The sequence below is a fragment of the Vibrio ichthyoenteri ATCC 700023 genome, assembly GCF_000222605.1.
GTDB lineage: Bacteria > Pseudomonadota > Gammaproteobacteria > Enterobacterales > Vibrionaceae > Vibrio > Vibrio ichthyoenteri.
This window is the reverse complement of sequence record NZ_AFWF01000007.1, coordinates 57672-101277: the sequence shown is the minus strand read 5'-3', so window position 1 is coordinate 101277 and position 43606 is coordinate 57672. Positions and strand designations below refer to the sequence as shown.

Annotated in this window: 41 protein-coding genes; 13 read left to right on the top strand and 28 right to left on the bottom strand. The window is 44.5% G+C overall.

Annotated features, from left to right (window positions below):
- The 3 genes from RH85_RS23255 to mltC all read left to right on the top strand — a co-directional run.
- The coding region (locus RH85_RS23255) for a hypothetical protein (protein ID WP_006710406.1) at positions 1–256 on the top strand (256 nt) is incomplete at its 5' end.
- Positions 257–282: 26 nt separating this feature from the next.
- Entirely contained in the window at positions 283–1314 is a 1032-nt protein-coding gene (gene dapD / locus RH85_RS01450; protein WP_006710405.1) for a 2,3,4,5-tetrahydropyridine-2,6-dicarboxylate N-succinyltransferase, read from the top strand.
- A gap of 147 nt (positions 1315–1461) precedes the next feature.
- Positions 1462–2583: a membrane-bound lytic murein transglycosylase MltC gene (mltC, locus tag RH85_RS01445; RefSeq protein ID WP_006710404.1), complete on the top strand. Its 1122-nt coding sequence runs from the start codon at positions 1462–1464 to the stop codon at positions 2581–2583.
- A 65-nt stretch (positions 2584–2648) separates the two neighbouring features.
- Here the strand turns inward: mltC and RH85_RS01440 are convergent, their stop codons facing one another.
- Positions 2649–3833: an NnrS family protein gene (locus RH85_RS01440; protein WP_006710403.1), complete on the bottom strand. Its 1185-nt coding sequence runs from the start codon at positions 3831–3833 to the stop codon at positions 2649–2651.
- A gap of 264 nt (positions 3834–4097) precedes the next feature.
- Between RH85_RS01440 and RH85_RS01435 the strand changes: the two genes are divergently transcribed.
- The 3 genes from RH85_RS01435 (at position 4098) to RH85_RS01425 (ending at position 7080) form a co-directional block, all read left to right on the top strand.
- A complete protein-coding gene (locus RH85_RS01435) occupies positions 4098–4652 on the top strand; it encodes a gamma-glutamylcyclotransferase family protein (protein ID WP_006710402.1) in 555 nt (184 codons plus the stop codon).
- A gap of 196 nt (positions 4653–4848) precedes the next feature.
- A complete protein-coding gene (locus RH85_RS01430; protein WP_006710401.1) occupies positions 4849–6192 on the top strand; it encodes an MATE family efflux transporter in 1344 nt (447 codons plus the stop codon).
- Between the two features lie 219 nt (positions 6193–6411).
- Positions 6412–7080 carry a hypothetical protein gene (locus tag RH85_RS01425; protein WP_006710400.1) on the top strand — a complete coding sequence of 223 codons (669 nt, stop codon included), beginning with the start codon at positions 6412–6414 and terminating at the stop codon, positions 7078–7080.
- A gap of 82 nt (positions 7081–7162) precedes the next feature.
- On the opposite strand, the gene RH85_RS01420 is transcribed toward RH85_RS01425, so the two are convergent.
- Positions 7163–8080, bottom strand: a complete 918-nt coding sequence (locus tag RH85_RS01420; RefSeq protein ID WP_039948353.1) for a LysR family transcriptional regulator — start codon at positions 8078–8080, stop codon at positions 7163–7165.
- 111 nt (positions 8081–8191) lie between these two features.
- Between RH85_RS01420 and chrA the strand changes: the two genes are divergently transcribed.
- A complete protein-coding gene (gene chrA, locus RH85_RS01415; RefSeq protein WP_006710397.1) occupies positions 8192–9334 on the top strand; it encodes a chromate efflux transporter in 1143 nt (380 codons plus the stop codon).
- Positions 9335–9390: 56 nt separating this feature from the next.
- On the opposite strand, the gene RH85_RS01410 is transcribed toward chrA, so the two are convergent.
- From RH85_RS01410 to RH85_RS01350, 14 genes are read right to left on the bottom strand one after another with little or no spacing between them, the layout of a single operon-like run.
- Positions 9391–10029 carry an OmpA family protein gene (locus RH85_RS01410; protein WP_006710396.1) on the bottom strand — a complete coding sequence of 213 codons (639 nt, stop codon included), beginning with the start codon at positions 10027–10029 and terminating at the stop codon, positions 9391–9393.
- Between the two features lie 16 nt (positions 10030–10045).
- Positions 10046–11314, bottom strand: coding sequence for a TadE/TadG family type IV pilus assembly protein (locus RH85_RS01405; RefSeq protein ID WP_006710395.1), 1269 nt, complete (start codon positions 11312–11314; stop codon positions 10046–10048).
- Between the two features lie 3 nt (positions 11315–11317).
- A complete protein-coding gene (tadF, locus tag RH85_RS01400; RefSeq protein WP_006710394.1) occupies positions 11318–11869 on the bottom strand; it encodes a tight adherence pilus pseudopilin TadF in 552 nt (183 codons plus the stop codon).
- Complete coding sequence (locus RH85_RS01395) at positions 11844–12329, bottom strand: TadE/TadG family type IV pilus assembly protein (protein WP_006710393.1); 486 nt, start codon at positions 12327–12329, stop codon at positions 11844–11846. Before RH85_RS01395 ends, tadF begins: the two co-directional genes overlap by 26 nt.
- A gap of 9 nt (positions 12330–12338) precedes the next feature.
- Positions 12339–13136, bottom strand: coding sequence for a hypothetical protein (locus RH85_RS01390; protein WP_006710392.1), 798 nt, complete (start codon positions 13134–13136; stop codon positions 12339–12341).
- Positions 13137–13146: 10 nt separating this feature from the next.
- Positions 13147–14049, bottom strand: a complete 903-nt coding sequence (locus RH85_RS01385) for a type II secretion system F family protein (protein ID WP_006710391.1) — start codon at positions 14047–14049, stop codon at positions 13147–13149.
- Positions 14049–14969 (bottom strand): type II secretion system F family protein, encoded by a 921-nt coding sequence (locus RH85_RS01380; RefSeq protein ID WP_006710390.1) that lies wholly within the window; start codon positions 14967–14969, stop codon positions 14049–14051. The genes RH85_RS01385 and RH85_RS01380 overlap by 1 nt, the downstream gene beginning before the upstream one ends.
- Complete coding sequence (locus tag RH85_RS01375; RefSeq protein WP_006710389.1) at positions 14966–16249, bottom strand: TadA family conjugal transfer-associated ATPase; 1284 nt, start codon at positions 16247–16249, stop codon at positions 14966–14968. The genes RH85_RS01380 and RH85_RS01375 overlap by 4 nt, the downstream gene beginning before the upstream one ends.
- A gap of 3 nt (positions 16250–16252) precedes the next feature.
- Positions 16253–17488: a CpaE/TadZ family protein gene (locus RH85_RS01370; RefSeq protein WP_006710388.1), complete on the bottom strand. Its 1236-nt coding sequence runs from the start codon at positions 17486–17488 to the stop codon at positions 16253–16255.
- Positions 17489–17499: 11 nt separating this feature from the next.
- Positions 17500–18018 (bottom strand): hypothetical protein, encoded by a 519-nt coding sequence (locus tag RH85_RS01365; RefSeq protein WP_006710387.1) that lies wholly within the window; start codon positions 18016–18018, stop codon positions 17500–17502.
- Positions 18015–19334: a type II and III secretion system protein family protein gene (locus RH85_RS01360; RefSeq protein ID WP_006710386.1), complete on the bottom strand. Its 1320-nt coding sequence runs from the start codon at positions 19332–19334 to the stop codon at positions 18015–18017. Before RH85_RS01360 ends, RH85_RS01365 begins: the two co-directional genes overlap by 4 nt.
- A gap of 23 nt (positions 19335–19357) precedes the next feature.
- Positions 19358–20152 carry a Flp pilus assembly protein CpaB gene (gene cpaB, locus RH85_RS01355; RefSeq protein ID WP_006710385.1) on the bottom strand — a complete coding sequence of 265 codons (795 nt, stop codon included), beginning with the start codon at positions 20150–20152 and terminating at the stop codon, positions 19358–19360.
- A 9-nt stretch (positions 20153–20161) separates the two neighbouring features.
- On the bottom strand, positions 20162–20584 hold the full coding sequence (locus RH85_RS23660) for a prepilin peptidase (RefSeq protein ID WP_083824833.1): 423 nt from the start codon (positions 20582–20584) through the stop codon (positions 20162–20164).
- A gap of 6 nt (positions 20585–20590) precedes the next feature.
- Entirely contained in the window at positions 20591–20791 is a 201-nt protein-coding gene (locus RH85_RS01350; RefSeq protein WP_006710384.1) for a Flp family type IVb pilin, read from the bottom strand.
- 307 nt (positions 20792–21098) lie between these two features.
- On the opposite strand from RH85_RS01350, the gene RH85_RS01345 reads away from it, so the two are divergent.
- The 3 genes from RH85_RS01345 to RH85_RS01335 all read left to right on the top strand — a co-directional run bounded on the left by RH85_RS01345 (position 21099) and on the right by RH85_RS01335 (position 24738).
- Entirely contained in the window at positions 21099–21797 is a 699-nt protein-coding gene (locus tag RH85_RS01345) for a helix-turn-helix transcriptional regulator (protein WP_006710383.1), read from the top strand.
- 181 nt (positions 21798–21978) lie between these two features.
- Positions 21979–23664, top strand: a complete 1686-nt coding sequence (locus RH85_RS01340; protein ID WP_006710382.1) for an AMP-binding protein — start codon at positions 21979–21981, stop codon at positions 23662–23664.
- A gap of 180 nt (positions 23665–23844) precedes the next feature.
- On the top strand, positions 23845–24738 hold the full coding sequence (locus RH85_RS01335; protein ID WP_006710381.1) for a LysR substrate-binding domain-containing protein: 894 nt from the start codon (positions 23845–23847) through the stop codon (positions 24736–24738).
- Positions 24739–24843: 105 nt separating this feature from the next.
- Here the strand turns inward: RH85_RS01335 and fusA are convergent, their stop codons facing one another.
- A complete protein-coding gene (gene fusA, locus RH85_RS01330; protein ID WP_006710380.1) occupies positions 24844–26931 on the bottom strand; it encodes an elongation factor G in 2088 nt (695 codons plus the stop codon).
- 200 nt (positions 26932–27131) lie between these two features.
- Positions 27132–28511, bottom strand: coding sequence for a DNA repair protein RadA (gene radA, locus RH85_RS01325; protein WP_006710379.1), 1380 nt, complete (start codon positions 28509–28511; stop codon positions 27132–27134).
- Between the two features lie 133 nt (positions 28512–28644).
- Here radA and RH85_RS01320 point away from each other — a divergent pair, with 133 nt between their 5' ends.
- Entirely contained in the window at positions 28645–30987 is a 2343-nt protein-coding gene (locus RH85_RS01320; RefSeq protein ID WP_006710378.1) for a PilZ domain-containing protein, read from the top strand.
- Positions 30988–31060: 73 nt separating this feature from the next.
- On the opposite strand, the gene serB is transcribed toward RH85_RS01320, so the two are convergent.
- Positions 31061–32041 carry a phosphoserine phosphatase gene (gene serB / locus RH85_RS01315; protein ID WP_006710377.1) on the bottom strand — a complete coding sequence of 327 codons (981 nt, stop codon included), beginning with the start codon at positions 32039–32041 and terminating at the stop codon, positions 31061–31063.
- Positions 32042–32192: 151 nt separating this feature from the next.
- On the opposite strand from serB, the gene RH85_RS01310 reads away from it, so the two are divergent.
- Positions 32193–32795 carry a YtjB family periplasmic protein gene (locus RH85_RS01310; RefSeq protein ID WP_006710376.1) on the top strand — a complete coding sequence of 201 codons (603 nt, stop codon included), beginning with the start codon at positions 32193–32195 and terminating at the stop codon, positions 32793–32795.
- Between the two features lie 199 nt (positions 32796–32994).
- Here the strand turns inward: RH85_RS01310 and deoD are convergent, their stop codons facing one another.
- The 9 genes from deoD to RH85_RS01270 all read right to left on the bottom strand — a co-directional run bounded on the left by deoD (position 32995) and on the right by RH85_RS01270 (position 42695).
- Entirely contained in the window at positions 32995–33714 is a 720-nt protein-coding gene (gene deoD / locus RH85_RS01305) for a purine-nucleoside phosphorylase (RefSeq protein WP_006710375.1), read from the bottom strand.
- A 63-nt stretch (positions 33715–33777) separates the two neighbouring features.
- Entirely contained in the window at positions 33778–34998 is a 1221-nt protein-coding gene (locus RH85_RS01300) for a phosphopentomutase (protein WP_006710374.1), read from the bottom strand.
- 57 nt (positions 34999–35055) lie between these two features.
- Positions 35056–36384: a thymidine phosphorylase gene (deoA, locus tag RH85_RS01295; RefSeq protein ID WP_006710373.1), complete on the bottom strand. Its 1329-nt coding sequence runs from the start codon at positions 36382–36384 to the stop codon at positions 35056–35058.
- Positions 36385–36611: 227 nt separating this feature from the next.
- Positions 36612–37391, bottom strand: coding sequence for a deoxyribose-phosphate aldolase (deoC, locus tag RH85_RS01290; RefSeq protein ID WP_006710372.1), 780 nt, complete (start codon positions 37389–37391; stop codon positions 36612–36614).
- Positions 37392–37916: 525 nt separating this feature from the next.
- Complete coding sequence (locus tag RH85_RS01285) at positions 37917–39221, bottom strand: NupC/NupG family nucleoside CNT transporter (RefSeq protein ID WP_005594108.1); 1305 nt, start codon at positions 39219–39221, stop codon at positions 37917–37919.
- A gap of 204 nt (positions 39222–39425) precedes the next feature.
- Positions 39426–40199: a TatD family hydrolase gene (locus RH85_RS01280; protein ID WP_006710370.1), complete on the bottom strand. Its 774-nt coding sequence runs from the start codon at positions 40197–40199 to the stop codon at positions 39426–39428.
- Complete coding sequence (locus RH85_RS22890; protein ID WP_006710369.1) at positions 40199–40351, bottom strand: DUF5363 family protein; 153 nt, start codon at positions 40349–40351, stop codon at positions 40199–40201. Before RH85_RS22890 ends, RH85_RS01280 begins: the two co-directional genes overlap by 1 nt.
- 19 nt (positions 40352–40370) lie before the next feature.
- A complete protein-coding gene (gene yaaA, locus RH85_RS01275) occupies positions 40371–41144 on the bottom strand; it encodes a peroxide stress protein YaaA (protein WP_006710368.1) in 774 nt (257 codons plus the stop codon).
- A 108-nt stretch (positions 41145–41252) separates the two neighbouring features.
- A complete protein-coding gene (locus RH85_RS01270; RefSeq protein WP_006710367.1) occupies positions 41253–42695 on the bottom strand; it encodes an alanine/glycine:cation symporter family protein in 1443 nt (480 codons plus the stop codon).
- Positions 42696–43386: 691 nt separating this feature from the next.
- Here RH85_RS01270 and RH85_RS01265 point away from each other — a divergent pair.
- On the top strand, positions 43387–43569 hold the full coding sequence (locus RH85_RS01265) for a DUF3545 family protein (protein WP_006710366.1): 183 nt from the start codon (positions 43387–43389) through the stop codon (positions 43567–43569).
- Positions 43570–43606: the final 37 nt, after the last annotated feature.

Sequence of the window (43606 nt, the reverse complement as noted above, 5' to 3'; positions counted from 1 at the left end):
TCTTCTTCTTCTTCTTCTGCTTTTCGAGTCTCGGCTCTTTTTCGCTTTTCTACTTCTCGCTACTGCTTTTGCTTTTCTCTTTCTCGCCTCTCAATTCTCGATTCCTTTTCTTTCCAATAAGACGAAAGTGTCGCTAAAAAGACAAAGCGTATCCTTTGATGGACTTTATCTTCCTCCCCTCTTTCCACTGCTCGATTGTCTCTTTATGATGGCTTATAAATTATTTCAATCTCTTGCCATTGAATCGGCGAGATAAAAAGACTCAACACATGGAGATCAACTATGGCTTTCTTTTCAGTTGCTTTTGGTAGCGCGACAAAAAACCGTGACGGTAAAATCATCGAAGCGTTTTTTCCACATCCTTTACTTAACCCAAGTGATGCGCTGGTTAATGCACTAACAGCCATTGCAGGCTACGAGCAAGGTAACCAAGCTATCGAAATCTCTGCTGCACAAAGTGCTGAACTTGCTGTTGCATTTGAAACGAATGGCGATGCGGCGAATGCATCTTTCGCAGCCAAAGCAGCTGAATCTGCACAGCCACTGGTACTGGTTGTGTTAGCCACTGACGAACAGCCACAATCTGTTGCGGAAGGTTTCTTGAAGCTACAACTGATCTCTAACCGTCTAGTAAAACCACACGGTACCGTACTGGATGGCATCTTTGGCCTACTGCACAACATCGCATGGACTAACGAAGGTCCAATCGATCTCCCAGAGCTTGCTGAACGTCAAATCGAAGCTCGCCTAGCAGGTCGCGCACTAAGCGTCGATTGTGTCGATAAATTCCCTAAAATGGTGGATTACGTGGTACCAACGGGGGTTCGAATTGCGGATACTTCTCGTGTACGTCTTGGCGCACACGTGGGCGAAGGCACCACTGTTATGCACGAAGGCTTCATCAACTTCAATGCTGGTACAACTGGCGTGAGCATGGTTGAAGGTCGTATTTCTGCGGGTGTTGTGGTTGGTAACGGCTCTGACATCGGTGGTGGCGCATCAATCATGGGCACCCTATCTGGTGGCGGTAAAGTGGTGGTTTCTATCGGTGAAAACTCACTACTTGGCGCGAACGCCGGCCTTGGTTTCCCAATGGGTGACCGTTGTACGATTGAATCGGGTCTGTACGTAACCGCTGGCTCAAAAGTACGCATGCTAGATTCTGCGGGTAAAGAAGTGGAAATGGCCAAAGCACGTGATCTTGCTGGCGTATCTGATCTTCTGTTCCGTCGCAACTCGGTGACAGGCCAAATCGAATGTTTGGCTAACAAGAGTGCTGTTGAGCTAAACGCAGAGCTGCACAAAAACAACTAATCTTGTTGCTCTATCAGTAAAAATTTCAATCCCTGCAATTATTTGCGGGGATTTTTATTATTACCATAGAAATATTCAATTGTAGCTATTAAGCTCCGCTCCTTATTATCAACTCGCCCTGCAGTTGCCCGAAGCTTAACTATTCTAATGAAAAAAATTATTTACCTATCGCTCGCCTTGTTGACTGGCTGTTCTTTTACGCCCGACGAGCCACAAAATTGTGCCTGTGAAGCGCCGCCATCAGTCTATCCCCCGATTTATCAACCTGGTGCCAATCAACAGCAAAATATCAATCAATTACTGGCTTATGTGGCAAAACTTGCCAAAGACCGCTGGGGAGAAGATGAGTTTGTTGAGGCTGGAAAGCATCGTTACGTAAAATACCTTGATGGCTACAATACTCGTGCTCATATCGATTTCGACCAAGGTAAGATTTACGTCTCCACCATTGCACAAAACCAGCCACAGCAAAAACTGCAAAAAGCGATCACCCAAACGCTATTGATGCCTGCCGATCCGGCACATGCCGAACTATTTAGTGATAAAGAAGCCATTCTACGCGGCAAACCTTTCTTACTTGGACAGGTGGTTGATCACGAGGGTAAACCTATCGAGTGGGAGTGGCGTGCTAACCGCTACTCTGACTATCTGATGGCCAATAAACTGCAAAGCAAACCCATCAAACGTGGCAAGGCCTACTATGTTGAAATCAACATGGTAAAAGATCATTTAGAGCAGCGTGAGTACCAGTACGCAGGGCTTATTCGAGAAGCCTCTAATCGCTATGACATTCCTGAAGATTTGATCTATTCAATCATCAAAACCGAAAGTAGTTTCAACCCTTACGCAGTGAGCCATGCTGGCGCGTATGGCTTAATGCAGGTAATTCCGAAAACTGCTGGTGCTGACGTATTTAATTTAGTAAAGAAAAAGCCGGGCATTCCAACCAAGGAATATCTCTTTGATCCCGCTAACAACATTGATACTGGCGCCGCCTATTTCTACATTTTGAAGAACCGCTACTTGCGTGAAGTGAAGCACCCAACCTCAATGCACTTTAGTATGATTTCCGCTTATAACGGTGGCACTGGTGGCGTGCTATCAGCCTTTGATAGCAGCGACCGTAAGCGTGCGATGGTGAAGTTGAATAACTCATCACCAAAACAAGTCTACGACACGCTGACCACCAAGCACCCAAAAGCAGAAGCGCGTCGCTACTTGCAAAAAGTGCTCTATTTCCAGAAAGACTTCAACGAGAACGTCATTTGATCAAAAAAGGCTTAGCACTCGCTAAGCCTTTTACTTTTCTATCATACGGTAGTTTGAGTGACGAATCAGCCCGGATGGCCATCAACGCGTGGCGTGACCAGCATGTAGCCAAACTTCAGCACAAACAGGCCAAAAGAGCCCACCCATAGCGTCGCGCTGATATCGATCATCATTAGCATCTGCGCAGGCAATAGTGCAACCCCAAAGCTACGTAGCAACGCAGCAACAATAAGCAAAGCAAATGCCCACGCCATTTTTGGCCCTTGATAAATCGCTCGTCCTGTATGCCCCATAGTGACACGTACGACCATGGCTAAGACAAGCCCGGCCAACCCACCAATAGCAAACAGGTGAATCATATTATGCTGAGCAAAAGCATTCTGCCATAACACTCTCGCCAACAAGCTTAACGGTATACACAGATACGCCAAATGCAGTGACCACACCAATGGTTCTTTCAGCGTTCGCCACGGCTTCCAACGTAACACTTTGATCAATTGAGCAATACCTGCAATCAACATAAGTGGCTGACTCAGTTGAGCAAAGGTTAATGGAAAGAAGCTCAACACAAACAGGGCCACAAGAGGAAGATTACCCATCCATTCCAACCACATCAGCGGTTGCGGCTTTTCAAAGTTAAAGCGGCGCGCGGTAAAGAAAGGAATAACCCGCCCTCCCATCACGGCTAACAGTAAGGTAAACCACCACAACATCGCTTGCCACACGGCTGAGGCCGAAAATGGCGGCATGCCTTTCACACAAGCGTAACTGGCGAAGTTGGCCACGATAGCCAAAATAAATAACGGCACAAAAAACAGATTGCGCCAGCCTTTTGCCTGGAAGACTCGCCACGCCACTTCATATGCGGTAAACGCGAGAAATAGTGCATCAATTATCGAGATTAGCCAAAGTGGCGTAGGGGTCCAGAGTAGCAAGCGAGGTGTCAACCACAGCGCCACAATGGCTAAAAGCCGATAACTTTTGCTTCCATTGACGCCGGTCCAGTTTTGCACTGCCGTCAAAACAAAACCAACCACGATCGCCATGGCAAAACCAAACAGCATCTCGTGCACGTGCCACCACAACGCGGGGACTTGCAAAGCTGCAGGTTGGCCGGTACGAAACATCCATACCCAAAGAGGGATGGCGATCAGTGCATAAACACTTCCCAATAGAAAAAAAGGACGAAAACCAAGACGTAACACCGCAGGTATTTTTTCTTCTACCTGCTTATCAGTAATATTGAGCAAAATGGAACTCCAGCATAGTCACTCGCTTTAATTACTTCGTCTATTGCATCTTTCATACCAAAACAAAAAGTGTTTATTATTAATAATTTACACACAAACTCTTCCATTAAAAAGTCAAAAAGACACCTTCATAAAAAGGTCTTTTTGACTTTAATTTTCTTTTTTGACTTATAACAACGAGAGATAACGGCAAACTGATTGCACTTTGGCCCGCGACTTATTGTCGCTATGATTAGAATCAGGCATTAATCAAACGGACGTAATATGACCCACTATATTTTTGGCTATGGCAGTTTAATGAATTCAGCATCACGACAGCGGACAGGCCAAACATCTGCTGCGACCCCCGCCATTGCCCATGGTTTATGCCGCTATTGGGGAAAAGTCGACGATAGCTATATTCTCGCCCCTTTGGTTGTCACTAAAGGTAGTGGCATCGTCAATGGCGTGTTACTGCAGCTGGAAAGCGACCAATTAGCTGAATTTGATCGACGTGAGCGAGGCTATCAGCGGATAAAGTTAGCCCATCACGCATTAGAAAGCGCACTCGCTTTAAACGCCGACGATAATGTCTGGGTCTATATAACAGAACAAGCAATACCGCCCTGTGTCATCAGCCCGATTGTACAAACTTATGTCGATACCGTACTCGCTGGCTGTCTAGAGATCTCTGATGGATTCGCCGAGCAGTTTATTGAACATACTATTGGTTGGCACTACCCACGTGAAGATGATCGCAGCGACCCTAAGTATGGCAACCTAGCAGGCGTTGATCATGAAGTGATAGCCAAGATTGATCGTTTGTTAGCCCATTACTAATCTCAAGCACGAATTATCACCACCAGCTCTACGGGGAATATCGACGTCCCCGCTTTCCTAACCACTGATGATGCATTCCAACAACAAAGCTGCTCTTTATCATAAGATGAGAAAAGTGATTAGGCGCTCAAAATGTCACCGATATAATAGCCCGCCATTTCTGGTGGTTAATCTCCTACTAATTTGAGCATCCCTAATGTCAGCTTCGCATAACGCTATCGATAAACGCATGAGCATCATCGCTCTTACGTGGCCATTATTTATTGAAATAATGCTTCGTACCGCACTCAATACCAGTGATGTGTTTATGCTTAGTGGTTACTCAGATAAGGCGGTTTCGGCCGTGGGTGTTATCGCTCAGCTTTCTTTTTTCTTGATCATCATTTCTTCAATGGTCAGCAGTGGCACTGGCATTCTGATTGCTCAATATAATGGCTCCAATCGCCAACAAGATTCGGCCCATGTTGGCATTGCTAGCATCATAATGTCAGCCTTTGTTGGTGTTTTTCTGAGCCTGTTTGCTGTCATCGCAGCCTATTATTTGCTCCCCTACTATGGCTTAGAAGCTCAGGTTGAACAATACGCTCAAGAATATCTACTGATCAGCGGGGCGATGACCTTTAATGTCACCATGGGTATCGTTCTGACCACAATCTTACGCAGTCATGGTTACTCCCGTTCACCAATGGTGGTCAACTTAATCGCCGGTGTTATCAATATCGTCGGTAACTATATCGCGTTGTATCAACCTTTTGGTATTCCCGTCTATGGGGTACAAGGTGTGGCGGTTTCGACCGTATTTGCCCAAATACTCAGTACCTTAATGCTGTGCTATAAAGTGCGGAAGACCGACATCGAGCTACCTTTTGCCCAATGGCGCACTATCCCACGAGATATCTATCGCCGCATCATCCGTATTGGCGTGATGAACGCAGGTGAAGTACTGGCCTACAATATGGCGCAAATCACCATCATTTACTTTGTCGTACAGATGGGGACAGCTTCACTGGCTGCTTTTACTTATGCACAAAATATTGCCCGTATTTCATTTGCTTTCGCGCTCGCATTGGGACAAGCGAGTCAAATTCAAGCTGGCTACTTCATCGGTAGAGGCCTCATTGACTCCATTTTAGTCCGGGTACAAAAATACTTTCTTGTTGGCTTTATCGTCACCAATATTGTCACAATTAGCACTTATTTTTTCAGCGATACTATTATTCTCTGGTTTACTGACCAACCTGAAATAGCAGCATTAACTGCAAGCCTGATTGCCGCCTCAATTCTGCTTGAGTCCGGTCGAGTATTTAATTTGATTTTCATTTCCGCATTAAAAGCCGCTGGTGATATCAAATTCCCAGTCCAAATGGGCATAATTAGCATGTGGGGAATCGGCGTGCTATTTAGTTATTTGCTTGGCGTACATTGGGGTTATGGCGTTATCGGCGCATGGATAGCCATCGCAATGGACGAATGGTTTAGAGGCTTAATTATGGCAAAACGCTGGCGCAGTAAAGTATGGACTCGCTATCAATTGAAATAATGCATTCACCCCGAAAATATATTGATATGAACCGAAAAATTAAACCCATTAATTGATGCATTTATTACTAGGTCATGGCAAAACACCAACCAAACTAAGTGACTGAAAAATAAACACTTAAAATAATTAACCTTGGTTTGCTCACATTTCTCTGACAAAGGAACATCTACAAGCCATATCCTTTAGCCCAGACTATCTCTATCTTCATTACATACCATTATGAAAACTAATATCTATACTCATACCAGTGACAACAACCTATTGCAGGAGTTTGCTCTGGATAAATCAAGTTCAAGAATCATTTTAAAAAGCTTTCACGCGGCTTTAATTGCGATTGCTATCTGCTTATTGGTCAATGTGGCTCTTCGCATTGATTACGTATTTTTAGGTAATACTTTAGGTGAAGCCTCTGTAACAGAAATACTCGAACTGGTTATGCTGGCCATTTCAAGTGCTTCCTTTTTCCTAGTTGCGAAACAACGCCCAACACTAAAGCATGCTGCCGTATTAGTTGGATCGTTTTTCTTAGTGATGTTTATTCGCGAAAACGACGGTTGGTTAGATCATATTTCACATGGTTCTTGGATCTACCCTGCTCTTTTAACCACCTTTGCCGCCATCGCCTACGCAGCAAAAAATGGCAAGCAGAGCTTTACGCAATTGGCTGTAATTCTCAACACCCCATCAGCTAACCTGCTTATTTTAGGTCTAATGATGTTGCTGGTTTATTCGCGTCTAATGGGCATGGGTGACTTTTGGAAAGATGTGATGAGTGAACATTACATTCGCGATGTCAAAAACATTGTTGAAGAAAGCACTGAGTTATTGGCTTACTGCATCATCGCCTACGCCTCTGTTAAAATTCAGCGTCATTTGAAAAAAGCCTAATCGACTTAAATAAAGCCGTATTAGCAGCAAGAATCTAATACGGCTTAATCCTTTGTTATCTATTCAAAATCGCCCATCACCACTATTTTGGTGCAACGACTCGCTCAACAAGAGCTCGTAACCAGATATTTTTGTCTTCATTGCTGCGACTGTTGTGCCATAACATCGCAATATCAAAATCAGCCACCGCAACGGGTGGTTCAAATAAACAAAGTTGATCATCAAAACTCTCCGACTGAGCCATTTTCTCTGGCACGATGGCAATCAATCTGCGTTGCTTCAATAACCGACGTATGGTTAAAAAGTTGCGTGATGCCACGGTCACTCGTCGCGACAAACCATGCTCCGCCAGTTTTTTATCCACCTGAGTCGACAAACTGCCATCAGGGCTTACCAACGCCTGCTCAATTTGGGCAAAAACCTCTAAGGTCAATTCTCCGCTCAGATTAAGCGCCTGTTTATCGGCCAAGCAAACGTGCTTTTCAGTGTACAAATAGTGGCTCTCAAAATCGTCATCCAACACTGGCATACTGCCAATCACAATATCCAATTTCTCTTGTTCAACAAGCGTGACGTAATTGCTGCGGTTGACATTGATGAAGCTAATTTGCGCATCAGGGGCGTTAGCTAAGATCTCATCATACAGGGTCGGGGCAAAGATAAACTCGGCATAATCCGTTAAGCCTATACGGCAAACACCAGAATATTTAGAGGGGTCGAACGCAGATTTTGTTAACAAATCCTTCGCTATAGAATCAAGCAACTGATGCAAAACTGGCGCGATGTGGTGGGCATGGTCTGTTGGGTCCATTTTGTGCCCTTTGCGCACAAAAAGTGGATCATCGAGCAGCACTCTAAGTCGTGACAAACTGTGGCTCATGGCCGATTGGCTCACGAAGCTCTTTTGCGCGGCAATACTCACACTACGATAGCGATAGAGATAAGAGAAGGTCACCAACAAATTCAAATCAATATTACGCCACGCGATGTCATCCAACAGAGCCATGTTCCAATCCCGTTTTATTCATAAATAAAATTAAAACTATTAATTTGAATCATCATAGCGTTTTTTTTAAAGTAACGGCAGTCTTGATTAATAGGATAAGCACTCATGCTCTCCATTTTTAAAACCTTTTTCTGGCTTGGTTGGATAAGCTTTGGCGGCCCGGCCGCACATATCGGATACTTCCGCCAAACATTTGTTGAAAAACTCAACTGGCTAGATGACAGCGAGTACGCACAAATTGTAGCACTCAGCCAATTTCTACCCGGTCCAGGTTCAAGCCAAGTTGGTTTTGCGCTCGGTTATAAACGTGGTGGACTATTAGGTGCGTGCGCAGCATTTATTGGTTTTACTCTGCCATCAGTATTAATCATGGTATTGCTGGCGGTAGTATCAAGCCAGGTCACTGAAACCACGATCTTTCAAGGCATCGTGCACGGCTTGAAGTTACTCGCAGTTGTCGTGGTCGCGGATGCGACATGGGGCATGTACAAAAACTTTTGCAAAGGCACGCTATCGGTCAGTTTATGTGTCGTGACAGCCATCGCCCTACTCACCATGCCAAGCATTGCTACGCAAATGATCGTATTGGTCATTGCCGCCTTAATTGGTGCAAAATACTTAAAAGGCGATACGCCAACTCACCCGCAACCTTTTAAACCAAGCATTGCGCCATTGGCTATTTTTGCCGCCCTGTTGATAGGTTTACCTTTCATTGCTCAAATGATGCCGATGCTTGGTTTGTTTAACGATTTCTTCCAAGCGGGTAGCCTTGTTTTCGGTGGTGGTCACGTTGTCCTACCGCTACTGCAAAACATTGTTGGCGATCAATTAAGCCAAGATGCTTTCTTAACCGGCTATGCAGCGGCGCAAGCCGTACCAGGGCCTATGTTCACCTTTGCCACATACATCGGTTATGAACTGCAACCTGACACGCCAATTATCGGGGCATTAGTCGCGACCATCGCGGTATTCCTCCCTGGTTTCTTATTGCTTCTAGGGGTGCTAAAAAACTGGCAATCACTAGCACAAAAACCAAAAGTTGCAGGCGCTGTGAGCGGCGTCAATGCTGCAGTTGTCGGCCTACTCGTCTCCGCTCTTTATCAACCTGTCTTTACCAGCGCGGTAATGGCTCCGCTAGATGTGGCGTTAATCCTTACCGGTTTCTATCTGCTAAAGCAGCTTAAATTACCGATTATCTGGATGGTGGTTACGTTTATTTTGGCGGGGATGGCCACCAGCTTTATCTAATACGCATCAATAAAAAAAGCGCCAGATGATTAAAGCATCTGGCGCTTTTTTGCGGCTTATTCTCCGGCGACAATATCAACACGACGGTTGGCTTTTCTACCTTCCGCGGTTGTATTGGTTTTGATTGGAATCGTTTCCCCTTTCGATACCACTTGCAGTGCGTCTTTAGGCATCTGTTTGGCGACTAGATAATTATCGACACTACCCGCACGGCGAAGCCCTAAAGCAAAATTGTATGCGTGACTGCCAATATGGTCTGTATGTCCTTCCAATACTAAATTTTGTCCTTGGGTGCCCAGCTTTTCCACCATGGTATCAAGTACATATTGAGACTCTTTGGTCAGATTCGATTTATCAAAGGCAAAATACACTCTTGCGACTAACTCGCCCGTTTGGTAATTGATCGTATTACTCTTTGACATCAAATACTCAGCACAATCTGGATCAATACCTGCTTTGAGTAACTCTTGGTGAATCATCTGCTTCGTTAATTGATAATCGCTCTCTTTTTGCAGCAGCATAAATGCCCCTTGCAGCATATTGACCTGAGTTGCTGGCCCAAAAACAATATCTTGCTGATAGTTCAAATCCGGCTTAGCGCAATAGCGAATGATTTCTTGGCTTTCATTCGCCCATACCGACGAAAAAGGCATACTCATCAAGGCAATCAATAGTGTGGGTAATACTCTGTGCATATGACCGTCTCCTTGTTTATTTTAGGTGGCCAATTTCTTCACTAATTAGCTCTAAAATTTTGTTTAAAATTTCATTTTTATTTTCTGCTTTAAAGACATTTTCGACCCCAGCACAGTTTTGTAATCCTGCGTTGCCAGAAACGTTATAATCAAAACCGATCACTGCAATACGAGAAGAAACGGGATCACCGTTATCAGCGGTCAAACCATCCAGATGAGAGCGGATTTCATCGCACATTTGATAGGTCCCACCGTATAAGGTAGATGAGATTGTTTTGTGGGTGACGCCATTGGTCGAACCAACATCATTACCATCCGACAAAATAATAATTAAGCGGCGAGGATTCGCGCCCAAATTGGCAAGTTGCGCCCCTCGAATCAGACCTTGAGCAGACGAGGTGTAGCCATTGGGACTAAACGTGGCGATTTTGGTGTTAAAGGGGGTAAAATTTGAGGTGGGTAAAATATCTTCAATGACGGCATTGTAAGTCCCCGAAGTGACACAGCCGGTCTTCTCCGTAAACACCGCATTAACCGTGTCCGAGTAATCGATATTGCCCGATGAGTAGACCAGTTGGTCAACGAAACATGTGCCTCCTGCTCCATCACCATTCACCAATCTAACAAAGTTATTAAAGCCGACAAAGGATACGGTATTGTCATCGGCATTAACTAAATCATTAAATTTTTGCAGCTCATCGGTCACTGATTCAATCACATCAACCAGATCGAGATACTTATCTTGTGATCCGCCAGACCAGCCATTCCCCATCGAACCAGAGAAATCGGAAACAAACACTACGTCCACCGCACTGTTTTGATACTTACGTGCATTCGACTGACCGGAGACATCATAAGAGCCATCAAAACTGTCGAGATTTCCGGAGAAAAACCCAGTATGCGCGGTTGTGGCGGTAACCCGATACTCAAAGAATCGAGCATCCCCCACCGCAAGGCCTGCAACACAATCGGCAATTTGTTCACAATTGAGTTTTTGGATATTGAGGCTATCAACCTCATCCATATTGGTCATGTACTGCCCAATATAAGCGTTAGCAATCGCTTGATTCACCGCACTACCCTGACCTGAACCATCATCCACATTATCATCATTGCGCGCTGCTACCGCGAGACTTGCCGCCTCTAAACCATCTTGTAAGCGTGCTTTATCTTGCAGCATTTTGGCCCCATCAGTTGCTAAGCTAAATAAGCCAAACAATGCGGGAACCAATAGAGTGAACAGGATTGCAGCATGTCCACTCTGTTTAGAAAGTGATGAGTACATAGCCTACCTTCCTATCACTACTGAGCTAGAAGAAACCATGTTAAAGCCATTATCTAATAGGCCATCGACCAAATTATCAGTCGAATAACATAGCGTGACTCGATATAACGTTGCTTGTCTTCCCCATGATGTCACGACAGACAAGTTGTTTCGTAAGTCACCTAGCGTTTGCTCTAATTCGCAGTTTTGCTGCCCTCTGCGTAATGTTTTTAATGGATTGGGCGATTGATCAGCAGCATAAGTTTGCTCTTCTATGACCATACCAAAGCGACCATCTTGGTAAGAGGCGGTGGTTCGTTCCAACGAACCACTGACCACATCAAACACCACATCTGCGTCTGCCGCTGTGGTGAGATAATCCTCATCAAACAGCTGTGTCCGCTCTTTGACTAGACTAGTGGCAGAATAAGAGAGGCGATCGAGTTTTCCTTTCATCGATAATTTAGCCACAGCGTCACCAGTGAACATAAACAAAATACCTAAGAATATGCCCACAAACGCAAACTCAATCGTGAATGCGCCTTTCTGATTAGATTTCAAACTGATCTCTTTCATACTCTTGCACCACGATTACTTCACGACCAAAAATCGTCGCCTCATCAATGAAATAGCTAAACATACTGTCAAAGTCGTAACTGATGTAGTAAATCGCTATCGCAGCATCATCAGCCACACCGCACTCAGCGGTTTGCGCGCCCTCAGCAGGCAAACAGATATCATTCACCAATTGCAGTTCGTTCATATCACCGACATAGCGAACGGAAGCTCTAAATTTATCTTTATCGACCAGCCCACTCCAAACACTGTCACTGTCATTAAGTTGATCATAAAAGCTATCGATATAATCTTGCGTGTCTGTTTTCGCCGAACGGGAAGCTTCGGCGATTGCGAGATCATTCACCGCAGACACATAAGACATAAAACTCAATTCCGCCCAAGCTGCGAGCATTAACCAAAAGGCAAAAAAGCCTAAGGCAAACTCAATCGTCACAACCCCTTGTTGTCGTTTTCTCATTCTGGCTCCCTAGTGGATCGCACCTTTATTTAGGATGGAAGGTGTTGAGGAGGCGAGAAGTTCATCAGCGGTTGCCATGGAAACCAGACGAAGCCCAATAAAGAGATCCTCTATTTCTTGAGCGGTATAACGATTAGAAAACAACGCTTTAAATTGTTCGAACTTTCCCGACTTTGCATAGGCCAAAGCTAGGTTAGAAACAATCTTAGCGTCGTAATTTCCCGATTGATAAATTGGCTCCAATCGTGAAATTGCAAGTCCATAATCTTCGAGCAGGAGGTCAATAACGGCGAGGTTGTTCTTGATGATGACATCATCGAAGAAATGTTTCCGAGCTAGGTAAAAATATCGCCATGCATTATTGATGTCCCCTTGCGATGCATACGCCATGCCCAACAGGTTTTCCACCTCTGGGTAATTTTCCCTAGCTTCTAACGCTTCTAAACCAGCGGCAATGGTCTCATCCATATTGCCTTTGGCGAATTCGATTTGTGCGTTTAAGTATAGTCCTTGAGGAGAAAACTGAGCGTTATTTGACAACGTATCAAAATAGAAATCAGCAGAATCTAAATCTTGACCTTGAAGATACGCTTCAACTAACTTCAAACGCACTCGCTCATCTTCATCTTGCTTTAAATGCTCTTTGTAATAACGAATTAATTTGGTTTGATCACCGGTCTTTTCTAACACCGACTCCTTGGCGGAAAAGCTGGCCAAATTAGCTTGTTTTTCGATCGAACCTGGCGTTGACATGCAGCCTTGTAGAAAAAACACCATCACTACAGATACTATCCATCGTACTCTCATTCCCTTCTCCTTAACCGGCCATTAAGCGCATAATACCCGGCGCGGTAATCAAGATAACAATCGGCAACATAATCAATAAAATAAGCGGAATCGACATCTTGGCCGACAACTTACCGATTTTCTCTTCCAAGCCCAGCATCTGAATTTCGCGAATATCCACCGCCAAGGTTGTCAGTACCGTATAAATGGAAGAACCATACTGTAAACTTTGATTGAGAGTCATAACGAAACTACGAATCTCTGCCGTGGGTACTCGCACGTAGAGCTCTTCTAAAGCCTGTGCCAGCCCGACAATTTTTGCCCTCTCATTGGTTTTATTGAGCATATAGGCAATATCTTTATCAAAACCAATCATCTCCTTGGCTAGATAGCCCATAGACGCTTCTATCGTCATACCGGTTTGAACACACACACCCATTAAATCCAACAGGTAGGGTAAACGTTCAGACAATTTCCTTTGCAGATTTTGCTTACGCCAAGAGAGATATAAATCGGGTCCAATCAAACACAACACAAGCCAAATACAGCCATAAATTAAGACTTTACTCGTTGGAAGTTGAGATTGAACCGCGTAAAAACCAAGCAATAAAACACCCACGATCAAAGCGCCGTATTTTATCGGAAATAACCACTTGGAATATTTAGAGTCGTAAATACCCGCAGCAATCATCTTGTCGTGCACGTCCGTTTCGGAGAGCGAAACAAACTTACCAATCACTTGATTAAAATTCTGCAGCATGTTTTGAGCGCGCTGCTTTTTACTGTATTGCAGACCAAAGTTACTAAACCGATTTTGCCGTGCAACCTTGAGATACAAGCTATAAAACAACACCGATATCGCCACGACCAAAAACCATACCATCAAGATGATCCTCGCCGTGGTGGTATCCAAAATTGCCATAATCTCAGCCATTAGCGAACCCCTCTCATTAGCATCCAGATGATCAACATCCCGATCGATTCACTGACGAGCATGTAATACAGAATTGGACGTCCCGCTTCAGTAAACATGACAAAGTCATAATTGGCAGGGCTCATGCTTTGCATGATGAAGAGAAAAATAAACGGGATTGCAGCAACAATTTTTGCGGACATTCGCGCTTCTGAGGTAAAGGCATATTTCTTCTTGTCGATCGAGCGAGCATCAAACATCAATCGATTTAAGCGGGTAATGACATCTCTTAATTGTCCCCCCCGGTGCATATTGGCACGCAGGGTAATGACAAAGAAATGAAATGAAGCATAAGGAAAACGGCGGCATGACTTTCTCAAAACATCATCAGCACTTTCGCCTAACTGGAGCCGTTCTCCCATCAAGCGAAATTCAGCCCCAACATCGCCATCTAACGACTTACCGACGTACATAATGGCATGCATGATGCTCTCACCAGAAGAGACTGCGCTCGCGAGCATGTTCAATGCGTCTGGAAAAGATTCTTCAAACATCTCTCTTTCACGCTTTTGCAGCCACATATAAATAAGCGTTAAACCAATCACTTCAACAACCAAAGCAACAATATAGACATTGCCACGGAAAAAACGGTTATTGATCTCCACCGCGGCATAGAAAAGCAATACGATCACAACGATGATTTTTAAATACGAAAATCGCCCCACTTGCTTATGTAGATTGGCCCATTTTTCTTGCAGCATTTGTTGCCATGTACGGTCTGAAAGCGATTTCAAGTCTACCGCTTGACCACTGTCACTGGTCATATTACTGACCAATACAGTGCGGTTAAACTCTTCCAAATAGGTCTGTTTTTTCTTCGGTTCGAGCAACCAAACCAAAAGTAATAACACTCCAAAACCGAGCAAGGCAAAATAGATCATCGCACATTCCCCATCTGAAATATGGCGTCCAGTTGCGATTCAAGACCAAAGAAGCGCGCTTTTTCCACGAGCACTGATCGTTTCATTAAACCAGCAGTAACAAAATTACCACGCACCTGCTTGGCATTTTCTTCACTCAATTTGGGCTCAAAGCGGAATATTTCTTCTAAGACCACGCTGTCGCCTTCCAATCCCACCACTTCCGTAATGTTCATCACTTTACGGCTACCATCGTGCAAACGGCTAATTTGGATAATGACATCAACTGCACTGACGATGGTACGGCGAATCGCTTCCAATGGCAGATTATTGGTCGCCATCATCACCATCGCCTCCACCCTCGCCAACGCGTCTCTTGGTGAGTTAGCATGCAAAGTGGACATTGAACCGTCATGACCAGTATTCATCGCTTGAAGCATCTCAAACGCTTCACTGCCGCGACACTCGCCGACAATAATACGGTCAGGACGCATCCTAAGCGCATTTATGACCAGATCTCGCTGATGGACGGCACCGGTATTTTCAATCCCCGCGGTCCGGGTTTCTAGACGCACAACATGAGGCTGCAATAGACGTAATTCAGCAGCATCTTCAATAGTGACAATGCGCTCTTTCTCAGAAATATACTGCGATAGCGCATTGAGCATGGTGGTTTTACCTGAGCCCGTACCACCAGAGATTAAGATATTTAAACGACAACGCGCGGCAATCATCATAATCTGTGACATTTCCGGACTCATCGCACCGAACTCCACCAGCTTACTCAAATCAATTGCTTGTTTTCTAAATTTACGAATGGAAATAGAGGTGCCATCAATGGCGATGGGCGGAATGACAATATTAACGCGACTGCCGTCAGGTAAGCGTGCATCACACATCGGTTGTGATTCATCGACCCTACGCCCCACTCGCCCAGCAATGCGTTTGGCGATATCCAGCAATTGATTTGAATCGACAAAACTGACCGAACAAGGTTCCACTAACCCATAGCGCTCTACAAATACGTTCTCATAGCCATTGATCATGATGTCCGTAATTTCTTCATCATCCATCAATGTTTGCAATGGCCCCAAACCTTGTAATTCATCGACTAGGTTTTTGACAAAATCATTGCGTAACACCGCTGGTACCGGCAATTGTTCTTTTTCGATCAACATACTAATCGCTTGTGAAAGCTGCTCAGATAGCTGTTGAGCATTGAGCCGATTAATCACTTCAGGATCAAGGGCATCAAATATTTTCTTACGTAAGCCTTTATAAATCTCTTTGGCATCTTGCATAATCTAGCCTCCCCACTTGAATGGAAAAGCTGAGCCATTTTTCGTTTCTTCACCGAAAATGAGCGCCGCCAAGTTATACAGCGACTTACTTGGTTGACCGCGCAAATCACTGATGCGCTGTTTATCTAAAATCTTCGCATCCAGTTTTTTAACGTAAGGGATCACGATATCAACCGGGCGGCGTAAAAACTCTTCTACTTCATCGCGTGTGACTGTTGCGCAAGATTCCGGAGCATTAAAATTCAGAACCACAATGATGCGTAACGGTGTGCCTTTGGTTTCCGCTTCACTCTTAATGTCTTTATTGATACGCGCAGCTTCACGCAATGAGGAAATAGAGGCAGAAATCACTAAGATGACGCAATCGGACATTTCGACCAGGTCTTTTGAAGAAAAAACCATCTCCGCCGTTGAGGAAAGATCCTCAAGAATAAAGTTGGTCTCTTCCGACACAAAGGCGGCGACATTTTTGGTGTAATCTTTTAAGTCGGTATTGGCGATATCTTCAGAAGTTAAAGAGAGTACCGATAAATTTTTACTCTGTTTTTTCAATAAACTTTGCGAAGAAGTAAAATCCAGATTCGAGGCTAATGAACCCGCTCGGATCTCACGTTTCTTAAATTTTTCAATCCCCATCATGATGTCAAGGTTGCCACCTTGATAACAATTATCGACAACCACACAAGAAGCATTGCGCTTTTCGGACAGAATATAACTCATCTCCGCACAAAGCATGGTGGCGCCGACACCGCCTTTACAGCCGACAAAACTGACCAATTTTGCCCGTCGATTTTTACTGATGCCGCGATTACCAAGGCGGTTGTCATTAACACTCAAGACAAAATCAATCAGCTCATTTTTATTTATCGGCCAAAATAGATAATAAATTCCCATCGATTTAAGCTTACGAATGGTTGAGATACAGTCTTCACTGCCAATAACCACGACGGATGCGCTATTCGGTATTAAATGACTCAAACGCTCAGCATCTTTGGCAACATCACTGCTTTTATTCAGCTCAATAATGATCACTTCAATGGTTTCGGAGCGAGTATGCTCTGAAACATGCTCATCAGCTAAAGCGTAAAATGCTGGCAGCTCTAACCCCTCGAAACGATAAGCTTCTGTAATCAGTTGCTTGCATTCTTCTGTTTGAAAAAACGCCACTGAATCGATATGGCGGGCTTCTCTTGGCATCCCTGATTCTTTGTTTTTTAGAATATCGACTAGATCAAACATGCTCGCTCCTTCTACTTATCTTTTTCGCTGGTAAGAAGCATCTTTTCTGGATGCACCATACTCTGCCAACGAGCACTTTCTGCATAGCAGCCTTCAGGGTACGCCCCAAACTCACCCACTTTTGGATAATCACAGACGTTCGCGACCACCTTGTACTTTGTGGTGTGGAGGGATAAATCAAAATGATCACTTCTCTCACTTTTCGCTTGATTGATATGAATCATATCTGCGCTAATACCCTCTTTTTGCAACTTATCCGCGAGCTTCATCGCCAGTGTTTTTCCACGACGAGAGAACCAATCGATAGTGATCTCCTCAACAGACAACACATCCCAATGTTGCTCGATGTAGTCTTGAAGTTGCAGCCACGCTTGCTGATCTTTTTTCGCTTTGATGGTCAAATGATAGCTATTAGTTATGGGGACAATTTGCAGCTCAGCACCTTCACGTTCTTTGATTACCTCAGCACAGCCGATTAGACTGGCCAACAACACACCCGAAAGGAATATTTTGCTCATTGCTGTTTTCATTGTTTGAACCCTCCAGTTGAAAGCACTTCGTTTACTGAAGTTTCCGCAGCTTTAGGGTAACCATCACCAATCTTAAAAAAGCGCTCTAAGTTCGAGGTTTTTTGCATCGTCGGAAGCTGAATTTGCGATGGATGGATCGGCTGAACAAGATTGACTGTCGCAACAATGACTAATTCCGTTTTTGTTCGCTCTGTCGCGGTATTTCTAAAAAGAGCCCCGAGAATAGGAATATCGCCAATATAAGGAATCCGTCTTAAGGTCTCGCGATCTTCAGAACTCAATAGCCCACCAAGAATAAAGCTTTGCCCATCCCCGAGTTCAACCGTGGTTCTAGCTCGGCGAGTTTTTAATGCGGGTAAATCATAATTTTCGTTTTCATATTGATTATCTAATGCACTTACTTCTGGCATCATCGATAACTTGATTCGCTCATCACTCAATACTTTGGCCATCAATTCCAGACGGACACCGTATTCGCGATATTCCACATCAGTTGCACCATCAATTACCGTAACCACAGGTATTTCACCACCAGCAAGAAAGCTTGCTGTTTCACCCGAAATGACCGACAAGTTAGGCTCGGCGAGCACTTGCCCAACGCTGTCATCCCCAATAGCAGTGATGACCGAAACAATGTCGCTGGCACTAAAACTGGTTAATTGATCGATGAATACCCCAGGTGCTGACGTACCAATTTGAATACCAAATTCTTCAAGGAAACTGTGGGTCACTTCTGCAATGGTTAACTTGACGTTGACCTGTTTGGTCGTGACCACGTCAATATTATTGACTACCCCTTCAAAGCGGTAGCGGCGCATAAACTGCATTTCGTAGATCTGATCGCCTAAATCCCAATTCACATTGGTAATTTCAACGTCTTTACCCAGTAATTCACCGGCCAAGCGATAAATTTGCTCACGAATTTCATCAGAAGAGACTGTGCCACTAAGTACTGCTTGCTCTCCGAGGTTATAAATTGAAACATCACTGTCAGGGAAACGCAGTTGTATTTGCTGCTGGATGTGTACCAAACTTTTGTTAACAACCAACTTTCGTGAAATTAGCGTCTTACCTTCTTTATCGAAAACCATAAATGAGGCGTTACCAATGGATCGACCAAAGAAAACCACTTTGTTATTGTCTATCACTTGATAGTCTGCAATCTCGGGATCAGAGATAAACACAGAGCCAATTTCAACCTCAGTTTGAATCGATTGCGCATCGCCTTCAGACAAATTTACGATGCGGGCGGCATGTACTGTTATGCTAATGGGGACTAATAGAAGGCATAGCAATAATTGATATCCTTTTCTCATGTCTCCTCCACTATTTGTTATTGTTATTTTATCGTCGCTTCACCTGCGCGAAATTCAACGATAGCTCGATAGTCAGGCAGTACATCTCCTGAATTCGCTTGAAGCTCTGAAGCCTCTTGTAACCCAAGTGACTTATGCACTTCTAATTGCGCTATATTTTTTGCAATCGCGAGTTTTGCGACTTGTTTTTGAGTCAGTTCTAAAATGAGAGTAATAGTAGTGACTGACTTGTTACGCCCTTCTTCATGAGTCTCTTGACTCACTTTGATCACTTTCACCGCCATCAATACCGGAGAAACTGACACGGTTTGATAACTGGTTACGGTATCTTCATTCGCGAGGTTTTGTTGTTCCGAGGAGAGCGCGACAACATCCACCAAAGAGCCATGAGTAATTAATCCGCCAACAATATCTGTCGGATTGACGATAACCGCATAAGGCACTTTATCGGGATCAATAACTGCATTGATGTAACCGGGTTCATCGGGAGAAATGAGGGTTGCAGGCGTGATAAAATCGCCCTCTGTCATATCTTGAATCGCAACCCCACCTTTAGGGATTGAGAGTGGTTGAGATGGATCAATCCCCATCTTAAGCGCTTGTTCTTCGGTGACCTTCTCGATTTCCAATGATGCTTTCGTGATCGCTTTACCTTTAGGGATCGCTTGCGCTACCACATATACAGATGCCAGCTCGGGTTGATTATCGGCAGACACTACTGGCGCCGGCGCATTTTTTGAAAAATATTGGCTTGATAAGCCATATAAACCCGCACCAATAGCAATCAAAGCAATAGGGACAAGAACTTTTAATTTCATAATACCTCCTTAAAAAGAGGCTATTGAGGTAATAAAGCAACTCAACGCAATAGGAATACCATAGGGAACGGTATCAAACTTATTATTTCGACTAATTCGTCGGTACGTTAAAAATATGATACCTGTAGCAAAGCCTGTCAAACAAATATACATCAATGTTGCCAAGTAATAATCAGAAGCAATCATAGGAAAAAATGCGAGCAGAAGTTTACTGTCTCCTGCCCCCCATATCCCTAACTTCCATATTAATAATGACACTGGCACAAATAGTGCAAAGTAAAGCAGATTTAAATAATTACCACTCATAATTAGTGTCAAAATGGAAATCAAAAAGATAAAGACACAAATATAATTAGGTATTATTCTGTATCGCCAGTCATAAAAACAAACCAGAATACTGAATAAAAACAGAGCAATAATAAAATAAAGCACTAGTACTTAGTTAGTCATTGCTTGGCGGATAGACAACATACCTCGCTCTAATGCAGTTTGTAAGTTACCATCCTCTCCAAAAACAAGACCAACAATCACCGCAACTGACACACCAACAAGCGCATATTCGATCGCAGTAACTCCACTTTTATCCTGTACAAAATCACGCATAAGCAATTGTAACTGTACATATTTTTCTAAAATCATAACGTTCTCCTTCACCACAATTCGTCAATGTGATCTATTTCAATAGATTCATAGTAAAACTAGTCAGGTAGAACCGTTTTATCAATATGACTATTAACTTGATTATCAATATCATAATGACTATCTTTTAGTGTTATTACCAACACAAACAAACACTTATAAATTACAAAACAAAAGATCACCACAAAATATTTATATATATTTTTTGAATACGGACATATAACCAAAAGAAATATAAGCAAAAAACAACCACACTTATACTCCTTTAGTTCTAAACTCATACCTAAAAGGATGAATAAAGGTCGAAATGGCTATGCACAGTGCTAATACATTAATAGTCAATTTTGGTAGAGAACTAGCCCTGCACTCTCCCTATCTATATAAACAGCTACAGAAAAACCATTCCATTCAATATTTAAGTGATAACATTGCCCATATAACCAATAAAAAAGGTGCGATATATATTTTTTATGTAGATAACAATAATTTACTGCTATTAGAGCAAGCAATAATCATCTGCAAGAATCTCAAAAAGAAGTTGATCATCTTACAAAATGAGATTGATCCTCTTCAGCGGCGAGCAACCAACATATTCACTCTTTCTCTCCAACAACCAAACTACAATGAACGCTTACAACTTTTACTCAAACTTTGCCATCCTTCGTTGCATACTACTGGGTTGCCAAACCACCTCACAATCGACTCAATTCCTCTTTATATAGAACAAAACCTCGCATCACCAATAAACGAGTCCGAAACCGCACAAATCTTCGGCTATATCAGTTCTTACTTTTCTAAGCTCTTCTTCAAGCATTTTGGCCAAACCTTTAATGCTTATGTTACTCACGCTCGTATCGACCACGCTAAGCGCTTATTGACACAACGACAACAGAGTAAAATTGCGCATATCGCCTATTGCTGTGGCTTTAACGACGCCTCTTACTTCTCAAAGGTTTTTAAAAAGGAAACAGGCACGACTCCAGCGGCCTATCGGCAAAGTTACTAACTCACACTTTTGAACGATTCCTTATCGACATTTTGATTAACATGCTAGTATTAACAAATAATTAACAACAATAATCCTTCATCAGGAAAGTAACGCTTAGCGCTGTTCTTGCTCTCCCAAGCGCTAAGCCATACCCACCATTGAAAGAAGGGAATCTTTGCCAATAACATGGAGTTAGACAATGATTCAGCCAGACCAATTGAGCAATACAAATTGCACGCTTCCCCCTGCCAGTGACATGATTCTTAAATGGGCCCAAGAACGCCCAGATGAAATCTATCTCAAGCAGATCATTAACCGCCAATTTGTTGAGTACAGTTATGCTCAAGTCGCCGATAAAGCACTGAGGTTAGCCACCGCGCTCAAAGAGTTGGGTCTTGTACCCGGTGATCGGGTCGCTTTGGTATCCAAAAATTGCGCAGAATGGTTTATTTGTGATTTAGCGATGATGTTGGGTGACTTCATCAGTGTGCCGATTTTTCCAACGGCCGGAGCCGATACGATAGAATACTGCCTAACTCATAGTGAAAGTAAGGTGTTGATTGGCGGTAAGTTAGATGATCCAGCATCGACCCAGCAAGTCATCGATAGCATGCCAGAATTGATCACCATCAGCTTGGCTTACGACACGGCACCTAATTGCCAATATCAATTCACCTCATTAATAGAGCAGTCCCAACCAAGTACCGAGCGGCCTCAGCATCATGACGATAAACTGATGTCGATTGTGTATACCTCCGGAACCTCTGGCTTACCTAAAGGGGCCATGTTGACCTACGGCGCTTTTGCTTGGTCAGTACAACAGTTGATTAACCATATCCAGATTGAAAAAGGCGACCGACTGTTCTCTTATTTACCTTTGGCACATATCACCGAGCGCGTGTATATTTTTGGTTCTTCCATTATGGGGGGAGTGGAAACTGCTTTTCCGGAATCGCTCGATACCTTCATTGACGATGTAAAGATGCAGCGTCCAACCTTGTTCATCTCAGTGCCACGTTTATGGACTCTATTTCAACAAAGAATCCAAGACAAACTGCCACAAAAGAAACTCAATATTCTGCTTAAAATCCCATTTGTAAATACGCTAATCAAAAAGAAACTGGCCGACGGCTTAGGCTTAGATCAAGCCCGTGTGCTCGGCTGTGGCTCTGCACCCGTCTCGCCAGCCTTATTGAGTTGGTACCATAGCGTTGGTCTTAATATCACCGAAGCTTGGGGGATGACGGAGTCCTTCGCTTATAGCACTTTGAACTTCCCTTTCCGCTCCGACAAAATAGGCAGTGTTGGTAACGCAGGCCCCGGTATCGAGCTTAAAATTGCCGCCGATGATGAAATTATGGTACGCGGTGAAGGACTGTTTTCTGGTTATTATAAAAATGACATCGCAACCCAAGAATCGTTTGATGAGCAAGGTTGGCTGCACACTGGCGATATTGGTTTTCTTGATGATGAAGGCTATCTCACCATCCAAGGCCGTAAAAAAGATACCTTTAAGACAGCTAAAGGCAAATTTGTCGCGCCAGTTCCTATTGAGAAGAAACTGTTTGAGTACACCAGAGTTGAGATGATGTGTTTAATTGGCCTTGGTTTACCCGGTCCAATATTACTTGTTGTGCCCCACGATTTCCCTAATTTTGACCCAGAGCGATATGAACGAAGCACGCAAAAGGTCATTGAGCGCATGAACACCACCTTAGCATCACATGAAAAAATAAAAGGGGTTCTGATGATCAAAGAGCCCTGGAGCATCGAAAATGGTGTACTGACTCCAACCCTTAAAATTAAACGCCACATACTAGAAAAGAAATACCACGACATCGGCGCCAATTGGCCAAAAGACCAACTTGTCGTATGGGAAAAATAGAGGTTATAAGGAGCGCTTGTCGCTCCTTTTTCTATCGGTAAAACGTAAACTCAATCCTAAATTGCACGATAAAATCAACTGCATCAGCACTCTTCCCTTGCCTCTCTGTCTTAGCTTTGTATGATGAAGATATCTTGTTTAATCCCTAAACAATTCTGATCACTAACATAGTAGAGGCTTATGGATAAGCGACTTAGACACCTTTCGGGCTTACGTTACTTCGAAGCCGCAGCAAGATTGCAAAGCTACAGCAAAGCAGCAGACGAATTATTTGTCAGCCAAGCGGCCGTCAGCCAGACCATACGACGCCTAGAAGATGATCTCGACTGTAAGTTATTTCAACGCAAAGGTCGTAACATGGCGCTAACTGCCAAAGGCCAGACGTTACTCGAGCATGTATCAGCTGGATTTGAGCACGTTGTCAGTGGCCTTAACAAGATCCAAAATGAGCCACTAGATGGTTTATTGAAAGTCAGTGCTCCACCTTCATTTGCATCACGTTGGTTGCTCCCCCGTTTATGGAAGTTCACCTTAGAGCATCCTGATATTTCTATCCGTATCATTACCACCTGTGAAGCGATGGATGTACAACATGGCGAAGTCGACGTCGCAATTTGGCAAGGCGAAAGCCTTATTGGTGAAGAGTCATTGGAAAAAGAACTGTTATTTGAAGAACCGATTTATCCTTTTTGTTCTCCTTCTTTGGCAGAATCGACCACCTTTAACGATCCGAAACAACTGCTTGATTGCTGGCTAATTCACTTCGACTCCCCCGCCTTCCAATGGCATCAATGGTTCGAATGCAATGGCTTAGAGATGAATGACAATGCAGTGCATTGGATGGAAGTGGACACGTTCGATATGGCCATGAGTGCGGTCGTAGCGGGTCATGGCGCCTGCCTCGCCAGTGATTGCTTAGCCAGTGATTTTGTTGAACGAGGCTTATTGGTGAAACCCTTTGAGCAGGGGTTAACTCCAGGGATTCAATTTAACTTATTTACCGCGCTTGATTCCCCTCGTCGCGTACGCATTAAAGCCTTTACCGATTGGTTACATGCCGAAATTAGCCACTAATCGGCTGTAGTGGCAGCACGCTCCGATTCTTACCATCCATATAAAGAAAAAGCCCCTTGAGCTTACGCTCAAGGGGCTTTGACATTATAGAGTTAACTTAAAGAATTACTTCTTCTCGTTACGCTCTTTAACTTCAGCAATTACTTGCTCAGCTACGTTGTTTGGACATGCTGCGTAACGTGCGAATTCCATAGAGAATTGGCCGCGACCAGAAGTCATAGTACGTAGAGTACCGATGTAACCAAACATTTCTGAAAGTGGTACGTCAGCTTTGATACGAACGCCAGTTAGACCAGCCATTTGATCTTTGATCATGCCACGACGACGGTTAAGGTCACCGATTACATCACCAACGTGATCTTCTGGGCTGAATACGTCTACAGCCATGATTGGCTCTAGAAGTTGTGCACCAGCTTTAGGCATAGATTGACGGAATGCACCTTTCGCTGCGATTTCAAATGCGATTGCAGATGAATCGACTGCGTGGAAGCCACCGTCAAGTAGTTCTACTTCAACGTCTAGAGTAGGGAAGCCAGCTAGTACGCCGTTTTCCATCATGCTAGCGAAGCCTTTTTCTACTGCAGGCCAGAATTCTTTAGGTACGTTACCGCCAACAACTGAAGACTTAAACGTGAAGCCTGAGTTTGGCTCACCTGGTTTAACACGGTAATCGATCTTACCGAACTGACCAGAACCACCAGACTGTTTCTTATGCGTGTAGCTATCTTCAACTTCTTTAGTGATAGTTTCACGGTAAGCAACCTGAGGTTTACCAACAGCCAAGTCAACACCGTAAGTACGCTTAAGGATGTCTACTTTGATGTCTAGGTGAAGCTCACCCATACCTTTAAGGATAGTTTCGCCTGAATCTTCGTCAGTCTCAACTTGGAACGTTGGATCTTCTGCAACCATTTTACCGATCGCGATACCCATTTTCTCAGAACCGCCTTTATCTTTTGGCGTTACAGCAATTGAGATTACTGGTTCTGGGAAGATCATTGGCTCAAGAGTACACTCGTGCTTAGGATCACATAGAGTATGACCAGTCTTAACGTTCTTCATACCAACTACAGCGATGATATCACCAGCTTGTGCAGTTGTTAGTTCAGTACGCTCATCAGCTTGCATCTCAACCATACGGCCGATACGCTCAGTTTTACCTGTTGCTGAGTTAAGAATAGTGTCGCCTTTGTTCATCACACCTGAGTAGATACGGATAAACGTTAGAGCACCGAAACGGTCGTCCATGATTTTGAACGCTAGCGCTTTTAGTGGTTCATCAGCAGAAACAGTCGCTACTTCGCCAGTTGCTTCACCAGTATCTGGGTCAGTTAGAGGCTGAGGATCTACTTCTGTTGGTGAAGGTAGGTAAGCGATAACTGCGTCAAGAATTAGCTGCATGCCTTTGTTCTTGAACGCTGAACCACAGAACGTTGGGAAGAAAGTACAAGTACGAGTACCAGCACGGATACAACGCTTGATTTCTTCGATAGAAGGCTCTGTACCTTCCATGTACGCTTCCATTAGATCATCGTCTTGCTCAACAGCAGTTTCGATCATCTCTTCACGGTACATTTCAACGTCGTCAACCATATCTGCAGGAACGTCAGATACAGTGTAGTTTTCTGGAAGACCAGAATCATCCCAGATGTAAGCTTTACGCTCAAGAACGTCTACTACGCCCACGAAGTCATCTTCACGGCCGATTGGTAGAGTCATAACTAGAGGAGTAGCGCCCAGTACTTTCTTAATTTGTTCTACAACATTAAGGAAGTCTGCACCCATACGGTCTAGTTTGTTAACGAAGATGATACGTGCAACTTCTGAGTCGTTCGCATAACGCCAGTTAGTTTCTGACTGAGGTTCAACACCGCCAGAACCACAGAATACGCCGATACCGCCATCAAGTACTTTAAGAGAACGGTAAACTTCAACTGTGAAGTCAACGTGTCCAGGAGTATCGATAACGTTAAAACGGTGGTCTTTCCAGAAACAGCTTACTGCTGCTGACTGGATAGTAATACCGCGCTCAGCTTCCTGTTCCATAAAGTCAGTCGTAGATTCACCATCGTGAACCTCACCAGTTTTGTGGATTTTACCTGTTAGCTTAAGGATACGTTCAGTGGTAGTAGTCTTACCCGCATCAACGTGCGCGAAAATACCAATGTTTCTGTATTTCGATAAATCTGCCATTGTCTTACTCTGTTAATAGGATATAAAATGCGCGCAGAGTATATCACATTCTGTCAAGACTGATACCTTTGCATGCTGCTATGTGAAAAAATATTTATTGGGCGAGTTCACCCCAAAATAATAGCCAATTGTAGTATTTAGTCGTGAAAAATCCCAGTATTTAACGTCTAATAAATGCCGATAATTTAGGCAAAATTCACTTAAATCTCGTCAAAAGCAGCCAATGCTTCAGAAAGCTTTTTCACACCGTGGATTTGCATCCCCTCAATACCACCTTTAGGCATATTGGCTGCCGGTACAATCGCGCGTTTAAAACCGTGTTTAAATGCTTCGTTTAGACGCTCTTGACCACTAGGTACTGGGCGAATTTCACCCGCCAATCCCACTTCGCCAAACACCACCACATCTTTTGGCAACGGGCGATCTTTAAAGCTCGACAACAAGGCGATCACCAAAGCAAGATCGGCACTGGTTTCGGTGACCTTCACACCACCGACAACATTGACGAAGACATCTTGATCCGCCATCTGCAAGCCACCATGTTTGTGCAGTACCGCAAGCAACATTGATAAACGGTTTTGCTCTAAACCCACCGCAACGCGACGTGGATTACCCAGTTGTGAATAATCCACCAGCGCTTGAATCTCAACCAACAACGGGCGTGTCCCTTCCCAAACCACCATAACCGAGCTGCCAGAGGTTTCTTCTTCACCACGAGAAAGGAAAATTGCTGACGGGTTACTCACTTCACGCAAGCCCTGCCCTGTCATAGCAAATACACCTAATTCATTCACCGCGCCAAAACGGTTTTTGTGGCTGCGCAAAGTACGAAAACGAGTATCGGTCCCCCCATCCAGTAATACCGAGCAGTCAATAATGTGCTCAAGCACTTTAGGACCAGCAAGGGTGCCATCTTTGGTGACGTGACCGACCATAAACACCGCAACATTGTTTTGCTTGGCATAGCGAGTCAGCGCTGTAGCCGATTCACGCACCTGAGCCACGGTACCCGGTGATGATTGCACATCGGCAACGTGCATCACTTGGATTGAGTCAATCACCATGATTCTTGGTTGCTCTTTCTCAGCGACTTGGCAAATACGATCAACATTAGTCTCTGAGAGCATTTTCAGATGATCTTTCGGTAAGCCTAAACGCGAAGCGCGCATCGCTACTTGCTGAAGTGATTCTTCGCCAGTGACATACAAGGTTGGCATTTGAGCGGACAAAAGACACATGGTCTGCAACAATAGCGTCGACTTACCTGCACCTGGACTACCGCCAATCAAAATTGCTGCCCCGGGAACAATACCGCCACCCAGCACTCGGTCGAGCTCTTTAAAGCCACTGCTAAAACGAGGGACCTCTTGCAAATTGATTTCAGCCAACGTTTGCACTTGGCTTTCGGAGCCAGAACCGGCATAACCGGTCAGGCGTTCATTGCGCGCCACAGAAGGCGAAGCGGCAAGGCGCACTTCACTAATGGTATTCCAAGCGCCACAGGCACTGCATTGACCTTGCCAACGAGGAAAATCTGCCCCGCAATCATTACAAACGTATGCTCGTTTTGCTTTTGCCATGTGACCTCAATGTGTTTTTGTGATGTTGGCAGCCTAATTTGCCATCTTATAGACTTGATTCGCCGTAACATATCACTAAAGATCTAATAATCAAGGCCGATATCAGTTTAGACAAGGACGGGCTTTAAAAAACATGCAGAAGCAGGCAATACTCTCTATCTCAGAACGACTGATCCCCGTATATAAAACGGAGGACTTTGAATACCTTCTGTCACAACTGACAGATGGCGAACCGCCGTCGTTAAAAATTCTGGTCAAGATGGAACTCAAACGCCTGACAACCCCCTGCTATCGCTCTATCGATTTACGCGGCAGAGTGAAAGGAGAATGTCGAGAATACGAGTTAGATGGCATCACTCACTGGCTCGATGATGTGGCTTTTAATATCTATCACAAAAACGTACGTAAATTCAGTGGTTATACTGAAGGAGTTTTTGACTCACTCAGTAACACACGTAACAGTTTTAAAGTGATGAATCAAAAAGGCAAGCCACAAGGTTCTGATCTGACCAATACCGCTATTAGCTTCCACGCGGAACCCATCGTGATGGGGTATGATCTTAAGCGCAAAGAAAATCGGCTCAAGATTTCAACCCAGATTGAAATCCACCTTGCCAATGATCAACTCGTTCATGGTGTCACAGTAGACATTTCGCCTTCTGGAGGCAGACTTAAAGCCCCTTCGGCATTTGATTATAAACTTGGTGAAGTAATCTCGGTGGTCTATACCGAGGTCGCTCGCAACAGTAAAATCGTTAATATCGAACAAGCAATTCAATACCGCATTGTCGGCATTGATGAATCTCATGAAAATGATGCCGTACGCTTTTTACGTGTCATCAAACTTGATGAAACGCCAGTGGTGGATGAAATCATTACTCAATTTCTTCACACCCATTCGCAAAAAGCACGCCACGACAATCAAGATAAAGTAATTCGCGCTCGCTCACGCGGCTATGAACACAACTATCTCAAGCACACTTGCAACCTGCCCGTCTTCTTTAGCGGTAATGAATTGAAGATGGTCTTGATGACCGAAAACAACCAAGCGATTTGGCAATATTGGAACGATGAGCGTAATCAATTAACCCTCTCGAACTTGTTTAGTCCGGAGCGAATGGAACAGCTGACAAAGCCTGGCGTGCGTGGCAGCAATAATGTGCTTTACTCCTTCAAGCATCAACAAGGCGATAAAGAACGTTTCTTCTCAATGATGATGCCTGAAGCAACGCGAGAGCAGCGCCAACTGTTTTGGCATGTCGGCGCGAAAAAAGAGAGCTGGAAAGTATTTCGCCTCTCGGTATTTGAACTATCGGAATATGAACGTGAGCATTTAGTTAATTTACCGCCGGAGTCTTTAGATCTTACCCGAGAATTGACGCACTTTGGCATCTTGCAAGAAATCGCCGATCATCACTCCGGTAAAGATTATTTGCTGACTGAAAAGCCACGTTTGGCCAACAGCGAATTGAACCGTTTTTGCCACAAGCGCAATTGGACAGATACTCCAATCAGCCTCTATTTCGACGCACAAAGTCGCCGTAGAGAACCGCGTTATCAATTCCGCTCTCCACTCTTTTTATCCGCCAGAGGCCAACAAGCGTCAGGGGTAACATTAGACATTTCTCGTCGTGGCCTTTATGTGGCTTTGAACACCCCAATTGATCTCAAGGCTGGCGATCAGTGCGATGTCAATTTCAGTGAACTGCAACTCTACGACCGTTCTTTGCAACTGAGTAAAGTACCTTATACCGTCATCCGCATAAGCCCAGGGGGTAAGCGAGTTCAGTTAGTGATGGATAACAACAGCAAAAACCGCCGGACTATGGCGTTTTTTGGCCGTTTAATTGAACACAACCATGAGAAGTTGATAGCCAAACAAGAAAACTTACCAAGCCAAGAGTTACTGGAAAGCCTGCATAATATTTTGCTCGACAAAATGATCAGCACACCTTTGTTTGTTGAGAAAAAAGGCAATAGCCTAAAACCGAAAGTGATTGGCGTAAACTACCCATTGCTGCCTCACTTAACGCTGTTTGCCAAACTAGGCCACAATGATAAATACTCATTAGAGTCGGTCTATAAAGGACGTACCACCTCGTTATTAGCCGCACCGATGAAGCGCATTGAAGGGGCGACACCGCAATATCAAGAACTGTATATCTCTGCGATCAAATACGGTTCACGTATTCAATCGCTCGAAACCATGCTCTCTAGCGACTTTGAATCAACCCAAGAACGCATCGAGTTCATTAAAAAGACCCAACTGATGGGCGACTTTTATGCTCTGCGGATCTGTGCTACGCCCGTTTTTGATCCGATTACCGCCTTATTGCGTCGAGATCTTGAGGAGCTCAGCAATATCAGCATGCATCAGGCAAGAACGTTAGAAAAAGAGATCTGCGCCATTGTGGGTTACAGCGAATACATCGATATTACGGAAGAAGTGTTGATTCGCCTTGAGCTAACACAATAGTGCCTCTCAACATTGCGCATGTAGAAACAAAAAAGCGAGCCTCGGCTCGCTTTTGCATTCTATTCAAACTCACTTACGGCAGAGGCTTAAAGCTGATTTTCTGCTGCTGAATAAGTTGAGCAGACAAGATACATAATACCCCACCCAACCCAGCATAACGCACCGCACTTTGTGCTTGCTGCTCGACCTTAGGTTTAGCGTGATAAGCAACGCCAAGTCCTGCGACATCCATCATCACTAAATCGTTGGCACCATCACCCACTGCAATCGTGTTGTGCACTTCAATCTGATATTGCTCGGCCAACTGCAATAAAATCTCCGCTTTACTTTGCGCAGAGACGACTTCGCCAAGGACCTTGCCGGTAAGTTTGCCATCGATAATTTCTAATACATTCGACTGGGCATGATCAAGCTTAAGCATCTGCTGCAAATGATCAGAGAAATAGGTAAAGCCGCCAGACGCGATCGCCGTCTTCCAACCAAAGGTTTGTAGCGTTGTTACCAACTCGCCCAAATCAGGCATTAACGGTAATGATTGACGTACTTGGCTAAGAATACTTTCATCAGCCCCAGCCAGTTTACCCACACGTTGACGTAAGCTTTGCTCGAAATCCAGTTCACCTTGCATTGCACGTTCCGTAATGTCGGAAACTTCTTCGCCAACGCCAGCCAATTTGGCAATCTCATCAATGCATTCAATTTGGATCGCAGTTGAGTCCATATCCATCACAATCAAACCTGGCTTAGTTAAATCAGGAATGTCGCGTAATTGTGCATAGTCTAACTCTAGACCTTGTAAGATTTCTTCCAGCTCAGGGGTTAAGTCACCGGCCATCAAAGCCACTTCATATTGGCCAACCTTCCAGACATCAACGATGGGGTTATAGTCACCGGTAAAAAAATCGATATCGTCGAATTGTTGTCCATTGAGATAGCGACCAAAGACAATCCAACCTGCTTTTTTACGATCAAAATTAGTCGAGTGCTGCGTTTCAGGCAGCCGATTGAGTAGCGTCGTATGACGACGTATTGATAAGGTATTAAACATATCCATGTCAAAAATTCCTGTTAAAATTGCTTCCACGTTACCCTATTGCAATTTGGTAACGCAAGTATCAATATGCGCAGTGTATACGATAATTTATGTTTTAGCCCGTGAGTCACGGTTCACTTAAGCATGACTCAAAGGTAATGGAAGGTAGCTCATGGATTCTTCTCTGTTTTCATTTCGTATGGCGATACGGGTGCTGGTCATTCTATTCTTGATTGCTGGCGGTGTAATGATTGCGGTTAATAGCGTCAAGATCACCAAAGGTAACGAGCAGATACAAGCAAACCAGCTCGAAACATTTACAAAAGTACTCATTTCTCAGGCGTCACTTTCTGCCGGCACCATGATCTCTGAAGGTGACCAAGAACGCTTGTTAAAGCTCACCAATCAGTTGTCACAAGATAAGCTGGTTTTTGATGCCACTATTTATAATGCGGAAGGCATACGTCTTGCCTCGAGCGACAAAGCAAAATCAGTGCGTGAAATCCTAGGTTTGGATACACCTCTAGAAACCGCTCGAATTGGCCGCCAACAATTAGTTGAGCCGATCATGCATGACAACGCGATCGTCGGTTTTATTCGTATGACGTTTGAAACCGGTAAATTGACGGCATTTTCCGATCACTATTACCGCAAGAGTGACCGTTACATGTATTCCATGGTTGGTGTGAGTTTTGTCGCTGGCTTTTTACTGGCATTTATTATTCGCCGCAAGCCCAAAGATAAGGGTGAAAACTTGCTGTTGAGAGAGATGTAGAGCGAGAAGCGAGAAGCGAGAAGCGAGAAGCGAGAAGCGAGAAGCGAGAAGCGAGAAGCGAGAAGCGAGATATTTTAAAGGGTTGAAGTAGTCATACTTCAACCCTTTTATTTTGCTTCGAGACAACCAATAAAGGTTGTCTTAATGTCTAAAGCGCAACATCTCCAACTCTCGAAGCGAAGCGCTCTAATCGACTTTATTAGTCTGCGTCGCCAAGTAGAACTGAATCTAGGGCAATCAGCATCATCTCGTTGAAGGTGTTTTGGCGCTCTTCAGAAGAAGTTTGCTCACCCGTTTTGATGTGATCTGAAACAGTACAGATAGTCAGTGCTTTCGCGCCGTATTCTGCTGCAACGCCGTAGATACCTGCCGCTTCCATTTCAACGCCTACGATGCCGTATTTGTCCATTACGTCGAACATGTCTGGATCTGGCGTGTAGAACAGTTCCGCTGAGAATAGGTTACCCACTTTTACGTCGATACCACGAGCTTTTGCCGCTTCTTCAGCAGCACGAACCATTTTGTAATCTGCAATTGCTGCAAAGTCGTGATCTTTAAAACGAATACGGTTTACTTTTGAGTCAGTACACGCACCCATGCCGATAACAACATCGCGTACTTTAATGTCTTCGCTTACCGCGCCACAGCTACCAACACGGATTACTTTCTTCACACCAAAGTCTTTAATTAGCTCTGTCACATAGATTGAGCATGAAGGAATACCCATGCCGTGGCCCATAACAGAGATCTTACGACCTTTGTAAGTACCGGTGTAACCGAACATATTACGAACATCACATACTTGAACTACGTCTTCTAGGAACGTTTCTGCAATGTACTTAGCGCGTAGCGGGTCGCCCGGCATTAGAACGACGTCTGCAAATGCACCCATTTCAGCATTAATATGTGGAGTTGCCATTTGTGTATTCCTTTTCAAAATATAAGTAAGGCGTTACGACTATCCGCAACGCCATTAAGTAATTTACAAGAAGCTTTTGCCATAATCCATCGGAGATGTAGCAAAATAGCCAGCAAGCGACTGACCTATGTCAGCAAAGGTGTCACGCAAGCCTAATGAGCCGGCAGGAACCTTGTGACCATAGACAATCACTGGAATGTGCTCACGAGTATGATCAGTACCTTGCCACGTTGGATCGCAACCGTGATCAGCAGTCAGGATCAGGATGTCATCTTCTTGCATCAATTCTAGAACTTCGTTGATGCGACCATCGAAATATTCTAGCGCAGCGGCGTAACCCGCGACGTCACGGCGGTGACCGTAAGCAGAGTCAAAATCAACAAAGTTAGTGAAGACAATCGTGTTGTCACCTGCTTGCTTAATCTGCTCTAGCGTCGCTTCAAATAGCGCAGGGATACCGGTCGCTTTGACTTTTTTGCTGATACCACAGTTGGCGTAGATATCTGCAATCTTACCAATAGACACCACGTGGCCTTGCTTCTCTTCAACCAGTTTTTGCAATACGGTTGTTGCCGGTGGCTCAACCGACAAATCACGGCGGTTACCAGTGCGTTCAAACTGACCTTTACCTGGGCCAATGAATGGACGAGCGATAACACGGCCAATGTTGTAATCCGCTAATTCTTCACGAGCAATCTGGCACAGCTCAAGCAGACGATCCAAACCGAAAGTCTCTTCATGACAGGCAATCTGGAATACCGAATCCGCCGAGGTGTAGAAAATTGGCAAGCCAGTTTTCATGTGCTCTTCGCCAAGATCATCCAGCACTTGTGTGCCTGATGCATGGCAGTTACCGAGGTAATCTTCTAGGCCAGCACGCGCAAGAATTCGATCCGTTAGCTCTTTCGGGAAGCTATTGCTCTTATCGGTAAAGTAGCCCCAATCAAATAGCACTGGTACACCGGCAATTTCCCAGTGACCAGATGGAGTATCTTTACCAGAAGAGAGCTCAGCCGCATGGCCGTAAGCACCAATAATTTCGACGTCAGCCTCAAGGCCAGCAGCAAAATGACCGGTCGATTCTTTGTGCGCCATCGCCAAACCAAGCTTAGACAAGTTTGGCAGTTTCAATGCGCCACTGCGATCGGCGTTATCAGCTAAACCTTTGGCACATTGCTCAGCAATATGACCCATGGTATCTGCGCCAACATCACCAAACTGCGCAGCATCTGCAGTCTCACCAATACCAAATGAGTCTAGGACTAAAATAAATGCTCTTTTCATTACTCGTTCCTCAGGCCCACTTGGAATTCGTTATTATTAAGTAGGCCTTAATTAAGTTTAAACGTCTTCAGCGCGAATTTGACAATATACGTTTGGCGTTGGGGTGTACTCACCACCAATTTGAATCGCATTGCGCAGTGCTTTGGCCGCTTCTTGCCACTGCTCTTCTGAGCGAGCGTGAATCATTGCCAGTGGTGTATTCGCATCAGCGACTTCACCTAAGCGGATGAACTGGTCAAAACCAACCGCGTAGTCGATTTCATCTGTCGCCACACGGCGACCACCGCCCATAGAAACCACTGCCATACCAATCGCACGGGTATCCATCGCAGAAACCACACCATTTTGCTCAGCAAACACTGGCTTGATGATCTGCGCTTTTTCTAAATAGTTGTCGTAGTTAGCAACAAAGTCTGCCGGGCCACCAAGGCCTGCTACCATCTTGCCAAAACACTCTGCCGCTTTGCCGTTATCCAGTACTTCCATCAGCTTGGCATTCGCTTCTTCGCTGTCTTTCGCCAGCTTAGCCAACACCAACATTTCCGCACAAGATGCCAATGTCACTTCGAGCAAACGAGGGTTACGGTATTCACCGGTTAAGAAGCGCACCGCTTCGCGCACTTCAACCGCGTTGCCCGCAGATGAAGCCAGTACTTGGTTCATATCAGTCAGGATGGCGGTGTTTTTTGTGCCTGCGCCATTGGCAACGGCCACGATTGATTTTGCCAGCTCTTCTGATGCTTGGTAAGTTGGCATAAAGGCGCCTGAACCGACTTTGACATCCATCACCAGTGACTCAAGACCTGCAGCCAGTTTCTTAGACAGAATTGACGCGGTGATCAGTGAGATATTATCCACGGTTGCGGTAATATCACGCGTTGCGTATACACGCTTATCCGCTGGAGCAAGATCGCCCGTCTGACCGATGATCGCCACACCGGCGTCTTTAGTCACTTGACCAAAGACCTCATTGCTTGGAGTAATGTTGTAGCCAGGGATCGCTTCAAGTTTATCGAGCGTACCACCTGTGTGGCCTAAACCACGTCCAGAGATCATCGGTACGAAACCACCGCATGCTGCCACCATAGGGCCAAGCATTAGAGAAGTTACGTCACCCACGCCACCGGTTGAATGTTTATCAACAATCGGGCCACCGAAGTTCATGTGGCTCCAATCGATGACCATGCCTGAATCACGCATTGCGCACGTTAGGGCAATACGCTCTGGCATCGTCATTTCATTGAAGAAAATCGTCATCGCAAACGCAGCAATCTGACCTTCAGAAACAGTATTGTTTGCTACGCCTTGAATAAAGAAGTTGATCTCGTCGCTGGTCAGCACTTCGCCGTCGCGTTTTTTACGAATGATCTCTTGAGGTAAGTACATTAGTTCCTCCCATACTCGTGCGAGTTATGGTTGTAGGGAATAGAGGTAGAGATTGAAGTGATGGCTAGCACCACTTCATCAAACAGACAGAATTTTTACACCATCTTCTAAATAGTTGGAGCGGCAGCTAGGCAGCTAGTAAATTCGCTCTATGAGCATAGATAACTATGTGATTAGAGCGAATTTATGCAGCAAACAACGCTGCAGCTTCAAATATGACGAAGAGATTAGTACGCTGCTGGGTCAGCAGTTTCGTCTGTCACTTCTAATGTATTTAGTAGGCTTGTTAGTAGGCTTGATGCACCAAAACGGTAGTGGCGAGCATCAACCCAGTTGTCACCAAGAATGTCGTCAGCCATTGCAAGGTAAGCCGCTGCATCTTCAGCTGTACGTACACCACCCGCTGGTTTAAAACCAACAGTCTCAGCAACGCCCATATCACGAATCACTTCTAGCATCATACGTGCGAATTCTGGCGTCGCGTTTACTGGCACTTTACCTGTAGAGGTTTTGATAAAGTCAGCACCCGCTTCAATACAGATTTGAGAAGCTTGCTTGATTAGCGCTTCTTCTTTTAGCTCACCTGTTTCGATGATCACTTTCAGTAGCACGCTATCGCCACATGCCGCTTTACATTGCTTAACCAGCTCAGCGCCCACTTCCGCATTACCCGCAATAAGTGCACGGTAAGGGAATACAACGTCAACTTCATCTGCACCGTAAGCCACGGCCGCTTTGGTTTCTGCAACCGCGATATCGATATCATCGTTACCGTGTGGGAAGTTGGTTACCGTTGCGATACGTACATTTGGTGTACCTTGTTCGCGAAGTGTCTTCTTAGCAATAGGAATAAAGCGAGGGTAGATACAGATCGCAGCCGTATTGCCAACCGCTGTTTTCGCGTCATGACAAAGTGAAATTACTTTTGCATCTGTGTCGTCATCATTTAGCGTCGTTAGATCCATTAGTTGAAGTGCACGTAACGCTGCTGCTTTTAAATCGCTCATTTCTATCTCCGATAAGTATTCAAAAATGTGACTGCTTCTTGCCTTAAATAGTATAGGTTGAGAACGCAGTTATTGATGAACGGACTTGGTTCCTTGAAGACTCGTGGCAAATAGCGAATCTGCCCCAATTGCTATCCCTGTCACCGCACAGTACCAGTTTGGCCTATGGCACAACAATCTATGATTGCGGTGTCTTTAATATCATATCGTGCGCAAAAACGCTTGCGCTATATGCCGCTGGAGAGCATTGATTTGCTGACCAGTCAAAATTCATTGCTTAGTCGAATTCATTTCAACTCACATTGCATTGATGGCTCTACATTATCGACATTCACCGCAAAACTGTAGCAACAAAAAGAACGCAAACGGTTTGTATCTCAAAAAAGTTAGCTCGAACTTTAGTGCATGACTGAGGTGAAAAGCACCGCTAAACATGACCGTCAATATTCAAGCAAAAAAATACCCTGCAGCAATCTCTTGCTCCAGGGTATTGTTTCAAGTGACGTCTATATTATCGAGCGCTTATTACATGCTTGATAGTGTTAGACAGAAACCTGCAATTGTTGCTGCCATAAGGTTAGATAGCGTACCCGCAAGTACCGCTTTAACACCCATGCGTGCGATGTCGCTACGACGGCTTGGTGCTAGAGAACCTAGGCCACCTAGTAGAATTGCGATAGATGAAAGGTTCGCGAAACCACAAAGTGCAAATGAGATGATAGCCATTGTCTTCGGCGACATGATTTCGCCAGTCGCTGGAACTACCGCATCAGCAACCAATACACCGTCAACAAGGTGAGGGATGTATGGAGTGAAGTTTAGGTAAGCAACGAATTCGTTCACAACCAGTTTTTGACCGATGAATGAACCCGCAAAGATTGCTTCGTCCATTGGCACACCGATTAGGAATGCTAGTGGCGAGAACGCGTAACCTAGAATCAATTCTAGCGTCAGTTCAGGCATACCGAACCAACCACCGATACCACCAAGCATACCGTTGATTAGCGCGATTAGGCCTACGAATGCGATTAGCATTGCACCAACGTTAAGTGCTAGTTGTAGACCTGCTGCTGCGCCGCCTGCTGCTGCGTCAATAACGTTGGCAGGTTTGTCGTCGCCGCCGTCCATCGCTTCTTGGATGTCTTCTTGAGGCTTATCAACTTCTGGGTAAAGGATCTTAGCAAATAGTAGACCACCCGGAGCCGCCATGAACGATGCTGCTACTAGGTACTCTAGTGGCACGCCCATTTGCGCGTAACCTGCTAGTACACCACCAGCAACTGATGCTAGACCACCACACATTACTGCGAATAGTTCAGATTGCGTCATCTTAGGAACAAACGGACGAACCACTAGTGGTGCTTCAGTTTGACCTACGAAAATGTTAGCCGCTGCAGACATTGATTCAGCACGAGAAGTGCCAAGCGCTTTTTGTAGTGCGCCACCAAGAATGCGGATAACCCACTGCATAACGCCGATGTAGTAAAGAACCGAAATCAGTGCAGAGAAGAAAATTAGCGTTGGAAGTACGCGGAATGCGAAGATGAAACCGCCGCCGCCGAATAGTTCGAACATCTTGCCAGAAACAAGACCGCCGAATAGGAAGTCGGTACCTGCGTTACCATAGTTGATAACGTTAGAAACCCCTTGTGAAAAACCGTTTAATAGGTCACGGCCCCATGGTACGTACAGTACAAATGCACCAAGGATAAATTGGATAGCAAAAGCGCCACCCACAGTTCTAAAATTGATAGCTTTGCGGTTAGATGAGAATGCAAATGCAATAGCAAGAAGCACTACCATACCGACTAGGCTCATAAACAGGCTCATAGTTTATGACTTCCTTATAAGTTATTTGTTGGCGTGTTACAAAATGGAGCTCAAAAAGCGGGGCAATTATACTCATCCCACCTATGATAAAGTAATGCGCCCCTCACACTTTCTTATAAGATTCAGCCATTGTTCAATCATAAGTGTGATCAAGATCAACAATCAAAGCTGTAAAATTCACAAGTCGTACAAACAATTTAGAATTTATTCACAAATTTTCAGGGCCAAATTGCTATTATACCAAACGTTATTAGCAACCGTTTGCCTATCTTTTTTCTGCAATTGAGCCAGTTGCTCTAAAATCAGAGGCAAACGTTTGGGATGATTCGATTCGCCTTGATAACCCATTAATGGCATATCAGGTGCGTCGGTTTCTAACACCAAAGACGAAAGCGGTAATTGCGCCACAGCTTGACGCGTTTTATTGGCGCGTGGATAGGTAATCACGCCTCCGACACCAAGATAAAAGCCCAAATCAACAAACTGTTTTGCTTGCTGGTAGCTACCCGAAAAACCATGCAAGATACCACCATATGCAAAGCGTGATTGTTTGAGCAATTGGATCAGCCGATTGTGGGTTTTTCGTCCATGGAGAATCAGTGGTAATTGAGCCTGTTGTGCCAATTCCACCTGAGCAATGAAAAAGGCCTCTTGCAAGGCCATTGGCACATCCACCATCGCATCCAAACCACACTCACCAATTGCGACACAACGTGAATCACGAGTGGCAATTTTCGCGTCCAAAATAGCGATGTCACCGAGTGACTGCTGAGCGAGAAAGTAAGGGTGAAAGCCCATTGCGTAATAAAGTGATGAAAACTGCTGACTAAGCGATTCTAGACGTGACCAGTTTTCTCTCCCCGTTGCGGGTAAGAGTAACCGCTCAACACCCGCTTGTTGCGCGAGCTGAATATGTTGCTCAACATCTGATTCAAAAGGGGCAAAATCTAGATGGCAATGGGTATCAAAAAGGCGCATTACCGCTGCGCCTTAGAGGAGTGTTTGGATTGTTCTTGTGCGCTTGGCTCCGCACGGTAAGCGACGCAACTGCGCTTATTCTCTGGGGTTAGCCCCATCGACAAGCACCATTGATCATACTTTTTTAACCAGCGCTTAAACCAAGTCCACATAACTTATCCTTATTTACTTTTATTGCTCTGCGCGCTTAAACATCAACTCCGTTGGCGTTGACTCTTCTTCGACAAAGTAATAACCCGCCACATCAAATTGAGTCAGATCCGCAACACTTGAGATGCGATTCTCGATAATATAGCGCGCCATCATGCCACGCGCTTTTTTCGCGTAAAAGCTAATCACTTTAAACTGACCATTTTTACAATCTTTAAAGATTGGCGTAATCACCTGTGCATCAAGCGCCTTTGGTTTCACCGCTTTAAAATATTCATTAGACGCTAGATTGATCAGCACATTGTCACCTTGCTCGCTGATCGCTTGGTTGAGCTTGTCAGTGATCACATTTCCCCAGAACTGATACAAGTTACTGCCATTATCATTGGCAAGCTTGGTTCCCATCTCAAGGCGGTAGGGTTGCATGAGGTCTAGCGGCTTGAGTAAACCATATAAGCCAGACAGCATGCGCAAATGTTGCTGTGCGTAGTCGAAATCGTCTTCTGACAGCGTTTGAGCATCTAACCCCGTATAGACATCGCCTTTAAACGCTAAAATAGCCTGACGGGCGTTATGGGGCGTAAACGTCTCATTCCACTCTTGGAAGCGACCCACATTCAAATCGGCAATTTTATCGCTCACCTTCATCAAGCTCGCGACATCTGCAGGCGTCAACTTACGACATACATCTATCAACTGCTTAGAGTACTCAACCAACTCCGGCTGGGTGAACTTTTCGGTCGCCAGTGGCGATTCATAATCTAAGGTCTTGGCAGGGGAAACAACAATCAGCATGACTTTACTCTTCCATTTATCATCAGCTTCTTAGAGTACAAAAAAAGCCATGCAATGTCTGCATGGCTTTATGTATCGATTTAATCGTTCAAATCTATAACGATGAAATTAGTCTTTTGTGTCACTTTTATCGTTTGTGTACCAGATACCTTCTTCAAGCTGAGACTTCAGCTCTGGGTAATCATTCGCATCAAACGTTGGCAATTTGCCTTCTTTTAACTGACGGTTGTAGTCTTTAGCCAGTTTAATCACGATGCCTGACAACAAGATAATCGCCACCAAGTTAACTATTGCCATAAGACCCATAGACACATCAGCTAGAGCCCATACCACTGGTAGTGACGCGAGTGCACCGAACATTACCATGCCAAGTACGATCACACGGAAGATACCTAGACCGGCCTTGTGGTTATGCTCTAGGAAGATCAAGTTCGTTTCTGCGTACGAGTAGTTGGCAATAATCGATGTAAAGGCAAAGAAGAAGATCGCAACAGCAACAAAGATGCTACCCCAATCACCCACTTGCGAGCTCAAGGCTGCTTGAGTTAATTCGATACCCGTAACTTGGCCACCTGGTACAAACTCACCCGACATCAGGATGATTGAAACCGTTGCAGAACAGATCACGATGGTGTCCATGAACACGCCCAGCATCTGTACATAACCTTGTGATGCAGGGTGCGGCGGATAAGGTGTCGCAGATGCCGCCGCGTTTGGCGCAGAACCCATACCCGCTTCGTTCGAGAACAAGCCACGTTTTACGCCGTTAATCATTGCTTGAGCAATCGCATAGCCCACGCCACCGGCAGCAGCTTCTTGCAGACCAAATGCACTCTTAACGATCAAAGTTAAGATTGCTGGTAATTTTTCGATATTAGCAAACATGACAAACAGCGCGAGTGCGAGGTACGCCGTTGCCATAACCGGTACAACCAATTCAGCGACACGTGCAATACGCTTGATACCACCAAAGATAACAATGGCAGAAAGCAGCACAACCACAATACCAACATACTTATCTTCCCAACCAAATGCGTTGTGCATTGCGTTGGCAATCGAGTTAGCTTGTACTGCGTTGAAAACCAGGCCAAAAGCGATGATAAGGAAAATAGAGAACAACACGCCCATCCAGCGCATGCCCAAACCTTTTTCCATGTAGTAAGCTGGACCACCACGGTAGTTACCGTCGTCATCTTTTGTTTTGTATAACTGTGCAAGCGTGCTTTCGGCAAATGACGTTGCCATGCCAAGCATTGCAATTAGCCACATCCAGAAGATAGCACCTGGGCCACCAGCGGTTAGTGCAACAGCAACACCGGCCATGTTACCTGTACCAACACGTGCAGCGAGACTGGTACAAAGAGCTTGGAAAGAAGAGATACCAGCTTTGTCTGCTTTACGACTGTTCTTCAATACTGAGAACATGTGGCCAAAATGGCGGAACTGAATGAATCCAAGACGGATAGTGAAGTAAACGCCCACGCCGACTAAAAGATAAACAAGAATCGACCCCCAAAGCAGGTCATTCATTAAATTGATTAAGTCTGTCATAACATCCTCATAGTGAGTTTCGTCGATCTTGCTTCCTTGCCATCCATCTAGTTGCGTCACTAAGTGTCAATTCTTAGTAGTGTAAGTATTATTTTTGGCAACTGAGATATGTAAAACTCGCTTCATGCTTCCGTTTCACTTACCGACGTAATTTTTGACGGGCGGATAATGCAGTGAAGAATAGCAAAAATCAATATGCAAAAAGATTCATTATGATGTTATTTTTCACTATAAACTCACTAATAGTTAACACAAAAAAGAACAAATCAGCCACAAAACCAGCACAACACCATTAACTATTAACAACAAGCCTAATCTATCAATATCAATAGAAACGCCATTCCATAAAAACAGACTAACGCCTTGTCTCTACTGGTTTTACCAGCAAAATAGTGTGATTTATCCCCCATTTTGCATGTTACCTACAAGATGAGCGGAGATGTGTAAGCTTGAGCTCTATTTTCGCGCCAACTTAAAACAGCCAGTTAACATCAAAAATAGCTAAAATAAATCGTTTGCACACTGACGAATGGACATTTTTTATACAGAACGAGTTTCTAAAAAGGTACTTCGAGCACAAAAAGCCATAAAAATTTCATTGGATCGCAACAAATGAGAAATCAATCATAGATACCCTTTAATCTCAATGGTATTTAATCTAACCAATAATAACGTACAACAGAGGTGGCATATGGATGGCTTAAACTTTGATGACATGATGGAGATGGACTTCTCTCGAGGTCGCTCAGCAAAATCAAAACCTGTTAAACGTAAATGGAGAGAAATTGAGGCAATTCAAGATCGTCGTCGCTTAGAAAAAGAACTGCTTGATATGGATATCGGTTTAGATAAGTTGGAAAACTTAGAATTTTAGACTCAACATTAGCAATAATTTCAACCGTGATTCGCGG

Bases quoted from the DNA above. Each gene is read 5' to 3' on its own strand.
- dapD (WP_006710405.1), top strand. From the start codon at position 283: ATGGCTTTCTTTTCAGTTGCTTTTGGTAGCGCGACAAAAAACCGTGAC.
- mltC (WP_006710404.1), top strand. From the start codon at position 1,462: ATGAAAAAAATTATTTACCTATCGCTCGCCTTGTTGACTGGCTGTTCT.
- RH85_RS01435 (WP_006710402.1), top strand. From the start codon at position 4,098: ATGACCCACTATATTTTTGGCTATGGCAGTTTAATGAATTCAGCATCA.
- RH85_RS01430 (WP_006710401.1), top strand. From the start codon at position 4,849: ATGTCAGCTTCGCATAACGCTATCGATAAACGCATGAGCATCATCGCT.
- RH85_RS01425 (WP_006710400.1), top strand. From the start codon at position 6,412: ATGAAAACTAATATCTATACTCATACCAGTGACAACAACCTATTGCAG.
- chrA (WP_006710397.1), top strand. From the start codon at position 8,192: ATGCTCTCCATTTTTAAAACCTTTTTCTGGCTTGGTTGGATAAGCTTT.
- RH85_RS01410 (WP_006710396.1), bottom strand. From the start codon at position 10,029: ATGCACAGAGTATTACCCACACTATTGATTGCCTTGATGAGTATGCCT.
- RH85_RS01405 (WP_006710395.1), bottom strand. From the start codon at position 11,314: ATGTACTCATCACTTTCTAAACAGAGTGGACATGCTGCAATCCTGTTC.
- tadF (WP_006710394.1), bottom strand. From the start codon at position 11,869: ATGAAAGAGATCAGTTTGAAATCTAATCAGAAAGGCGCATTCACGATT.
- RH85_RS01395 (WP_006710393.1), bottom strand. From the start codon at position 12,329: ATGAGAAAACGACAACAAGGGGTTGTGACGATTGAGTTTGCCTTAGGC.
- RH85_RS01390 (WP_006710392.1), bottom strand. From the start codon at position 13,136: ATGAGAGTACGATGGATAGTATCTGTAGTGATGGTGTTTTTTCTACAA.
- RH85_RS01385 (WP_006710391.1), bottom strand. From the start codon at position 14,049: ATGGCTGAGATTATGGCAATTTTGGATACCACCACGGCGAGGATCATC.
- RH85_RS01380 (WP_006710390.1), bottom strand. From the start codon at position 14,969: ATGATCTATTTTGCCTTGCTCGGTTTTGGAGTGTTATTACTTTTGGTT.
- RH85_RS01375 (WP_006710389.1), bottom strand. From the start codon at position 16,249: ATGCAAGATGCCAAAGAGATTTATAAAGGCTTACGTAAGAAAATATTT.
- RH85_RS01370 (WP_006710388.1), bottom strand. From the start codon at position 17,488: ATGTTTGATCTAGTCGATATTCTAAAAAACAAAGAATCAGGGATGCCA.
- RH85_RS01365 (WP_006710387.1), bottom strand. From the start codon at position 18,018: ATGAAAACAGCAATGAGCAAAATATTCCTTTCGGGTGTGTTGTTGGCC.
- RH85_RS01360 (WP_006710386.1), bottom strand. From the start codon at position 19,334: ATGAGAAAAGGATATCAATTATTGCTATGCCTTCTATTAGTCCCCATT.
- cpaB (WP_006710385.1), bottom strand. From the start codon at position 20,152: ATGAAATTAAAAGTTCTTGTCCCTATTGCTTTGATTGCTATTGGTGCG.
- RH85_RS01350 (WP_006710384.1), bottom strand. From the start codon at position 20,791: ATGATTTTAGAAAAATATGTACAGTTACAATTGCTTATGCGTGATTTT.
- RH85_RS01345 (WP_006710383.1), top strand. From the start codon at position 21,099: ATGGCTATGCACAGTGCTAATACATTAATAGTCAATTTTGGTAGAGAA.
- RH85_RS01340 (WP_006710382.1), top strand. From the start codon at position 21,979: ATGATTCAGCCAGACCAATTGAGCAATACAAATTGCACGCTTCCCCCT.
- RH85_RS01335 (WP_006710381.1), top strand. From the start codon at position 23,845: ATGGATAAGCGACTTAGACACCTTTCGGGCTTACGTTACTTCGAAGCC.
- fusA (WP_006710380.1), bottom strand. From the start codon at position 26,931: ATGGCAGATTTATCGAAATACAGAAACATTGGTATTTTCGCGCACGTT.
- radA (WP_006710379.1), bottom strand. From the start codon at position 28,511: ATGGCAAAAGCAAAACGAGCATACGTTTGTAATGATTGCGGGGCAGAT.
- RH85_RS01320 (WP_006710378.1), top strand. From the start codon at position 28,645: ATGCAGAAGCAGGCAATACTCTCTATCTCAGAACGACTGATCCCCGTA.
- serB (WP_006710377.1), bottom strand. From the start codon at position 32,041: ATGGATATGTTTAATACCTTATCAATACGTCGTCATACGACGCTACTC.
- RH85_RS01310 (WP_006710376.1), top strand. From the start codon at position 32,193: ATGGATTCTTCTCTGTTTTCATTTCGTATGGCGATACGGGTGCTGGTC.
- deoD (WP_006710375.1), bottom strand. From the start codon at position 33,714: ATGGCAACTCCACATATTAATGCTGAAATGGGTGCATTTGCAGACGTC.
- RH85_RS01300 (WP_006710374.1), bottom strand. From the start codon at position 34,998: ATGAAAAGAGCATTTATTTTAGTCCTAGACTCATTTGGTATTGGTGAG.
- deoA (WP_006710373.1), bottom strand. From the start codon at position 36,384: ATGTACTTACCTCAAGAGATCATTCGTAAAAAACGCGACGGCGAAGTG.
- deoC (WP_006710372.1), bottom strand. From the start codon at position 37,391: ATGAGCGATTTAAAAGCAGCAGCGTTACGTGCACTTCAACTAATGGAT.
- RH85_RS01285 (WP_005594108.1), bottom strand. From the start codon at position 39,221: ATGAGCCTGTTTATGAGCCTAGTCGGTATGGTAGTGCTTCTTGCTATT.
- RH85_RS01280 (WP_006710370.1), bottom strand. From the start codon at position 40,199: ATGCGCCTTTTTGATACCCATTGCCATCTAGATTTTGCCCCTTTTGAA.
- RH85_RS22890 (WP_006710369.1), bottom strand. From the start codon at position 40,351: ATGTGGACTTGGTTTAAGCGCTGGTTAAAAAAGTATGATCAATGGTGC.
- yaaA (WP_006710368.1), bottom strand. From the start codon at position 41,144: ATGCTGATTGTTGTTTCCCCTGCCAAGACCTTAGATTATGAATCGCCA.
- RH85_RS01270 (WP_006710367.1), bottom strand. From the start codon at position 42,695: ATGACAGACTTAATCAATTTAATGAATGACCTGCTTTGGGGGTCGATT.
- RH85_RS01265 (WP_006710366.1), top strand. From the start codon at position 43,387: ATGGATGGCTTAAACTTTGATGACATGATGGAGATGGACTTCTCTCGA.